Origin of the sequence: Rothia sp. HMSC065B04 (assembly GCF_001812285.1) — a bacterium.
In the GTDB taxonomy this organism is placed as follows: domain Bacteria; phylum Actinomycetota; class Actinomycetes; order Actinomycetales; family Micrococcaceae; genus Rothia; species Rothia mucilaginosa.
This window is the reverse complement of record NZ_KV808410.1, coordinates 270,395-315,870: the sequence shown is the minus strand read 5'-3', so window position 1 is coordinate 315,870 and position 45,476 is coordinate 270,395. Positions and strand designations below refer to the sequence as shown.

Sequence of the window (45,476 nt, the reverse complement as noted above, 5' to 3'; positions counted from 1 at the left end):
TTGCGTTCACTGTATGGTTTTTGGATAACAATCCCGTAGGTTTGCGGTGATTATAGCGAGAGGGAAACGCCTGGTTCCATTCCGAACCCAGAAGCTAAGACTCTTCGCGCCGATGGTACTGCACTTTTGTGGGTGTGGGAGAGTAGGTCATCGCCGCTTTATTATTCAATAGCCCCGGCTTCGCCGGGGCTATTTTTGTTTGGGGAGGCCTAACCGCCTCCCCATTTGTCTTTAACATCCCATCAGTACGGGTGCACGGAAGGTGTTCTCTATACTAGAATGGTATGGCTTATGTTTAGGCATTAGCGGGTGCATCTAAGCACCCCTCATAGAGTTGATGCCTCAGGCAGCGGTTCGCCCGAATCGACTGCATACCCTACCCGCCCAAGAGCGGATACCTCCCAAGGAGATTCATGTCTGAGACCCCCCGTCACGAGTCTAACGGCTCCGGCCCCCGCCAGCACCGCAAGAACAGCGGAGGAAAGGACTTCCGCTCCAAGAAGGGCGGCAAGAACTTTGGCGGCAAGGGCGGTTTCAAGCGTAACGACCGCGGAGGCAAGAAGTTCGACGGCCGTCGCTCCGACTCCCGTTCCAAGGCACCTCGCTCCAACGGTCCCGAAGCAGAAGCACCTCGCGAAGAAGTACGCAGCATCGGTGGCCGTGTAGGCTACCGCCCCGCAAAGCCCAAGGCACCGGAAATTGACGATGACATCACCGGTCGCGAGCTGGACGGTGCAACCTTCCGTCAGCTGCGTGCTCTGGAACCCCGCAACGCAGAAACCGTTGCAAAGCACCTCGCCATGGCCGGTCGCTACCTCGACATCGACCCCGAATTCGCGCTGGAACACGCCGTTGCAGCATCCCGCAGTGCAGGCCGTATTGCCGCAGTACGTGAAGCCGTTGGCGTCGCCGCATACGTTGCAGAAGACTTCGAACTGGCACTGCGCGAACTGCGCACCCACCGCCGTATTAGCGGCTCCGTAGATCACCTGGCACTGCTGGTGGACTGCGAACGTGCACTCGGCCGTCTGCCCAAGGCAATGGAAATGATTGCAGAATTCAAGAAGGAAGAACTGCCCGCCAACGTGCGCGTAGAGCTCGCCATCGTTGAATCCGGCATCCTCAGTGATCAGGGCAAGAAGTCTGAAGCTGTCGTAGCGCTGCAGATTCCTCAGCTGAACCCCAAGCGTGCCTTCGAGTACAGCCCCCGTCTGTTCAGCGCATACTCCGACGCGCTGGCTAACGCAGGCCGTAACCAGGAAGCAGAACGCTGGGCACGCCTCGCATTCATGGCAGAAGCAGCACTGGGCCAGGGCAACTTCGCAGAACCCGAAATCTTCGACATGTTCGGTGAAGCAGGCCTCTTCGAACAGGAAGAGAAGTCCGTAGAACTCACTGAAACCGCAGAAGACGCTGAAGGGACCGCGGATGCTTCCGCTGAAGAGGAAGCAAACGAAGCTCAGGAAGAAGTAGCTGAGGACGAGAAGACCGAAGCGCCTAAGTCTGATGCGCCTAAGTCTGAAGAAGCAGAAGAAACCTCCGCAGAATAAGACTGCAGAGAATCTAAGAATTCTAAATACGTGACCTAAGTGTCAGCGTGAAACCGCTGGACGCCACACCCAAGCAGGGGAGAGCGTCCAGCGGTTTCGCACATAATCACCGGAAGGCACCTACGTATGAGTGTCTAACAGGTACGATTAATAGCGACAACCGCCAGAGCCCCCGAGAGGAACACTCTATGACCACGAACGCACTCCTATCCCGCTACGATGCCCTCCTCTCCGATCTGGACGGCGTGGTCTACGCGGGTCCCTTCGCCATCGAAGGCGCACCCGAAGCGCTCAACCGTGCCGAAGAAGAACTCAATGTACCGGTCATCTTCGTCACCAACAACGCATCGCGCTCCGTAGAATCCGTAGCAGAGCACCTGCGCGAACTGGGCGTGCACACCCGAGCAGAACGAGTCGTCAGCTCCGCACAGGCAGGCGCCGCACTGCTCGCACAGCACGTACCCGCAGGCTCCAAAGTACTCATCACCGGCACCGAAGCACTCGCCGACTGCGTTCGTGCGGTAGGCCTCGAAACCGTACGCAAGGAAGAAGAAGGCCCCGTAGCCCTCATCCAGGGCTTCAACCCGAAGATGGGTTGGGAAGACCTCGCAGAAGCCGCCTACACCCTCGCAAACCCCGATGTGCTGTGGATCGCAACCAACACCGACCAGACCATCCCCAAGGAGCGCGGTCAGGCGCCCGGCAACGGAACTCTCGTTGCTGCCGTAGCAACCGCCTCACGCCGTACCCCGCTCGTTGCGGGCAAGCCCGAAGCGCCCATCTTCCACACTGCAGCAAAGGCCGTGAACTCCAGCCGCCCCGTCATTGTGGGCGACCGCCTGGACACCGACATTCTCGGTGCCAACAACGCAAAGATGGACGGTGCCCTCGTCCTCACCGGCGTACAGACCTACCAGGACGTCATCGAGGCAGTACCGAATCAGCGTCCGACCTATATTCTGCGCACCCTCGAGGACTTCTTCGCACCCTACCCCGAAATTGAGGTGCTCTACGAAGGCTACGAAGTCACCGCAACCGGCCCCACCTGGCAGGCACGAGTCCGCGGTGAAAACCTGAGCCTGACCGGCCCCGAGGTTGAAGACGCCGAAGCATTCGCAGGCAGCGAGAGTGAAGCCGAAGCATGGCGCGTAGCCTGCGCAGCATGGTGGGCAGCAAACCCCGAGCAGGCAGCACGCCCCAACATTCAGGGGATTCCCGGTGCCTAAGGACCAGGACACTAACAACAAAGCGGAGGAAACCGCTGAGCTTGACGCAGAATTCGAGCGCCAACTCGCGGTGACCCTCGCCATGGACCCTGTAGAGCGCGTCAAGCGCCTCGAAACGATGAGCGAGCAACTGGAAAAGGACCTCGAAAACCTCTCCTAGCTCGCGGCGGTGAACCCTCAGACAGCAAAGCTCTGAGGGTTCACCTGCACTAGATAACCCGTCGCCAGACAACGACAGAAAGAAGATAAGGACACGTGCGCCTCGATAAATACCTGGTCGAAGCCGGATTCGTGAGCTCCCGAACCCTCGCCGCAAAGCTTATTGCCGCCGGGGACGTGCAGGTCAACGGCAAGGCCGCGCGCAAGGCATCTATGATCGTGGGCCCGGAGGACACCCTCTACGTGCGCCAGAGCGAGCTGACTGAATACGTCAGCCGCGCAGGTCACAAGCTCGCCGGTGCCCTCGATGCATTCCCCGATATCGAGGTGGAAGGCAAACGTTGCCTGGACGCGGGAGCATCCACCGGAGGCTTTACCGACGTACTGCTTCGCCGAGGCGCCGCCCATGTGGCTGCCGTGGACGTGGGACACGGACAGCTTGTAGACGCGCTACGTGAAGAACCGCGAGTTGGCGTGTACGAAGGACTCAACGTCCGCTACATGAAGCCCGAAGATATTGGCGGGCAGGTCGAACTGACGGTTTCTGACCTCTCGTTCATCTCGCTGACCCTGGTTATGGAGGCGCTAGCGAACGCCACCGAAACCGGCGGCGACCTGGTGCTCATGGTCAAGCCGCAGTTCGAGGTCGGCAAGCACCGCATCGGACGTGGGGGAGTGGTGCACGAAGAATCCGCCCGCCGTGAAGCAGTAGAAAAAGTTCAGGCATCTGCGGTCAGCCACGGATTGCGTGTGATGGGTATGGAACCCAGCCCGCTCCCCGGACAGGACGGCAACGTAGAGTACTTCCTATGGTGCAAAAAATAAAGGTCTTCGGAATATATAGTGGAATTACTTTCTTAATAGTTTAAAAACAACTGGTGTTTAAATCGGATTTTCTGGTGGGATGTTAGGATAATCAATAGTATTATATAAAAGTATCAATCACATACGAGTGATACTTTGGGAAAAAAATAAAATAGTCCAATTTACTTGACCGTGTACTATGGTACATGGTTTATAATATTCAGGGGGTGAAATAAGATGATTTATCGCATTAGTGAGTTTGCAGATAAATGTGGAGTTAATAAAGAAACGATCAGATATTACGAGCGAAAAAATTTATTACAAGAACCTCACCGAACGGAAGCTGGTTATCGGATATATTCATATGATGACGTTAAGCGTGTTGGGTTTATTAAACGAATACAGGAACTTGGTTTCTCTTTAAGCGAGATTTATAAATTACTTGGTGTTGTAGATAAAGATGAAGTTCGTTGTTAAGATATGTTCGAATTTGTTTCTAAAAACAAAAGGAAGTGCAAAAACAAATAGAGGATTTAAAACGAGTTGAAACTATGTTATAGTAGAAACATTAACAAACGAAAGGAGCTTTTTTATGAATAAATTTAAGGTAAACATTTCAGGAATGACTTGTACGGGTTGTGAAAAACACGTAGAGTCAGCACTTGAAAAGATAGGTGCTAAAAATATTGAGTCTAGTTATCGTCGTGGTGAAGCAGTATTTGAACTGCCCGATGATATTGAGGTTGAAAGTGCAATAAAGGCGATTGATGAAGCAAATTACCAAGCCGGAGAAATTGAAGAAGTATCATCACTAGAAAACGTGGCGTTAATTAATGAAGACAATTATGACCTTCTTATTATTGGTTCTGGTGCTGCTGCCTTTTCTTCGGCAATTAAAGCTATAGAATACGGTGCAAAAGTTGGAATGATTGAGCGTGGAACGGTTGGGGGAACCTGTGTGAATATTGGCTGTGTTCCGTCAAAAACTCTTCTTAGGGCAGGGGAAATCAATCATTTATCAAAAGACAATCCGTTTATAGGTTTACAAACATCCGCTGGAGAAGTGGATTTAGCTAGTTTAATCACGCAAAAGGATAAATTGGTGAGCGAACTTCGGAATCAAAAATATATGGATTTAATTGATGAATATAATTTTGATTTAATTAAAGGTGAAGCAAAATTCGTTGATGCTAGTACGGTTGAGGTCAATGGGACAAAGTTATCTGCAAAACGCTTTTTAATTGCAACAGGTGCATCGCCTTCGTTGCCCCAAATTTCAGGACTTGAAAAAATGGACTATTTAACTAGTACAACACTTCTTGAGTTAAAGAAAATACCAAAACGATTAACTGTAATTGGTTCAGGATACATTGGAATGGAGCTTGGACAACTATTTCATCATTTAGGTTCAGAAATAACGCTTATGCAAAGAAGTGAGCGACTTTTAAAGGAGTATGATCCTGAGATTTCAGAGTCAGTTGAAAAAGCGTTAATTGAACAGGGTATAAACCTTGTCAAAGGGGCAACTTTTGAGCGTGTTGAACAAAGTGGAGAGATAAAAAGGGTTTACGTAACAGTAAATGGCAGTAGAGAAGTCATTGAATCAGATCAGTTACTTGTTGCCACTGGAAGAAAACCAAATACGGATTCTTTAAATTTAAGTGCAGCAGGTGTTGAAACTGGAAAAAATAATGAAATCCTGATCAATGATTTTGGTCAAACAAGTAATGAAAAGATTTATGCAGCAGGAGATGTGACTTTAGGACCACAATTTGTATATGTAGCAGCCTATGAAGGTGGAATTATTACTGATAATGCTATTGGTGGATTAAACAAAAAAATAGATTTATCGGTAGTTCCTGCTGTTACGTTTACGAATCCGACGGTTGCAACGGTTGGTTTAACAGAAGAACAAGCAAAAGAGAAAGGGTATGATGTGAAGACATCTGTATTACCTTTAGATGCTGTTCCAAGAGCAATTGTAAACCGTGAAACAACCGGTGTATTTAAACTAGTAGCAGATGCAGAAACACTAAAAGTATTAGGGGTTCATATTGTATCTGAAAATGCAGGAGATGTCATCTATGCAGCATCATTAGCTGTTAAATTTGGCTTAACGATAGAAGATTTAACAGAAACCCTAGCGCCATATTTAACAATGGCTGAAGGGCTAAAATTAGTTGCACTTACGTTCGATAAAGATATTTCGAAATTATCTTGTTGTGCAGGCTAAGGGAACTTTTTTACAACTCCCTATTCAACGATGTCGAAAGTAAATATAGTGCCGAAAATAAATAGTGGTATTGGCAGTCTGAGAAAACCGCTCGGTAACGCAGGACGCGTTGAGGGTGGGGCTTTCTCAGGCTGCCGCGCTATTCACAGGTATTTTTACAGGTATTTTAGAGATACCCCAGCTGTACATTATTCGAAATAATCTTCTAAAAATATAGTTCTTTAGAAAATCTTCGAGAACATATTCGGTATGATAGGTGTAGATACACCATCTCAACACCCCGATCTCAACACCTCGATGGGAGAGAGTCGTTATGGCAGAACACGAAAGCCACGCACCGCAGGAAGCAACCGCGCAGGAAGCTTCCGCGGGTGCGCGTCATGGTTCCGAACACCACAGTTTCGAACGTCATGGTTCCGAAGACTCGGTGGAACAACGTCACCGTAAGATTCTCGTCTTCGCCCACGTGGGGCGCAAAGAAGCACGAGATGCCGCCCGACAGGCATGCACCCAGCTCTACGAAGCGGGACTCGCGCCCGTCATGACTCGCTCCGATCTGGAGACCCTGAGTGAAAACTGGGACGAGCCCGTCCCCGTGCAGGTCGTCCACGAATCCGTGGCGCTCATCGATATTGAACTCGGCGTGGTGCTCGGTGGTGACGGTTCGATTCTTCGCGCCGCAGAAATGGTGCGCCGAACCAGTGTTCCGCTCATCGGTGTGAACCTAGGGCACGTCGGCTTCCTCGCCGAATCCGAAGAGAGCGACCTGACCGAAACCGTTCGCTGCATCGTCAACAACGAATACACCGTTGAAGAACGCATGGCAATCGACGTGGAAGTCTGGAACGACGGCAAGCGCGTGCACAGCGACTGGGCGCTGAACGAAGCCAGTGTTGAAAAGGGCAACCGCGAAAAAATGATTGAAGTCATTATCGAGGTGGACTGCCGCCCGCTCAGTAGCTTCGGATGCGACGGCGTGGTCATGGGAACCCCCACCGGCTCGACCGCCTACGCTTTCTCCGGTGGCGGCCCGGTCGTCTGGCCCGAAGTTGAAGCAATTCTCATGGTGCCGCTCTCGGCTCACGCGCTCTTCGCGCGCCCGCTGGTAGCAGCGCCGACCTCCACTCTGGCGGTAGAAATGATGCCCGGAAACGGCGCTTCCGGCGTGCTCTGGTGCGATGGCCGCCGAACCGTAGAGCTGGACCCCGGCTCCCGTATTGAGGTGAGACGCTCCGAAAAGTCGGTGCTGCTCGCCCGTATCCACCCGGCTCCCTTCTCAGAGCGACTGGTGCGTAAATTTGAGCTTCCGATCCGTGGCTGGCGCGGCCCGCAGGATACCGAGAAGCACTAAAGAAAAGGAATGAACGTTCGTGATTGAGGAAATCCATATTCGAGACCTCGGCATCATCACCGATGCGAGGCTCCCCCTCGAACCCGGATTCTCCGTGCTGACCGGCGAAACCGGCGCAGGTAAAACCATGGTCGTCACTGCCCTCGGCATGCTCCTGGGCGCCCGATCCGACGCATCCAGCGTGCGCAACGGCGCCAAGAGCGCCCTCGCCGAAGCAGTCATTCGCCTGCCCCACGGGCACCGCGCCCTTGAGCTTGCTGAAGAAGCCGGCGGCACCGCCGAAGACATCGACGAACAGACCTCCGAGCTGCTTCTGGCACGCACCGTCAACGCCTCGGGACGCTCCCGCGCGCATGTTGGAGGTTGCTCCGCGCCCATCGGAACCCTGTCTCAGATTGGTCAGACTCTTGTTGCAGTCCACGGCCAGTCCGATCAGTTGCGCCTCAAATCAGCGGCAGAGCAGCGCCAGTCCCTCGACCTGTACGCGGGTGAAGAGCTCGCCAACCTGCTTGAGAAGTACCGCGAAAACTACGAGCGATACCGCGCCGCCGCCGCAGAGCTGAAGGAAGTACGCGAAAACTCTCGCGCACGAGCCCTCGAAGCGCAGACCCTGCAGGGTGCCCTCGAAGAAATCAGCGCCGTCAATCCGCAGGCCGGGGAAGAAGAAGAGCTCAAAGCCGAAATGGTGAAGCTCATGAACGTGGAAGCGCTACGCATTGCCTCGGCAACCGCATCCGCAGCGATTAGCGGTAGCGAATACTCCACCGGCGACGAGCAGAGCGTCATGAGTCTGCTCGATGCAAGCCGCTCCGCGCTACAGGCGCAGGCAGACGCTGACGAAGAGCTTGCCTCCCTCGCCGCGCGCGTCAACGAGCTGTTGATTCTTGCCACCGATATCTCCTCGGAGCTGTCCTCCTACATGGCATCCCTGGATGTTGAAGGCCCCGAACGTCTGGCGCAGGTGCAGACTCGCCGCGCCCAGCTGGCGACTCTCACCCGCAAGTACGGGGCGGATATCGCCGAGGTGCTTGAATGGGCCGAAGAATCCCGCGCACGCCTCGAGACCCTGGTGGATGATCCGCAGCGACAGGAAACCCTCGAAACCGAGCTGGTACAGCTACGCAAGGTGCTTGGCGCCCAGGCAGAAGAGCTGACCGCCCTGCGCCGTGCTGCCGCGCAGAAACTGGCGGATGCCGTCAGCGAAGAGCTCACTGCTCTTGCCATGCCGAACGCCTCCCTGGTCGTGGAGGTTGCCGAAGCTGAAAAGTTCTCGGTACACGGCCGAGACACCGTGACCTTCATGCTGGCGCCGCACCGAACCGCCGTGCCGCGCCCGCTCGGTAAGGGCGCCTCCGGCGGCGAGCTCTCCCGCGTGATGCTCGCCCTGGAGGTAGTGCTTGCCGAAGTGGACCCCGTACCCACCTTCATCTTCGACGAGGTGGACTCCGGCGTGGGCGGTAAGGCAGCTATCGAAATCGGTCGCCGCCTCGCCATGCTCGCCCGACACGTGCAGGTTCTGGTGGTCACCCACCTGCCGCAGGTTGCAGCCTTCGCGGACCAGCACATCCTCGTGCTGAAAAACGATGACGCGTCCCTCTCAAAGGTCAAGGTACTTTCCGAAGAGGAACGCGTGGTGGAACTGGCGCGAATGCTCTCCGGGCACGATCAATCAGAATCGGCGCGAGAGCATGCCCGAGAGCTACTGGCAGCCGGTCGAGAAGTGCCGCAGGGGCGCTGAAACTGACGGCAAGCCGGCGGCAAACCGGCAGAGAAAAGTATGAGGAAAGTGCTGGCAAAAGCGCCGAAAGGTGGCATCTTTCGCACCAAAGACCATCAAAGGGGCTGAAGTGTGCGAGCGTGCCTCAGAAAGTTGCCAGTACAGCCCGCGCCGGTGACCAATAGCGGTGCATGGATCCCAGAGGATGTGAGATACTCTGTGAATGCTCCTAGACCTGCTTCTACACGGCGCGGCGGGAATAATAAATCCCCAGCTCCGTTTACAGTGGTGATAAGGACAAATAGGGGAGGGAAAGCCGCCTGAGAGAATCCTCTCGCGGCAAAACCCTCTGCTTGGATAGCAGACAAGAAAATGGTAGGCTTGAATTCCGTGGTGAATGAAAAAAATAACGCTCTGAACGCGTCCTCTAACGACAAGGTAACCCGCCAGATTTTCGTGACCGGCGGCGTTGCATCTTCTCTCGGTAAGGGCCTGTCGGCCTCTTCCCTCGGTCAGCTTCTTCGCGCACGTGGCCTCTCTGTGACCATGCAGAAGTTCGACCCCTACCTGAACGTCGACCCCGGTACGATGAACCCCTTCCAGCACGGTGAAGTCTTTGTCACCGACGACGGTGCTGAAACCGACCTCGACATCGGACACTACGAGCGCTTCCTGGACGAAAACCTCGACCAGTCCGCTAACGTGACCACCGGCCAGGTCTACTCCTCCGTCATCGCAAAGGAACGCCGCGGCGAATACCTCGGCGACACCGTCCAGGTCATCCCTCACATTACTGACGAAATCAAGGCCCGCATGCGTCACGCAGCGGAAATTGACAACGCACCCGACATCATCATCACCGAAATCGGTGGTACCGTCGGCGATATCGAGTCCCTGCCCTTCATGGAAGCAGCACGCCAGGTACGCCGCGATGTTGGCCGCAAGAACGTCTTCTTCCTGCACGTCTCCCTGGTGCCCTTCATCGGCCCCTCCGGCGAGCTCAAGACCAAGCCGACCCAGCACTCCGTGGCAGCACTGCGCGGCCTGGGCATCCAGCCTGACGGTCTGATCCTGCGCTGTGAGCGTGAGGTCCCCGTATCGCACCGTACCAAGATTGGTAACGCATGCGACGTGGACAGCGACGCAGTCATCTCCTGCGCCGACGCACCCAGCATCTACGACATCCCCAAGACCCTGCACAGCCAGAAGCTCGACGACTACATCCTCGACTACTTCGGCATTGAGGCTCCCGCACCGGACTTCACCCAGTGGGACCGCCTGCTCGACGCAGTGCACCGCCCCGCAGCAGAGGTCAACGTTGGCCTGGTCGGTAAGTACATCGACCTGCCCGACGCATACCTGTCCGTCTCCGAGGCTCTGCGCGCCGGCGGCTTCGCAAACAACGTGAAGGTCAACATCAAGTGGGTTGCAGCCGACCTGTGCGCAACCGACGAAGATGCAGACCACCAGCTGCGCAACATGGACGCAATCCTCGTGCCCGGCGGCTTCGGCATCCGCGGCCTGGACGGCAAGATCGGCGCCCTCAAGTACGCACGCGAGCACAAGCTCCCGACCCTGGGCATCTGCCTCGGCCTGCAGTCCATGGTTATCGAGTACGCACGCAACGTACTGGGTCTGACCGAAGCATCCTCCACCGAGTTCGATCCGGAAACCTCCGTACCGGTCATCGCAACCATCGAAGAGCAGAAGCAGTTCGTCGAAGGTGCAGGCGACCTGGGCGGCACCATGCGCCTGGGCCTGTACAAGGCAAACCTGGTTCCCGGCTCTCAGGTTGCTAAGGCGTACGGTGCAACCGAGGTTGCAGAGCGTCACCGCCACCGCTACGAGGTGAACAACGAGTACCGCGAGCAGCTTGAAGAAGCAGGCCTGCGTATCTCCGGTACCTCCCCGGACTCCTCGCTGGTCGAGTATGTGGAACTGCCCGCAGAGGCACACCCCTACTACGTGGCAACTCAGGCACACCCCGAGTACCGCTCGCGTCCGACCCGCCCGCACCCGCTCTTCTCCGGCCTGATTAAGGCTGCTCTGGAGCGCCGCGGCGCCTAACGTCTAGGCACAAACGTTCAGCATCCCGCTCACCCCGCGCAGGGGAGAGCGGGATGCTTTCGTTTAAACCTGAACATGCCTTATTCCGTGCCCGTACCTGACGCGCCAAACGTAGCGGGGCTAAGAAGCCGCCTACAATGAAAGAATGAGCAACAACCAGCAGATTATTGATGCACCCTCCGAACGCACCATCCGCACCCGCACCGTGAAGTACAGCGGCTACGTGATCGAAACAACCGTTGAAGAGTACGAACTCAACGAAAACACCGTGCTGACCCGCGACGTCGTGGAAATGCCCGGCGCCGTCGCCGTGGCGGTCCTCAACGACAACAACGAACTGCTGATGCTTAACCAGTACCGCCACCCGGTGCGCATGAACCTCTGGGAAGTACCCGCCGGACTGCTCGACATCGACGGTGAAGACCCCCTGGTCGCCGCGCAGCGCGAACTTGCCGAAGAGGCAGACCTGCAGGCAGGCACCTGGAACGCTCTGACCGACTACTTCAGCAGCCCCGGCGCAACCAGTGAAGCAGGCCGCGTCTACCTGGCGCGTAATCTCTCGGAACTGCCCGCCGAAGAACGTAGCGAACGCACCGAAGAAGAAGCCGAAATGACCTACCGCTGGGTGCCCCTCGCCGAGGCAGTACAGCTGGTGCTGGGCGGAAAGGTTCATAACGCGCTCGCTATCCAGGCGGTACTCGCCACCTACGCGGCGGCGCAGAACAACTTTGAAGGCCTGCGCCCCGCCGAGGGCGGCTGGGAGTTCCACCCCTACATGGGCCAGCGCCGCGAAAAGCCGGAGAACTTCCGCAACCACTAAGAACGGAACGTAGAGTGGGGGAGTAGCCTCGCCTACGGCAACCCCAAATATCAAGAGAACCGACAGAGGAGATAGCGTGAAGCAGGCAAAAAGCACGGCGAGCAAGACACCCCGCGGCGCGGGTCTGCTCGGCGTGCCCTCTTCAGCCGGTTCCTCCGTGCTGGGTTTTTCTGCCCTTGGTTCTACTCCGAGTTCTTCCCATCAGGAGGCGCAGACCCCGCTGCAGAGAGCAATCGGGCAGTATCTCATCCACCTGCGCGTGGAGCGAGGAAGCAGCGAGCACACCATCGCCTCCTACGCGCGCGATTTGCGGCGATACAGCGCCTACATGGCGACCCTCGGCGTCATCGACCCCGAACGCATCACCACCGCGCAGGTACGCTCCTTCATGCGGGAACTCGCCGCCCCCACCGTACCGCTTGCCGGATTCGAAGCGGGGGAGAAGAATAAGCAGAACGCGCAGGAATCTCAGGAAGCACAGGAAGAAGCCGCAGAATCGCTGGCACTGATGATCGCTTCCGAATCGGGGCGAGGTACTGGAAACGGGCGTGCCGGGCAGCCGGAGAAAGCCGGGGCGCCAGAAAAAGAAGCGCCAACCGCTGAAGGGGCACCGAACCTGCCCCTGCCCTTGGGTCCGAACTCCATCGCCCGCACCATGGCGGCAGTCCGCGGAGCACACGCCTTCTGGGTCTCCGCGCTCATTGTGCCCACCGACCCGGCGGCACCGGTCACCCCGCCCAAGAACGTTAAACGCCTACCCAAAGCAGTCAGCGTAGAAGACATCCAGCGGCTACTCGCCGTACCCGACCGCGAAACCGCAACCGGGCTACGCAACCGAGCCATCCTCGAATTCCTCTACGCCACCGGCGCACGCGTGAGCGAAATGCTCAATGCCGATATCGACGACGTGCACTTCGAAGGGACTCTCACCGATGAAGACGGCAACCAGATCACCCTGCCCGGCTACGTTCGACTCTTCGGTAAGGGAAATAAAGAACGACTCGTACCCATCGGAAGCTACGCCCAAAAAGCAATCCAAGACTACCTGGTGCGTGCCCGCCCCTCCTTCGTAGCGCACGGTAAAGGCACCGCCGCGCTCTTCGTCAACGGACGAGGCGGCAGACTCGGACGCCAAGGCGCCTGGCTCATCCTCAAAGAAGCCGCCGAAGCCGCCGGGCTCAGCTCCGACTTCTCACCGCACTCCATGCGCCACAGCTTCGCAACGCACCTGTTGCAGGGCGGTGCTGATATTCGCGTGGTGCAAGAACTGCTTGGGCACGCCTCCATCGCCACCACACAGGTGTACACCAAGGTCACGCCCGAGGGTCTCATGGAGGTGTACCGCATGGCGCATCCGCGTGCTCACGAACGGGGATAAAACCCCGTCAATCCGCGGAACAGCCGCTCTTGAGGTAACCTTATAGACAACGCTTAAACTTTAAAACTTCCAATTCATTGATGAAGGTGAACCATTGACTGAAGCTCAGGCTCAAGAACTCGGCCCCACCGGTCGACCCCTGCGCGTATACCCCGACCCGGCTCCGCTGAGCAACCACGGTCCCGCCCGCATTATCTCTATGGTGAATCAGAAGGGCGGCGTGGGTAAGACCACCTCCACCATTAACCTGGGCGCGGCACTGGCAGAATGCGGCCGTAAGGTGCTGCTGGTCGACTTTGACCCGCAGGGTGCTCTCTCCGCCGGTTTCGGCGCGAACCCGCACGAACTGGACCTGACCGTCTACAACGTCATGATGGACCGCAAGGTCGACATTAAGGACGTCATCCTGCCCACCGGCGTGGAGAACATCGACCTGCTGCCCGCTAATATTGACCTCTCCGCAGCTGAAGTTCAGCTGGTCAACGAAGTGGCTCGCGAGCAGGTTCTCGCCTCGGCACTGCGCAAGGTCCGCGACGAATACGACGTCATCCTCATCGACTGCCAGCCCTCCCTGGGCCTGCTGACCGTCAACGCACTGACCGCCTCCGAAGGCGTCATCATTCCGCTGATTTGTGAGTTCTTCGCACTGCGCGCCGTCGCACTGCTGGTCGACTCCATCGAGAAGGTTCAGGACCGCCTGAACCCGAACCTCGAGATTGTTGGCGTGCTGGCTACCATGTTCGATGCGCGCACCATCCACTCCAAGGAAGTTCTGGCGCGCATCGTGGACGCATTCGGCGACAAAGTCTTCGACACCGTCATCAAGCGCACCGTGAAGTTCCCGGACGCATCGGTGTCCGCTGAGCCGATTCTCAGCTACGCCTCCAGCCACCCCGGTGCGGAAGCATACCGCCAGGTGGCACGCGAACTGATCTACAAGGGCGGCGCACGCTAAAGCCCCCACACCTATACGCCCTCTGCTGAGGTGACTCTCACTCTTGAGTCACACCGGCAGAGGGCGTATAATTGTGTGGATTCTAAAGACCCCGCACACTGCTTACGCCGAAAAAGTAGGCGAAGCAGAAGCCGCATCTGAGACGGCACCAACAAAGCCGGGGAGAATAAACCTAAGGAGAATAGGTCGTTTATGACCACGAACGTCGCTGCCGTGAGGGTACCGACACCGAACGCAGACACCGCCGCAAACGCCCGGACTGAGGGCCGCGGCCTGCAGAACCCGGAACGCGGTTTCACCCTCACCCTCAGTAATTTTGAGGGTCCCTTTGATCTTCTACTCACCCTGATTTCGCGCCGCAAACTCGACATTACCGAGGTGGCGCTCGCAGAGGTCACCGACGAGTTCCTCGCATACCTGCACGCCCTCTACGCTGAAGGCACCGAACGTGCACTCGACGAAGCCAGCGAATTTCTGGTCACCGCCGCAACCCTGCTGGAACTCAAAACCGCACGCCTGCTCCCGCAGCATCGTGAACCCCTCGAAGAGGACGTTGCACTGCTGGAGGCACGCGACCTGCTCTTCGCCCGTCTGCTGCAATACCGCGCGTACCGTGAAGTTGCCGATATTTTTGCTGAACGCTGGGCGCAAGAATCACAGCGTTTTCCCCGTGCGGTAGCCCTCGAAGAACGATTCGCCCAGGCGCTTCCCGAGCTGGTTTTCACCGGAGGCGCTGAAGAGTTCGCCCGCATCGCCGCAGCAGCACTGAGCCGAACCCCCAAAGAACCCGAACCGGAACCCGAAGAAATCGTTGAAGAACTCAACGAGCACCTGCACGTTCCGCTCACCACCATCGCGGCTGAAGAACACTACATTCTGCACAGCCTGCTCGATACCGCGGCGCGGGAACTGAGCTTCGCCGAACTGGTTCAAGGATCCGGCGAACTAGAAATCGCGGTGGTTCGTTTTCTCGCCCTGCTCGAGCTCTACAAAGAAGGCGCCCTGCACGTGGAACAGGACGCACCACTCGGAGCCATTCGGGTACGTGCGAGCGCGAGCGCCGCACAGTTCGTGATTCGCGAAGCAACAGACACTCAGGATGCGCATGAAATCGGTGAAGCGTCTGAATCACCCGAAGTGAACGAATCTGAAGCTAACACGGAACCGGTAGAGGAGGATTATGAGTATTCACGGCTCACGCTTTGACCGTGAATTCACCCCTGATGACCTTGCCATCGTGAACATGGGCTACTGGGATCCGAACGCGGATGAGGATTCGGAACAGGCTGACTCGGCGCCGGTAGAGGTAGCAGAGACGGTAGAGACTGAGAGCTCAAAGCCTGCTGAGGCGGACGTTGAGCCTGCTGATTACGAGGTAGCAGCAGCCCCTCTGGGCACTGAGGTTGCCGAAAAAGCTGAGGACGCTGAAACGGTAGAGGACTCCGATAATTCCGAAATCCCTGAGGAATCGCAGGAAACTGCGCCCCGCGAGTCGAAGAAACCGGAAGCGAAATCGGTAGCGAAATCGGCAAAGATTCCGGCGGGAGGCCCCTCCACCGCACCCAGTGTGGCGGTCGATGCCGAAGCCGAATTTTCCAAGGTCGAGGCAATCCCCGGTGGCGTCAAAAGCGCCATCGAGGCGATCCTCGCCGTTGCCGAAGCGCCCGTGAGCGTGCGTGAACTCTCCGCCGCTCTCATCGTCAGCGAACGCGCTGTTGAGCACGCGCTCGACCAGTTGTACCGCGAGTACAACGGCGAAGAAAGCGGCTACGGAGAAGACGAAAACCGGGTGGCGCCCGAACCGCGCGGATTCCAGCTGCGGAACATCGCAGGAGGCTGGAAGCTCTACGCCCGCGACGACTTCGCCCCCTGGGTGGCACGCTTCGTGACCCGCTCCAAGAGCGCGACGCTGAGCAAGCCCGCCTACGAGACGCTCGCCGTGATTGCCTACCAGCAGCCGGTGACCAGGGCGAGGGTAGCCTCCATTCGAGGCGTAAACGCGGACGCGGCAATCCGTCAGCTACTGCAACGGCAGCTGATTCGTGAGGCTGGTCGTGAATCCGGAAGCGGCGCGACCCTCTACGAAACCACGGAGCTGCTACTGGTGAAGCTCGGGTTGAACTCCCTGGAGGAGCTGCCGGCGCTTGCGCCCTTCCTGCCCGACGACACGGAGGCGGCGGTCCTCGCCGAAGGTAACGACTAGCCCGCCAGCTACAGCCGTTTCGGCAATAACGAAACGTCCAACGGTTCTGCTGAAAACCTGCGGCAGAACTACCCGGATAAGCGCCCTTGGCGCTGACATAAACACCGCATATTCGGTGCCGGGCACAAAGACTAACAAGAACTACAACGACAGAAAAGAGAAGAACACCATGGCATATGGAAACTCCTCCCGCGGCGGCCGCTCTGCATCCGGTCGCCCCCAGAACTCCCGCGGTGGCCGTCCCGGCGCTGCTCGTCCCGGTCAGGGCGGTAAGCCCGGCGCTAAGGGCGCATCCGCACGCGGCGGTCGTCCCGGCGCACCGAAGAGTGGCGCAGGCAAGGGCGGCGCAAAGGGCTTCGGCGAGAAGAAATTCGGTGACAAGAAGTTTGGCGAGAAGAAGTTCGGCGCAGGCCGCGCAGGTTCCGGCCGAGGCCGCGGTACCGAACTGCCCAAGCGCGAACGCCGCGCACCGGGCCGCCCCTACCGCTCCGGCGAAGCCTTCGCAAACGAGCGCGGCGAATACCGCGTCAGCAACTACGCTGGCCCGCACCGCCCCCGCCGCCCCCGCAACGCCCCGGTAGACCACTACGAGTTCTACGACCACGACGGCGTACGCCTGCAGAAGCTGCTTGCCCAGGCCGGTGTGGCATCCCGCCGCGTCTGCGAAGAAATGATTACCGAAGGCCGCGTCACCGTCAACGGTGAAGTCGTGACCGAGCTGGGCGTGCGCGTGGACCCCTCCAAGGTCACCGTGCAAGTGGACGGCATGACCGTTCAGACCAACGACAAGCTCGTCTACATGGCATTCAACAAGCCCGCCGGCGTGGTCTCCACCATGGAAGACCCCGAAGGTCGCCCCTGCATCTCCGACTTCCTGCGTTCCTCCATGAGCGAGCGCGTATTCCACGTGGGCCGCCTGGACGTCGAAACCGAGGGTCTGCTGCTGCTGACCAACGACGGTGAACTGGCGAACCGCCTCACCCACCCCTCTTACGAGGTGCCCAAGACCTACCTGGTGCAGGTTCCCGGCCCCATGGAGCCCGGCGTCGGCGCAGCCATGAAGAAGGGTATTCGCCTGGAAGACGGCGTGACCCGCGTTGACGAGTTCAAGCTGGTGGACTCCACCCCTGGCCACGTGCTCGTTGAGGTGACCATCCACTCCGGTAAGAACCGCATTGTGCGCCGCCTCTTCGACGCGGTCGGCTACCCGGTCGAGCGCCTGGTCCGTGTCGAGATGGGCCCGATTCGTATTGGTTCGCAGAAGCAGGGCACCGTCCGTAACCTCTCCAAGGTCGAGATCGGTCACCTGCTCGCTTCGGTGGACATGTAATAACGCTAAGGAGTTGTCATGAGCTCGCCCGCTGAGCTTTCCGCATCTGAGCTGCCCATGGACTCAACGCTAACCGGGCCGGTGCTCATTATCGGCTCGGGTCTGCTGGGTGCCTCCATTGGTTTGGGGTTGCGTGCGGCAGGATGCGAGGACGTGTACGTCCAAGATATTTCACCCACCGCCGAGGCAGTGGCGCAGGATATTGGTGCCGGTACAAGCATCTCCACCCTGTCGGAGGAGGAACGCGCCGCCCTCGCCCCGCAGCTGGTGGTGGTGGCTGCGCCTCCGGATAGTGCCGGTGCCGTGTGCGCTCGCGCGTTGAACACCTACGCGCCTCGACCGGAGGCAGGCTACCCCGGCGCCGTGGTGACGGATGTTGCCTCGGTGAAGGTGCAACCGCTGGCTGATGTGCTTGCCTCGGGTGCGGATGCGTCCCGTTACGTGGGTTCGCATCCGATGGCTGGGCGTGAGAAGTCGGGCCCGGTGGCTGCTCGCGGTGAGCTGTTCCAGGCGCGTCCGTGGATTATCTGCGAGCACGATTCGGTTCGCCCCGAGTGTGTGCGTCTGGTGCGTTCTGTGGCGGTGGAACTGGGCGCGATTGTGACTTCTCTGAGCGTTGAGGAGCACGATCAGACGGTTGCTCTGATCTCTCACGTGCCGCAGGCGATGAGTTCACTGTTGGCTTCGCGTCTGCAGGACACTCCGCTGTATGCGCTGTCTTTGGCGGGTCAGGGTTTGCGCGATACGGTGCGTATTGCGGCTTCGGACCCGACGCTGTGGGTGCAGATTTTTGCGGCGAACGCTGACCCGATTGTGAAGACCCTCTACGGGGTGCGTGATGACCTGAACCGCCTCATCGCAACGCTGGAGAACCCGACGGCATCCGGCGCTCGCCTGGATTTGGCGCAGCTGATGAGCGAAGGCAACGCGGGCGTGAGCCGTATTCCGGGTAAGCACGGTACAGCCCCCGCCGCGTTCGCAAAGATGACGGTGCTGGTGGACGACACCCCCGGCACGCTGGCTCGTTTGCTTGCCGAGATTGGTGAGCTGGGCGCGAACCTTGAGGATTTGCGTCTGGAGCACTCGACGGGCGCCCCGGTGGGTATGGCTGAAATCTCGGTCAATCCGTCCATTCATGAGGCGCTGGTCCGCGATTTGTCGGCTCGCGGTTGGCGTGTTGTGAAGTAGAGTTAAAGCTGTATTTTCCGGCATAAAGTTTGAGACGAATTTTAAGGAGTGCTGATGCACGAGAACCCTAAACTGACGATTGCTATTGACGGTCCCTCCGGTTCCGGTAAGTCGTCTGTGTCTAAGGAAGTTGCACGCCACTTTGGTCTGGCGTACCTGGACACCGGTGCAATGTACCGTGCCGCAACCTACCGTGTGCTGGAACTTGGCATTGACCTGAACGACGCTGAAGCGATCGCGAAGGCTGTCGAGGAGATGCCCCTGGTGTTCGGTACGAACATTAAGGAAGAAGAGATTCTGATGGGCTCGACCGATATCCGTGAGGAGATTCGTAGCGAGCGCATTTCTTCGGCTGTTTCTGCTGTGGCTTCGGTTCCGGCGGTTCGTGAGCACCTGATCGGTCTGCAGCGTTGGATGATTGACCACGCTATTAACGGCATGGTCGCTGAGGGCCGCGATATCACCACCGTGGTTGCTCCCGATGCTGATGCGCGCATCCTGCTGACTGCTTCTGAGGAGGTGCGCATGGCGCGCCGCGGCCTGGAGAACTCTGAGAAGTCGGGTGCTTCGGGTGATTTGAGCAAGCAGATCGCTGAGCGTGATGCGAAGGATTCGAAGGTCAATAACTTTATGGAAGCTGCCGAGGGCGTGACCCTGGTGGACAGCTCGGATCTTGATTTTAATGCGACGGTCTCTGCAGTGATTAACGCTGTGAATGACCAGTTGAAGGCGAAGCGCGCGGGCTAGGCCCCGCCGAAACGCTGGGGGAGTGGTGCATCCGCTCCCGATAAGACGTTGAGCCGTGCTCGCGTGCTGACCAATGGGTTGGGCGCGGGGGCGGGTAGAGAAAGGAATGCGCATGGCTGAGGACGCTATCCGCGACGATTACGAAGATAAGTACCTGGGCGGTGGCGAGGACGACGTTACCGAGCGCCTCGCTGAGATTGATGATGAGACCGCTGACCAGCGTGCTCAGGCTCTGCTTGAGGGTCTTGAGGACTACGACCTGGATGAAGAGGACCGCGCCCTGCTGGGTGCCTGGGGTTTCGACATTGAGGAAGAGGAAGAGCAGCTCGCTGATCCGGTAGTGGCGATTGTTGGCCGCCCGAACGTGGGTAAGTCGACCATCATTAACCGTATTCTGGGTCGCCGTGAAGCGGTGGTTGAGGATAAGCCGGGCGTGACTCGTGACCGCGTGTCCTATAAGGCTGAGTGGCTGGGTAAGAGCTTCACCCTGGTTGATACCGGTGGTTGGGAGTCTGACGCTCGCGGTATTGATGCTCAGGTTGCTGAGCAGGCTGAGATCGCTGTGGAACAGGCCGATGTTGTGGTCCTGGTGGTTGACGCCCGCGTGGGTGTGACCGCTTCGGACGAGCAGATTGTGCGTATGCTGCGCCGCGTGAAGAAGCCGATCATTCTGATTGCTAACAAGATCGATGACGCTCACCTGGAGCCGGAGATTTATAACCTCTGGTCGCTGGGTATGGGCCAGCCGTTCCCGGTGTCGGGTCTGCACGGCCGTGGTCTGGCGGATGCCCTGGATGAGATTCTTGAGGTCATGCCGGAGCACTCGCAGTTCGCTCAGCCGGAGGCGCTGGGCGGCCCGCGTCGTGTGGCTCTGGTGGGTCGCCCGAACGTGGGTAAGTCGTCGCTGCTGAATAAGCTGGCTGGTTCTGAGCGTGCCGTGGTGAATGACCTGGCTGGTACGACTCGTGACCCGATTGACGAGATTATTGAGCTGGGCGGCTACCCCTGGCGTTTTGTGGATACCGCGGGTATTCGCCGTCGCCAGCACATGGCTAAGGGCGCGGAGTTCTACTCTTCGCTGCGTACTCAGACTGCTCTGGAGCGTTCTGAGGTTGCCGTGGTGCTGCTGGATGTTTCTGAGCCGATTTCTGAGCAGGATGTGCGTATTGTGCAGACCGTGATTGATTCGGGTCGTGCGATGGTTCTGGCATTCAATAAGTGGGATACCCTCGATGAGGATCGCCGCGACATGCTTGAGCGCGAGATTGAGCGCGACCTGGCGCACGTGCAGTGGGCTCCTCGCGTGAACATTTCGGCGAAGACCGGCTGGCACAAGGACAAGCTGGTGCCGGCGCTGGAGCACTCGCTGGAGTCGTGGGATTCGCGTATTCCGACCGGTCGCCTGAACGCGTTCCTGGGCGAGATTGTTGCTGCGCATCCGCACCCGCTGCGTGGTGGTAAGCAGCCGCGTATTCTCTTTGGTACTCAGGTGTCTTCGCGTCCGCCGAAGTTCGTGCTGTTTACTACCGGTTTCTTGGACCCGGGTTACCGTCGCTTCATTATGCGTCGTCTGCGTGAGACTTTTGATTTCACGGGTACTCCGATTGAGATTTCGATGCGTGTGCGTGAGCGCCGCTCCCTGGGTGAGCGTCAGAGCGCGAAGGCTAAGAAGGGTAAGGGCGGCCGCCGCTAGTAGCGGGGGTGTCTGCCTGATGCCGTGTTGCTGGGCTGGCTCCCTTGCTAGGCTTGTGCTAGGCTTGGCTCCCGCGCGCTGGATTCTGTGCGGAAAATCTGCACGAAAAATCCGTGAGGAAAAGATTTTTAAGATTTTTTCTAAAAATAGGGATTCTGGCTTGCGCGGGGGTTAAAAGCCCGGTATAGTTATTCGAGTGTTCAGGGGAAACCTTGAAAACAATATCGTGAATAACGAATCGGGTTGTGGCGCAGCTTGGTAGCGCACTTGACTGGGGGTCAAGGGGTCGCAGGTTCAAATCCTGTCAACCCGACAGATAAAGCTCCGGAAGGTTTTTCCTTCCGGAGCTTTTTTGTATGCCGTTTAGGGGTTTGCGGGGATTGATGGTGCGGGGCTGGGTTGTGTCGGTTTGAATGTTCCCGAGGCACTGCATGCTCTGGCAGGGCTTTGGCGGGCCCTTGTTCCCTTGTAATAGCGGGGGAGGGAGGCTGGGTAAGCCCTCAAACCGGGGTGGGCTTTAGGTTAGTGTGCAATTATGAGCTTCGATCTAAATGTTGGAATATGCCCGATTTTGTGGGTGTTCAGTGGTACATTGGGTACACAAGGAATCACGTTTTAGCGGTCAGAAATTTTAGCTTTGGCACTGAATTTCCCTTGACAAATCAAGGAATATTTAGGTTTCTGTGACTAAAACACGACTTCATACACACTGAATTTCATAGCCGCAAAACCAACATGAACCCAAGTGAAGGCATATATCCCCAGAGGATAGCGCCCATAACGCATAAAACAGCTAGGTGCACGCACCTGCAACACACGGCACACACGCCGCCACAAGCGTCGCTGGGAAGGTTTTACGGCACAACTCGATCCCGCCCCCGTGGGCGTGGAAAGGAACACAATAAACCATGTGGCAGCAAGTCTACGACCCGCTGAACTCGAGCGCACTCTCCGCACTCGTAGCAGCAGTCCCGATTATTTTCTTCCTTCTGGGCCTCACCGTCCTGAAGCTCAGCGGTATTAAATCTGCCGTTATCTCCCTCGTTCTAGCTCTCCTCATCGGTTGCGCTATCTTCGGTATGCCCGTCACTGCAGGTGCCGGCTCCATCCTCTACGGTTTCCTCTCGGGCATGTGGCCCATCGGCTGGATCGTTCTCATGGCAGTGTGGCTCTACCGCATTTCCGTGCGTTCCGGCGGCTTCGAAATCGTTCGTTCCTCCATCTCCTCCATCTCTACCGACCAGCGCATCCAGATGCTGCTGATCGCGTTCTGCTTCGGCGGCTTCCTCGAAGGTGCTGCAGGCTTCGGTATCCCGATCGCTATCTGTGCTGCGTTGCTCGTGTCCCTGGGCTTCAACCCGCTCAAGGCCGCAATGTTCGCACTGATTGCTAACGTGAGCTCCGGCGCATACGGCGCTATCGGCATCCCCGTGACCACCGCTGCAACCCGCGGTGGCGTGGACTTGCACGCACTGTCCATCGAAATGGTCCTGGTTATCCAGATCATGGCAGCGCTCATCCCCGTACTGCTCGTTGCTATTCAGGATGGCATCCGCGGTATCCGCGAGGTCGGTCTGGTAGCTCTCATGGTTGGCCTGATCTACTCCGGCGGCCAGTCCGTTCTGCTCGCAGCCCTGGGTAACCCCGAGCTGGTCGACATCATCCCGCCGCTGCTGGCACTGGTCGCTCTGGCACTGGTTATGCAGAAGTGGCAGCCCAAGCACATCTTCCGTGAGCCCACCGCTCCCTCCCTGGAAGAAGTTCAGGCTCAGCAGAGCGTCAAGCACACCGGTAGTGAAATCCTCAAGGCATGGAGCCCCTTCGTCTACCTGTCCGTCGTGATTCTGCTCTGGTCCACCGCTCTGAAGCCCGTCTTCGCTGCTAAGGGCGCGCTCGGCTTCACCAACATTACGTTCTCCCTGCCCTGGCTGCACCAGAGCATCTCGCAGGCAGCACCGATTGTTGCAACTCCCAAGCCTATCGACGTGACCTACACCTGGAACATTGTGGGCGCATCCGGTACCGCAATTCTGGTGGCTACCATCATCACCATCCTGACCTCCAAGATTAGCTGGGGCGAGGCTATCGAGGAACTCGGCGCAACCTGGAAGCAGCTGCAGACCCCGATCCTCATGATCTGCCTGGTCATGTCCGTTGCTAACGTCATGAACTACGCGGGTATGATTACCTCCATCGCACTGGCTGTTGCCGCTGTGGGTGCTATCTTCCCGCTGCTGTCCCCGATCATCGGTTGGATTGGCGTGTTCGTGACCGGCTCCGTGGTGAACAACAACATCCTCTTCGCTGGCCTGCAGGCTACCACCGCACAGCAGATTGGCGTCAGCCAGACCCTGCTGGTTGCATCTAACACCGCCGGTGGTGTGATGGCGAAGATTGTTTCCCCGCAGTCCATCGCAATTGCAGCGGCTGCTGTGAACAGCTCCGGCGAGGAATCCAAGATTACCTCCATGGCGATCAAGTACAGTGCAGCACTGCTGGCTATCACCTGTGTTTGGGTTTACGTCCTGTCCCTGGTCGGCCTGTAAACAGTGTGAGTACCTGATGCGTGTAACCTACCTTCTCTGAAAGGTGAGGTACCCGCGACACGGTTTAGCAAAAGCCCCCTTCTTTTGTAGGAGGGGGCTTTTACGTTATTTGGGTTTGTTAGGGGGCATGTGGTGGGATTCCTAGCTGATGGCTCGAGGGGGGGTGGTTAGGGGCAAATACCGGGGAGTGTAAATATGCACATAAGTATCGTTTGTGCACACTTAAGGTTATCCTATCCTGAACTCATGAGGGAGACCTGATAGCTTAGACAGATAAAGTCATGAGCACCTAGTTAGCGGGAATAATCCCGCTTTCTTTCAGTTAAAACCAGGGAACAACTTCAGCCCCTGGGAACTGATGACCATAACGCTTCACCGATGGGTCACTCCGCCACATAGCGGAGGAACCCATCGGTTTTATGCGGCCTAGCGCTTCCATACAGCACAGGAGCCGTATCGGAAGAAGCAACCGCAACAAAACGCACAGACCGAAAGGACCACCCGCCCTATGTGGCAGCAAACCTACGACCCGCTGAACTCACCGGTGCTCTCCGCACTGGTCGCAGCAGTACCCATCATCCTCTTCCTGTTGGGCCTGACCGTCCTGAAACTCAGCGGCCTCAAGTCAGCACTGCTGACCCTCGGCACCACCCTCATCATCGGCTGCGCCGTCTTCGGCCTGCCCATCACCGCAGGTGCCGGCTCCATCCTCTCCGGCTTCCTCTCCGGTGCATGGCCCATCGGCTGGATTGTGCTCATGGCGGTGTGGCTCTACCGCATTGCCGTACGCGCCGGTAACTTCGACATCGTGCGCTCCTCCGTCTCCTCGATCTCGAACGACCAGCGCATCCAGGTGCTGCTGATTGCCTTCTGCTTCGGTGGCTTCATCGAAGGCGCGGCAGGCTTCGGCATCCCGATCGCTATATCCGCGGCACTGCTGGTATCCCTGGGCTTCAACCCCCTCAAGGCATCCATGCTGGCGCTGGTAGCCAACGCCGCATCCGGCGCCTACGGTGCTATCGGTATTCCCGTGACTACCGCAGCTAAGGTTGGTGGCCTCGACACCGCGCACCTGTCCGCAGGTATGGTTCCGGTACTGCAGATCTTCGTCGCCTTCGTGCCGCTGCTGATGGTTGCAATCCAGGACGGCATCCACGGCATCCGCGAAGTCGGCCTCGTAGCGCTCATGACCGGCGTGATTTTCTCCGGCGGTCAGGCGGCTATCCTGATGCTGCTCGGCTCGCCCGAACTGGTCGATATCATCCCGCCGCTGCTCTCCCTGGTAGCACTGGCGCTCGTGATGCAGAAGTGGCAGCCCAAGCACATCTACCGCGAATCCACCGCACCCAGCCTCGAAGAAGTTCAGGCGCAGCAGGGCGTCAAGCACACCGGTGCTGAGATCGTTAAGGCGTGGAGCCCCTTCATCTTCCTCTCCGCAACCATCCTGCTCTGGTCCACCGCACTGAAGCCGATCTTCGCAACCAACGGCCTGCTCGGCGCCGCAACCCTGGCGTTCCCCATCCCCGGCATTCACGAAGCCATCACCACCGGTGCCGGCAAGACCGTGACCGCGATGTTCTCCTGGAACACCCTGGGCGCATCCGGCACCGCAATTCTGGTGGCGGCACTCATCACCATCCTGACCTCGAAGATCAGCTGGGGCGAAGCCTTTGAAGAACTCGGCGGTACCTGGAACCAGCTGAAGATGCCGATCCTCATGATCTGCCTGGTCATGTCCGTCGCAAACGTCATGAACTATGCCGGTATGACCACCTCCATTGCGCTCGCGCTCGCGGCAGCCGGCCCGGTCTTCCCGTTGCTGTCCCCGATCATCGGTTGGATTGGTGTGTTCGTGACCGGCTCCGTGACGAACGCTAACGTGCTCTTCGCGGGTCTGCAGTCCACCACCGCAGCCCAGATTGCTGTTGACCCGACCCTGCTCGTGGCCGCAAACACCGCCGGTGGCGTGATGGGTAAGATCGTCTCCCCGCAGTCCATCGCAATCGCGGCGGCGGCAGTAAACAGCGCCGGTGAGGAATCGAAGATTACCTCCATGTCCATCAAGTACAGCGCTATTCTGCTGGGCCTGGTCTGCGTCTGGTCCTTCGCTCTGTCGCTCATGATGGGCTAAAGGCCGATACCGGATTCGGCGTCACCCCGCATAAGAAACCCCTCGAGGAGAACCCTGCACTTTCTCTGCAGAAGACGAATCGAGGGGTTTCACGCATATTCAGGGAAGTTTCAACAGACCGGGAAGAGGCGTAGAATTACTTCTTGTGCTTGCTCCCGCATGATTCTGCACATCACCACAGATTGTGCTCCAGAAGAAAGACCGGGCAGGTGCCTCATAGAACACCTACTACTCAAGGAGAAACAATGCAGGCGCTCGCAACGATTACTACTGTCTTTGCCTTCGTAGCAATTGCTATTCATGTCTACATCTGGATTATTGAATCCTTCCTCTGGACTAAGCCCAAGGGCCGCGAAACCTTCGGAATGACCGAAGAATTCGCCGAGTCTACCAAAGAGATGGCGGCAAACCAGGGCCTGTACAACCTGATGCTCGCCTGGATCGCCGCAACCGGTCTGCTGGCTTTCTGGTTCGGCTCCCCGCAGGTGGGCGTGGCGCTCATGTTCGCAGGCCTGGGCTCCATGGCGATTGCCGGTGTCTACCTGTTCCTCACCTCCCCGGATAAGCGCAAGCCGGCACTGATTCAGCTGACCCCGCCGCTGCTGGCGCTGATTTTCCTCTTCGTGATGATCTAACCCTGTGGCGATCTAATTCAGAGCGGAACCTCTCAACGTATAGAAGCCGCGTGCTTACTTCTACGAAGTGGCGCGCGGCTTTTCTGCGCCCTTGCACGCAAGCACGCCAAGCGTGGGGAGCTTAGGGCGAGGGGGCTTAGGTAAAGAGCCCCGAACAGCCTCGCCGATGCGAGTCCACCAGGTGCGCGTTGACCATACCGACCGCGCACATAAGCGCATAGGCGGTCACCGGACCCAAGAACACACCTCCTAGAGCTTTAAAAGATTTGGCAAGAAGCGCGGACTCGGGTGTATCTGTCGGGATATCCTCCAGGGTATGCGGCGCGATAGTCTCGTGTGGCGCGAAGGACCACAGCCACGCCGGCAGCCCGCCCGGTACACGTGTGCCGTCAGGCAGGGTGCGCTCGCGCATCCGTTCCAGATCCTCGAAGCTCAGGGTGCGAACCCGACGGCGGCGAGTGTCTGCCGCCTCGCTGCTATCCTCTTTGGCCGGGGTAGAAGAGGGCGCGATAAGGGGAAGACGAATATCCTCCGTGGAGGCGTCACGGGGCGTTGCGGCAAGCTCGCGCATCCGCAGGGTCAGCCGTGCATTGGAGATGACCGCGCGAATCTTCCTCTCGTTACGGATAATGTCTTCATTCTGGAGGAGCCGCGCAACATCATGGTCGGTGAACGCAGCCACGCGTTCGGGGTCGAAACCCTCGAAAACGCGGCGGAATGCCTCTCGGCGGGCAAGAATCGTGCGCCACGAGAGCCCCACCTGAAAAGCCTCGAGGCTCAGGGCTTCGAAGAGTCCTCGTTCATCGGTGACGGGCATGCCCCATTCGGTGTCGTAGTAGTCGCGCAGAAGCTCATCGGTCACCCACGTGGGGTAGCTCGGGGCGTTTTCGAGGGGGTCGGCGGGAATAGTAGGTTGCGAGGTCACGGTTTCTCCTCTCTGAGAGTGCTGAGCTCATCCGAATATTTCGGAAGCATATTCTACTTAAACAGTAGCTCTAGCGTGAGTAAATCGCAAGTATATTCGACTATGTGTCGTGGTGCAGAGCAACGAAACCGAAAATAGGTACGACAGAGGGCAGAGCCCGCATCCGATGCACGCTCCGCCCTCTGACAAGTCTCAATCACCGCCGGGTGACATCGCTAGAAGAGCCGCGCCTCCCGTACCTCTTCCGGCTCCTCCAGATTGAGAAGGAACTGCTTACGTTCAACCCCGCCAGCGTAGCCAGTCAAACTACCATCAGCACCAATAACGCGGTGACACGGAATCATAATAGAAACCTTATTGCGGCCGACCGCCTGACCCACCGCCTGCGCCGGAGCACCGGGACCAACCGCACGCGAAATCTCACCGTAAGTGGTGGTGTACCCGGCAGGAACAGTCTTCAGATGCTCCCACACAATCAGCTGAAAATCGGTGCCCTCAGGATCTAGCGGCAACGTAAAAGAAGTGCGCTTGCGCTCAAAATACTCGGAGAGCTCTGCCTCAGCACGCGACAGCAGCCGCGCCGCAGCATACTCACCGGTTGGCTCTTCCTCTTCCGCCGTGTTGTGCTCCCGTAGGTAGGTGACGGGATTCTCGATTAGTTCACCGAGCTCATGGGGGAGCGGAAAATGCGCCTGATCCTCGTACCAGATGCCCACAATCGCATCCGCACGGGCGGCAAGGTAGAGCACGCCGACGGGGCTCGAATAGCGAGTGTACCAGCGCGCGAGCGCTTCCGGCGGCTGCGGCGAATCGGTCGCTTTGGTCATGCTCTTCCTCGTTGGCTCGTAGGCGTGTATTGCAGATGGTATTAGAGGTAAATATCCCTTTCAACCATCATAGGGGAGGGGTGCCTCCGTACCGTACCTGTAGCGGGTTTTGTCTATAACTGACCGCTATATATGAGATGTATGCACCGCCGTTGAAACATCTCAGGATGCCCGGTCAATTTTGTCTGAGCCCCAAGAGCTGGCATTCTGTGAAGTACACACCGATACACCGCAATTCAATACTCCGGCTTCTCCACCCCGCACCGGGTGGGGGATGACCTGTGTTTCTCGTACCCCAACGTTGGGTTCAACGACGACTGAAATTGCAAGGAGAAACATGGAAGACCTGAAAGACCTCCGCCGGGAACTCAAGGAAAACCCGGAGAGTCGAGAGCTCAATAACCGTTACGCGCAGGCGTGCCTCAACATCGCGAAAGAATACACCGTTATGTCCCAGGGGCATATCTTTATTTGCTCGCCCTCAGATTTTGAAGCCGTACGGTACGTCATGGCCAAAATCCCTGACGCTTCGCTTCTAGACGGCGAAACTCTGGAGGAATACAAACGCCTGGACAGAGCCGTTACCCAAGCTCGTATAAATAGAGGTAGGCCCGGTAGCATGATGGGCATTTACTATGCCCTCATCCTTTTTATAGTGATGCCCATAATGGCGGTACCAATCATTGCGCTGTGGGAACTCAGCGCGGGGAGCACCTCAGACCACACCCGCAACCCGAGCTTCCTCATTTACCTGATTCCGGTCGCTCTCATTACCGCTGCGCTCCTCTGGGTTGGGTGGCTTGTTGAACGAATCCCCGGCTGGAAATATAACGCTCTGATAGTCCAGGAGAATAAAAAGGCAGAACTAGCCAGAGCCGAAGCTGAAGCGCGTCAAAGTACTGACCCGACCGCTGAGAAATAATCTTGAGTGCAGGGCCGGCCTCTGCCCCTGACCATAACGTAAATGTGCCGCCTCACCGGTATTGGTGAGGCGGCACATTTATGCTGTCTAGGGGATAAGAAGCTCGCTACTTAGCGGCTACTCCATCAGCGTTGCCCTCCGTGTGGTGCAGATGCGGCAGGTGAGTCGAATGCAGGTCGTGACCGAGCACATCGTGCGCATCCGGGTCCTCGTTCGGGAGCACGTGCGAGTACTTGGAGTAGTAGCGGTACAGTGCGTAGGCGCCAATCACAGTCAGTACGATAGCAACGCCCAGAGCCCACGGTACAGCTGCGGGAGAATACATGACAGAGAAGAGCACCAACAGCCAGGAGAGAGCAGCTGCAAGAACCGAAACGTTCATAGCAATAATTGCAAGCTTGCGGCGACGGACATCAACCATAATCGGTGCGGGAAACCCGCTCCCTCCTTCCAACGGAGCCTCTCTCCGTTCTCACGACCACCGGAAGGTGCCAGATGCATAACCAACCGCCATCTTCGGCGACCAGAATAGAATCAATAAGCCTATATATCTATGATACGGCGCTTGAAGTGGACATCAAAGGCAAACAAACGCTGTTAGACCAACCCCACACAACATGTAAACGGGTATCTCAACAAGGGGCATAAAACCAGTGATTTTTACAGCGAGAACTGCAACACGAAAAGCGAACCCCACTCATCGTTAATGCAGAGAACCTAGTAACAAGAGATAAAAGTCCGTCCGCCGCAGTACGTGAAGCACCGCGGCGGACGGGAGCGTAAACAAAGTATCAGCGCGAACCGTCGACTCCTGTCAGGACAGCGCATGAATATGTCGCGTACGCGTCCTGTGCGGTACTGACACCTCACGAACAACACCGCGCCAGGTGACCGGCGGAAGATACCGAATTTACAAAAACCAACGGTACCCCAGCACTAATTTTTGTAGAAATTACGCCGCAATAAACGCTGAATTGAGCGTCATAAAACAGCGAAAAGCCCCGGCTGCTTCAACCCCATAGCGGGGGAGAAGCAGCCGGGGCGTCGCTAGTACGCGGGCCGTGCCGTTAGGCAACGGGTGCTGTGATTAGGCGGTCGGAACGTCCTCGTCAACCCACTCGAGGGTGCGGGAGACAGCCTTCTTCCACAGGCGGTACTGGCGGTCAACCTCTGCGGGCTCCATGGAGGGCAGCCAGCGCTTGTCCTCAGCCCAGTTGTCCACAACGTCCTGCTCGCCGCTCCAGAAACCAACAGCGATACCTGCAGCGTATGCTGCGCCCAGAGCGGTGGTCTCAACAACCTTCGGGCGGATTACGGGAACGCCGAGGATGTCAGCCTGGAACTGCATGAGGAACTCGTTAGCGGTCATGCCGCCGTCCACGCGCAACTCGGAGAGCTCAACACCGGAGTCAGCGTTCATTGCGTCCAGAACCTCGCGGGTCTGGAATGCGGTTGCTTCCAGCGCCGCACGCACGATGTGTGCACGGTTCACGTAGCGGGTCAGACCAACGATGACGCCGCGAGCGTCGGAACGCCAGTGAGGTGCGAACAGGCCGGAGAACGCGGGAACAACGTAGCAGCCACCGGAGTCCTTGACGGAGGTAGCCAGTTCCTCAGACTCTGCAGCGTGCTCAATCATGCGCAGGTTGTCGCGCAGCCACTGGATCAGGGAGCCGCTCATTGCGACCGAGCCTTCCAGAGCGTAGACGGGTGCTGCGTCGCCAATCTTGTATGCGACGGTGGTCAGCAGACCGTTGTTGGAGAAGACGGGCTCGTTGCCGGTGTTCATGAGCATGAAGTTACCGGTACCGTAGGTATTCTTCGCCATACCCTTCTCGAAGCAGGCCTGGCCAAAGGTGGCAGCCTGCTGATCGCCCAGGATACCGGCAATCGGGGTGCCGTTAAGCAGACCGGTTGCGCGGCCGAAGCCGTACACCTCGGAGGAGGACTTGATTTCGGGCAGCATGCTCATGGGGATGCCCATGTCTGCAGCGATCTGCGGATCCCATTCGAGGGTGCGGATGTTCATCAGCAGGGTACGGGATGCGTTGGTTACGTCGGTGACGTGAACGCCGCCGTCAACACCACCGGTCAGGTTCCAGACCAGCCAGGTGTCGGTGTTGCCGAAGAGCAGGTCGCCGCGTTCTGCGCGCTCGCGTGCGCCTTCAACGTTGTCCAGGATCCACTTGATCTTGGGGCCGGAGAAGTAGGTGGAGAGGTTCAGGCCGACGATGTCGTGGTACTTGCCAACGCCCTCTTCGCCTGCGAGCTCTTCAACGATTTCCTGGGTGCGGGTGTCCTGCCAGACGATTGCGTTGTAGACGGGCTCACCGGTGTTCTTGTCCCACACGACGGTGGTTTCACGCTGGTTGGTGATGCCGACTGCAGCGATTTCGTGGTGGTTGACTTCGCCGTTTGCCATAGCCATTGCTACGACCTTACGGACGTTCTGCCAAATTTCGGTTGCGTTGTGCTCGACCCAGCCGGCCTTGGGGAAGATCTGCTCGTGCTCGAGCTGGCCTTGAGCCACGTTCTCGCCCGCCTTGTTGAACAGGATCGCGCGGGAGCTGGTGGTGCCCTGGTCGATGGAGAGGATGTACTTGCGCTCGACGTTGAGGGTTGCGGAGTGCAGAGAAGTCGTCATTGATTTTTCCTTAGAACAAAAGAACGGGGGTATTAGAGAGGTTTAGAGGGGCAGAACTGCCGGAACGATCAGGCCTGCGAGGATAGCGCCGATGATTGGGCCAACAACCGGAACCCATGCGTAAGACCAGTTGGAACCGGTCTTACCGGGGATGGGCAGGAAGGTGTAGGCGATACGGGGGCCGAGGTCACGTGCGGGGTTGATAGCGGAACCGGTTGCGCCACCGAGGCTCATACTGATGGATACAACGACCAGGGCAACAGCCAAGGGGCCAGTCTGGGCGGGGGTCTTACCGGATGCGATGATCCAGCCAATCAGGACGAAGGTGCCGATAATCTCGGTGAGCAAGTTCCAGCCGTAGGACTTGATGGCGGGGCCGGTTGCGAAGATGCCGAGGCGGTCGCCCGGGTCCTCATCGAAGTGCTTCTTGTAAGTCAGGTAGGCTGCGGTTGCGCCGGCCATTGCGCCGAGCATCTGAGCGACGATGTACAGGGCAATGTTGCCGGGGGTTGCGGGAACGCCGGTTGCCAGGTCGCGGCCTGCGGTTGCCAGGCCAACGGTCACAGCGGGGTTCAGGTGTGCACCGGAATGGAAGGAGAGGTACACGGCGGTGAACACTGCCAGACCCCATCCGAAGGTGATAACACCCCAGCCTGCGTCCTTAGCGTAGGACTTCTTGAGGGTCACTGCGGCACATACGCCGGCACCGAGCAGAATCAGGATGAAGGTGCCGAAGAACTCGGAAGCGAAGATTCCGAGGGTGGTGGGGGCGCCGGATGCATCCACGAGAGCGGAAGAGCCGGCTGCAAGTACAGTTCCTGCGGAAACAAGAAGAGACATTGTTGCTCCTTGAAGACGAAGCGTCTAGAAGGCAAGCGAACCTTTGCTTGCATGTTCCCGTGCATCCTCACCGCACGGGCGGATCGGGGCACAACGCTGTGCTGAAATGTGTAGCGGATTGCTACGAAAATTGTTGGTTGAATGTCTGATTGAGAAGCAGATCGTACCAGTGGGCTAACCCTGTATTTAGCTCGCTGCTTCTTATGCAGGGGATTATCGTAAACGGTTATTTAACCTTCCGTCCACCCCTCACCGAAGAATATGAGCTAACCCATGCTCGGTGAGGGGTGAACGGTCGGTTCGTACCAGATAACCGGCCACGAAAGGTGTGCGAAAGCTCTAAGGATTAGAGCTTCACGCGGGGTGCCACGGGGGTGACAGCCTCAATCTTTGCGGATGCTTCAGCATCGGTGGAGGTGGACTCCGCCTCGCGGATGGCCTGTACGCGTGCTGCGTAGAGGTCGAGTTCTTCCTTGACCTTCTTGTCGTCCCAGCCGAGCTCGGAACGCATGATGTCGAGGATCGCCTCTGCTGCTGCCAGGCCGCGGTCGCGCTGCTCGAGGTCGAGACGTACGCGGCGAACCAGCACGTCCTCCAGGTGCAGAGCACCTTCGTAGCGGACAGCGAAGACGACGTCTGCGCGCAGGAACTGGGGTGCCTTAGCCAGGGGAGCGCCGAGGGACGGGTCAGCGTCGATGAGAGCGCCGAGGTCCTCAATCTGTGCGCCGTAACGCTCGAGCAGGTGGGTGATACGGTCCTCGTCCCAGCCGTAACGCTCTGCGTAGCGTGCACGGTTAGCGGCGATTGCGTGGTAGCCGTCAGCACCAACCAGGCCGATGGTTGCGGTCACGGAGGGGTTCTGCTTAGCCTTCTCGCCCAGTGCGAAGTCGACAGCGTCGGCAGCCATGACACGGTAGGTGGTGAGCTTGCCGCCTGCGATTGCGCTCATGCCGGGTGCAACCTCGGTCACGGTGTGCTCGCGGGAAACCTTGGTGGATGCTGCGCCGTCCTTGACCTTGGGCTGCAGCAGCGGGCGCAGGCCGGTGTAGGTGCCGATGATGTCTTCGCGGGTCAGCGGGTTAGCGATCAGCTTGTTCGCCTGCATCAGGACGTAGTCGATGTCCTTGCTGGTTGCGACGGGGCGCTCGCGGTCCTCGGTGTAGGGGGTGTCGGTGGTGCCGATGATCCAGTAACGCTGCCAGGGGATGATGAAGAGAACGGACTTCTCGGTCTTGGTGAAGATACCGCTGGTTGCGTTGATGCGGTCGCGGGGAACCACGATGTGGATACCCTTGGATGCCAGAACCTCCAGGCCTGCATCGGGGTTAGCCAGGGACTCGGACTCTTCGGTCCACACGCCGGTTGCGTTGATGACGTGCTTTGCGCGTACGTTCAGGCGCTCACCGGTCTCCAGGTCTGCCAGCTCTGCGCCGATGACGCGGCCGGATGCGTCCTTGGTGAAGCCGACAACCTGGGTGCGGGATGCAGCCAGTGCGCCGTAGCTTGCAGCGGTGCGGACGACGTCGATGACGAGGCGTGCGTCGTCAACGCGTGCGTCGTAGAACTGGATTGCGCCGCTGAATGCGGAGTCCTTAATGTCGGGGAAGACGGTCTTGGTGCCGGCCTTGGTGAAGTGACGCTGGGAGGGGACGCCCTTGTTGCCGCGGGAGCCGAGGAATGCCAGGGTGTCGTACATGCCGATGCCGATTGCGGAGTATGCGCGCTCGATGACGGGCATCTTCAGGGGCCACAGGAAGGGCTGTGCGTGCACGAGGTGGGGTGCAATCTTGTTCAGCAGCAGGCCGCGCTCGGTGAGAGCTTCGGTCACGAGCTTGAAGTCGAGGTTGTAGAGGTAGCGCAGGCCGCCGTGAACGAGCTTGGAGGACCATGCACTGGTGCCTGCAGCCCAGTCACCTGCTTCGACGATACCGGTGCGCAGACCGCGGGTTGCTGCGTCGAGGGCAATGCCTGCACCGGTGATGCCGCCGCCGACGACCAAGATGTCGAGTTCTTCGTTGACCATGCTCTTGAGCGCCTTGGCGCGGGACTCGGCGGTCAGCTGAGACTGCTGTGCAATGTGCTGGGAGCTCATGTACTGCTCTTTCCTGTATTGCCGCTTGTGCGGCGTGGGGGTTTCATCTTGCATTTAGTAAAACCCAATGGTGAAATAATAACCAAGCAGTATGAACGGATTTTCACTGGGGGTCTGTGGCAGATGAACGAACGCGCTAACCATACCTACGAGGCAGCGCAGCTTTACTACATTCACAACATGACGATGGACGCTATCGCGGCCCGTCTGGGGGTCTCTCGAGCCACTGTGTCACGTCTGCTTAAAAGTGCTCGTGAAAGCGGCATGGTGCAGATCCGTCTAGATGATTCCTTCCGTGCCCGCAGCGAGCTTGAGCGCCGCATCGGTGAGCGCTATAAGGTGCGCGTTACTCTCGTGAATGTCCGTTCGGATGCTACCCCCATTGCCCGTATGAGTCAGGTATCCCGTACCGCGGCGGCTCTCCTTGATTCCCTGATTGATAATGGAACGAGCCTGGGTGTGGCGTGGGGTTCAACGATGACTGAGATTTCTCGTCATCTGCCGCGTCGTCCTCTGAAAGGCGTGACTGTCGTGCAGATGAACGGCGCCGGTAATGCGCACCATTCGGGTATTCCGTACTTGGGTTCCTTGCTGGGGCAGTTGGTGAATGCCTATGATGCGCAGACTATCCATTTTCCGGTTCCCGCGTTCTTTGACTATGCGGACACCAAGACCGCCATGTGGCGTGAGCGTAGCGTGCAGAAGAATCTGCATGCCCAGCAGAATGTTGACCTCGCTATTTTTGGCGTGGGTGCTTTTGGTGGACCTATTCCTTCTCACGTGTATTCGGGTGGCTATTTTGAGGCGCAGGAGCAGCGTCAGCTGCGTGAGCTGGGCGTTGTGGGGGATATGTGTACGATTCTTCTGCGTGAGGACGGCTCCTGGGCTGATTTGGAGCTGAATAAGCGTGCATCCGGTCCGACTCCGAAGGAGCTGGCTCGTATTCCGCGTCGTATTTGCGTCGCGTCCGGTACTCACCGTGTGCGTGCTTTGCGTGGTGCGTTGCGTACGGGCGCAATTACTGACTTGGTTCTTGATGATGCCCTGGCAAAGGCGCTCATGGAGAAATAGCTAAAAATAATCGCCGGGTGGAGGGGCACCTTGAATCTGAAAGGGTGTGCTGAGGGCTTTCCTGGTGAAGCTCTCAAGCGCCGCCTGAACAATGTTTCAAGGTGCCCTTTAGTGTCGTCAAAAACTGCTTTCTGACCCTACAATGTGAAACGTTTGTGCATGTGAAAGCGCATATTTGTGCACTCCATTGAAGGTGTGCGCCACTCACCGTTAGAAAGAACCAACCATGACCCCCACCTATAACGCCCAGGCGAATCCGCACCTGGGCGCACCCGGCATTACCACCATGCACGGTGATGCCCAGTCCTCTGACGCTACCCCTCTTGCCGGCCCCGGCGTAGGCAATTGGAAGATTACCGGCACGAAGCTCGGCGGCGCCTGCCCAACGATCCTTGCCGGACGCGACGGCTTCATTCAGGTGCTCTGCACCCAGGTCTTCGCCCACGGCGAGTTCATCACCCCGAAGCTCTCTATCCTTGACCCGCATACCGGTCGTGAACTTTCGCACCTGGACATCCCGAAGGGTGCACTGCTCGGTGGCGTGTACGCCTACCTTGACGCGCAGGACCGCATGGTTCTGGTGGATGGATCTCAGTGCCTGCTGCGCCTCTCCCACTCTGCTGACGGACGCAGCATCCGAGTTGATGAACGCATTGACCTAAGCCGTATGCTCGCCCAGAGCCCCAATGACGCCGTGGTTGGTCTGGTACCCGACTGGTCCGGTCGCATTTGGGCTGCGACGAAGAACGGCTACATTGCGGTCATTGATTCTGCCCGCGGCACGATTCGCTCGATGCGCCTGAATAAGGCGTCGATTGCGGGTGAACGTATCGATAACTCGATTTCGGCGTGCCCGCAGGGTGTGAGCGTGGTGACCTCCCACGCTATTTATATGCTGAACGCAACCGCAACCGGCGCGCCCACCCTCAAGTGGTGGCATGCCTACGACCGCGGTAGCGCCCGCAAGCCGGGTAAGCTCGCGTGGGGTTCGGGTGCCTCCCCGACGTTCTTTGGTCCGAACGGTTCGGATTACGTGATGCTGACCGATAACTCTGATATTCAGGAATCGGTCATTGTGTACCGCACTGATAACGGCGCGAAGGTCGGTAGCGCCGGCCTGTTTACTGCCGGTACCTCTGGCACTGAGAACTCCATGATCGGTGTGGGTAACACGATGGTCGGTGCAAGCACCTACGGCTACCCCTACCCGAAGTACCCGGAGGGTGCCGGCCCGTCAGTTCCTGCGAACGCGCTTTTTGCTCCCGGCATGGAGCGTTGGGATATTACCGACCGCGGTCTGCGTAAGATGTGGGACCGTAAGGACGTGTACTCTTCGGCTGTTCCTCGTTACTCCACTGCTGACGGTCTGATTTACACCTGTGAGCGTCGCCGCGGTCCGGCTGGTTTGGCGAATGGCGCCTACGCGTGGGCGGTCGCGCTGGACATGGAAACCGGTAAGACGATGCATGAGCAGCGCCTGCCTCAGCATGTGAGCCTGTTGCTTGGCGGTGGTGACACCCTGCAGATGGTGGGCACGATTGACCGTTACGGCACCTGGTGGCAGGGCACGATTAGCGGCGTGTACCGTATCGCGAAGGCTTAGAGGAGTAGAAAATGACTAAGAATAATCTGATGAACGCTTCTCGCCGTACCGCGTTGAAGGTTGCGGGCGCTTCGGCTGCCTTGGTAGCTGGCGGCGTGAGCGCTGCGGAGGCGGCAACTCGTTCGGGCGGTAAGCGCGCTCGCGTGACCCCCGTGACCCAGCGTCCTGGCGGACAGCGCGGCGGGCAACGCGGTCAGCACGGTGGCGCGGCGAGTTCTGCGCTGGTGCAGGTTCCGATGCGCTATAACGAGTCGTGCATCCGCCTGGAGTTGAAGGCTGCTAACGGTGTGCAGGCTGTGTCTTTGCAGAGTCAGCCGGCGCGTACTGTTGCTTTCCGGAATCTGCCGACTCGCCTGAGCATTATTAATGAGGGCAATTCGACGCTGCCGGTGGGTACTCGCCTGATGGTGCGTGCTCGCGCGCAGGACCCGAAGACTGGTTTGTTGTTGAATCCAGCGGTGACTCTTCGTGTTACCTCGGGGCAGGCGGTGCTACCTTCGGGTAGCCTGGGTGCTTCAGCCCTGGTGGCTCCTGTGGATGCTCTGAATCTTGATGCGGTGCGCCGTAGCGAGCAGACCGGTCAAGCTGGTGCCGGCAGCGAGAACGTTCTGGAGTTGCGTACTGCTATTCCTCGCGGTCACCGCTTGGATGTTCAGCTGAATTATCAGGTGGCTTCGGATGTTGCCGGTTCTGCGTTGAAGCAGGTTCATGTGAGCGCTGTGCTGGATATGGCGGAAGCTGGTTTGTCATCTTCGTTCTACGAGGTGCAGAGCTCGGCTGTGGTTGCTTCGCTGAACTAGCAGTTGGGCTGACCCTGTGAAGGATAGGCACGGCGGGGGAATGGCTCCGTTGTGTGTTTTTATACCTTATATATAGGCGCCTGTTCAAAAAGGTATGTTGAAAGGTCGGAGTCGTTCCTGGGAACGGCCCCGACCTTTGCATTGTCTAGTCTGCTGGCGTGGCTGGCAGTTAATTTTTCTTATGCGGTTTCGCTCCTGTCGTGTTCGCCGAATGCAACCTGCACCGCGTGGTGCAGTGCTTCGCGCACCATGGCGATGGCGGGGTTGGCGGCGGACTCTCGGCGTACGGCGGTAAAGATTTTGCGGCAGGGCTTGCCGGGTAGCTCGACGATGCGTAGCCCCTCGGTGGTGGAGAGGGAGGAGAGGATGAAGCCGGGCACGATGGTGACGGCGAATCCTGCTTTGACGAGGTTGGAGTTCGTAATCATGTCATTGGCGCTGTAACGGATGACCGGCTCGAATCCTGCGGTGCGGCACTGGTTGAGCGCCCAGCTGCGGGAGGTGTTCTGTTCCATTTCGAGAACCCAGGGCAGTGCGTGCGCCTCCTCGATTGAGGTGATGGTGGAGGTGCTGGGCACAATCAGGCTGAGCGGGTCTTCGGTGAGTAGTTCGGAGTGCAGTTCGGGGTATTCGGGGATGTGGTGGTGCGGGTAGGCTTCGGAGAGCACCATGTCGTATTCGCGGCTTCGAGTCAGGGAGGTTCCGGTTTCGGGGTCGATTTGCAGTACCTGCAGGGTGAGTGAGGGTGCGTGTTCGGTAAGGTAGCTGAGGGTTTCCGGTAGCAGTGCGAAGGCTGCGGACTGGAAGATGGCGAGGCGGACCATGCCTGCGGGTTCGCCGGTGAGGTTGGCGACGGAGGTTTGCATGCGGTCGAGTTCGCGCAGGATGCTGCGGGCGCTGTCGACAATGATGAGTCCGGCGCTGGTGAGCTGTACACGCCTGCCGATGCGCTGCAAAAGCGGGGTGCCGGTTTCTTTTTCGAGGGTGGCAATCTGCTGGGAGACGGCGGAGGGGGTGAGGCTGAGTGCTTCGGCTGCGGCGATGACGGTGCCGCGTTCTTGGATTTCGAGGAGCATTTGCATACGTCGGATGTCGTAGATGGACATATTTTCCTCCCTGGTGCACTCGGCATTGCGCTGGCTGTGGCTGCCACCGTATTCCATGGTGCGTCTCTCATCGTGGACTCTTGTATATGGTACCGCGCAGGCTTCCGGCCGGCTCTTTTTGAGACGCCTGAAATGGGGTGCCGGCATGTTGGCTTGTGTAGCGAGTATTTTCGCGCTGAATGTGACGATTCTTGGGGTTGAAGATGCTTTTGGGACTGGTTTTGAAGTGTTCGTCTGTTACGAAGTGGGTTCGATATTTGCGCTCTGAAAGTGCTAGCCTGAGAGAGATGGATAGCGATGTCGCTACAAACTTCACCTTGTCTCTTCGAACAGGAGGTTCGGAGGGGGCGCGGGGTGAAAACCTCACCGCACAATCATTAAGAAAATCTAAATGAATTTTGGAAAAAACATTCAGTTTTTCTAATGAGGTATTTATTACCCTTTTGTGGTGAAATAGAGACATCGCCAAACGTGGTGTGTACCGCACACAGTAAGATAGTTAGGAGTCAAGGATGACCCATCCTTTCGCATCTGAGCACTACCAGAAGATGGCTCTGGAAGCTCGTCAGCTTGTTCGCCAGTGGGTAAATGAGTCCCAGTCGATCAAGCCCACCTTCGCAGCTGAGCAGCTCGCCGGTGTTCTGAAGGACCCCAATGGTCTTCCCTTCACCGTCGGCTTTGTTGATGGCGTTATTCGCCCCGAAGACGACAACGTCTCCGGCCGCAACCTCTCCCGCATTTCCGGCCTGGCACCTTCCTTCCTGCCCTGGTACATGAAGTCCGCTGTTGGCTTCGGTGGCAAGCTGGCTGGCAAGGTCGCATGGCCCACCGTTCCCGTTGCACGCCGCGTGCTGCGCGAGATGGTTGGTCACCTGATCGTCGACGCTTCCGAGGAGAAGCTGGGCGACGCAATTGCAGAGCTGACCAAGACCGGTAACCGCCTGAACGTCAACCTGCTCGGTGAGGCAGTTCTGGGTGACAAGGAAGCAGAGCACCGCCTGGCTGAGACCAAGCGCCTGCTGGCACGTGACGACGTTGACTACGTCTCCATCAAGGTGTCCGCTGTTTCCGGCCCCCACCAGCACTGGGCATTCGACGAGGTCGTTGAGACCGCTGTTCGCCGCCTGACCCCGCTGTACGAGCTGGCTGCATCTAGCTCCCCCAAGAAGTTCATCAACCTGGACATGGAGGAGTACAAGGACCTGGACCTCACCATTGAGGTGTTCACCAAGATTCTGGACCAGCCCCACCTGAAGGACCTGGAAGCCGGTATCGTGCTCCAGGCATACCTGCCCGACACCCTGGCTGCAATGCAGCACCTGCAGGAGTGGTCCGCAAAGCGCGTTGCTGCTGGCGGCGCAGGCATCAAGGTTCGCCTGGTTAAGGGTGCAAACCTCTCCATGGAAATCGTGGAAGCTGTTATGCACGGCTGGCCGCTGACCACCTGGGACACCAAGCAGGCTGCTGACACCAACTACAAGCGCGTTCTGGACTACGCACTGCGCCCCGAGCACGTGAAGAACGTTCGCCTCGGTATTGCAGGTCACAACCTCTTCGACGTTGCTTTCGCACTGCTGCTGTCCGAGGACCGCGGCGTGAAGGACCGCGTCGAGTTCGAGATGCTGATTGGTATGGCTGAGCAGCAGGCAGAGATCATCCGCCGTCGCGTTGGCCACCTGCTGCTGTACGTGCCCGTCGTGAACCCCAAGGAATTCGACGTTGCTATCGCATACCTGATCCGTCGTCTCGAGGAGAACGCTTCCTCCGAGAACTTCATGTCCGGTATCTTCGACCTGGCAACCGACGAGTCCATCTTCAAGCGCGAAGAGGACCGCTTCATGCGTGCGCTGAACTCCGTCACCGACGAGGTTCCCGCATCCAAGCGCACCCAGAACCGTCTGACCGAGAACGAGGACAACGTCTTCGTACCGGCAGGCCGCTTCGAGAACACCCCCGACACCGACCCTGCACTCTCCGGTAACCGCGAGTGGGGCCGCGCAATCCTCGAGCGTTCCAAGACCACCAAGCTGGGCATCGAAACCCTCAAGGCTAACGAGCTGACCAGCGAAGCTGACGCTGAGAAGCTGATCAAGGAAACTGAGGAAGCTGGTAAGGCATGGGGCAAGCTCTCCGGCCACGAGCGTGCAGAGATTCTGCGCAAGGTCGGTAAGGCTATCGCACTGCGCCGCGGTGACCTGCTGGAGGTTATGGCAGCTGAGGCTGGCAAGACCCTGGAGCAGGGCGACACCGAGGTCTCCGAGGCAATCGACTTCGCATACTACTACGCAATGCTGGCTGAGGACCTCGAGAAGATCGACGGCGCAAAGCCCAAGTCCGTTGACCTGACCCTGGTTGTTCCCCCGTGGAACTTCCCGACCGCTATTCCCGCCGGTGGTGTTCTGGCTGGTCTGGCTGCAGGTTCTGCTGTCATCTTCAAGCCCGCAACCATCACCGCTCGTACCGGTGCCCTGATCGCAGAGATCATGTGGGATGCAGGCGTTCCCAAGGAAGTTCTGAAGCTCGTCAAGGTTGTTGACCGCGGTGCAGGCAAGCTGCTCATCTCGCACCCCGAGGTTGACCGTCTGATCCTGACCGGTGGTTACGAGACCGCTGAGCTCTTCCGCTCCTGGCGTGATGACCTGCCCCTGTTCGGTGAGACCTCGGGTAAGAACTCCATCATCGTCACCCCGAACGCTGACATCGACCTCGCCGTCAAGGACGTCGTCTACTCGGCATTCGGCCACGCAGGTCAGAAGTGCTCCGCTGGCTCCACCGTCATCCTGGTTGGCTCCGTGGCACAGTCCGAGCGTTTCCGCCGTCAGCTGCTTGACTCCGTCAGCTCCCTGCACGTGGCACACCCGCAGGACATCGAGTCCGAGATGGGCCCCGTTGTTCAGAAGCCGGAAGAGAAGCTGCTGCGCGGTCTGACCACCCTCGGCCCGGGCGAGCGCTGGCTCGTTCAGCCCAAGGAACTGGACGAGACCGGTCGCCTGTGGAGCCCCGGTGTTCGCGAAGGCGTCAAGCCCGGTTCCGAGTACCACATGACCGAGTACTTCGGCCCCATCCTGGGCATCATGACCGCTGACACCCTGGAAGAGGCAATCGAGCTGCAGAACGCACCCGATTACGGTCTGACCGCAGGTCTGCACTCGCTGGATGCTGACGAGCTCGAGCTGTGGCTCTCCAAGGTCCAGGCAGGTAACCTGTACGTCAACCGTGCAATTACCGGTGCAATCGTTCAGCGTCAGCCCTTCGGTGGTTGGAAGAAGTCCACCGTTGGCTCCGGTACCAAGGCTGGTGGCCCCAGCTACCTGATCGCTCTGTCCGATTGGGAGCCGGCACAGGCAACCGCAACCGCTGTCACCCAGTCCGTGACCGTCCGCGAGACCCTGGCTACCATCGAGAACTCCGAGCTGGGCAAGCGCGAGGACTTCGCATTCATCAAGCGCGGTGTCTCCTCTGACGCACACGCTTGGGACACCGAGTTCGGCTTCGGTCACGATCCCTCGAAGCTGGGCGTGGAGCGCAACATCCTGCGCTACGTACCCACCCAGGTTCTGGTTCGTGCAGACGAGTCCGCATCCGCAGCAGAGACCCTGCGCGTTGTGCTCGCCGGTCTGGCAGCTAACGCACCGGTTGCTCTGTCCGTCGGTAAGGACCTGCCGGTCGACGTCCGTGGCGTCCTCGAGAACAAGGGCATCAAGTACGAAGTCAAGTCGGACGCTCAGTTCCGCGAGTACCTGGCTTCGAACGCTAAGACCCCGGTTCGCGCACTGGCTGGTACTCCGCTGGAAGGCACCCGTATCCGCTACATCGGTAACGACGTGAAGTCCATCTACTCGGCACTGGGTGGTCGCCCGGATGTTGCAGTGTACTTCGCACCGGTCACCGAGGCTGGCCGTATCGAGATGCTGCCCTTCCTCCGCGAGCAGGCTGTTTCGATTACCGCACACCGTTTCGGTAACCCGAACCGCTTCTCCGAGCGCGTCATTTCTTCCCGCTAAGGCGCTGTGAGAGTTTAGCTCTCTAGCCTAGGCTCAGGGCCCTGCACCTTCATGGTGTGGGGCCCTGAGCCTTTTGGTGTGTCTGAATGGCTGTCTGCTGGAGGTGAGTAATAGGGGTGCTTCTAGGGCCTTGGGAAGGGGTGATTGTTGAGCGGCTAGATAGGATAAGGAAAATATAGTGTCTTAGAAGTGGTACGGGGGTGTTTGGACGTGCCCCGCATTACTTCTTATGTGATAATTGGTGTAGGACGTTCCGTCATCCCACATACGGAACGACACCGTGCGCGGGACGGTCCGCGCTACGCAAGAACACACTGAAAGGACACCGCTGCTATGAGCAACGTTCCCGCAGAACTCTCGTACACTTCTGAGCACGAGTGGGTTTCCGCTCTCACCGCCGAGGGCACCGTACGTGTTGGTATTACCGACCACGCTCAGGATGCACTGGGTGACGTCGTCTACGTCGACCTTCCCTCTGTCGGCGATTCTGTAGCTGCTGAGGATAGCTTCGGTGAGATTGAGTCCACCAAGTCTGTCTCTGATCTTTTCGCTCCCATTGCGGGCGAGATTGTTGCAGTGAACGAGGGCCTGGAGGATGACCCCGCACTGGTTAACTCCGATCCCTACGGCGAGGGCTGGATCATTGAGATTCGCCCCGAGAACGCTGATGATCTGGCGAACCTGCTGGATGCAGAGGCGTACAAGGCGGAGCTGGACAAGCTCTAAGTCGATAGACTCTAAGACCTTCTATAGGCCTCGGATAAGAGGTATGTAGTGGTGAGACGGCGAGACCGATTGGTCTCGCCGTTTTTCTTTTAAAATGCACACAAACGCAAATAGTTGGGCGTATTTAAGGTTCATCTTGAGGGTCTCTGAAGCTATCTGAGGGGCTTGAAAGATAGCTAAACCCCTAGTGGGAGCCTCTTTCAAGTTAAATGTGATGAAAACTTCAACTATCGCGAGAAGATAAAATTTTCCTCGTAAAGCAGTCCAATGTGAGATGCATGTGTTTGAAGTATTGGAATTTTGCTAAAATTGGTATTGTCTCTACTGGATAGTGTTTGATTGTGTGGCTATTTTTGGGTTCAAAAAGCCTCTGAAAAGGGCGAACTAAATAGCAAAATGCCTTGTGAGGCTATAAGATTGTCTCGAAGGTTTGCGGTTTATCATTTCGTGATAAACAACTAAACTTATCTATCACACTCTCAACACTAAGCAAAGATGTTCGGCACGAAGCGAGACCCCCGACCGGGGGAACGAGCCACTCACTCAAATTTCGGCTCGTATCGACATCGGCTGAACAAGTACCCGAAAGACATAGATGACCTCACGCATCGATGAAGACCTCACTAAGGCTGAGGTTCAACTAGAGGACGTGGAGAACGGCGACTCTGACCGTAACCCGCGTGACGTTAAGAGCCGGACCATCGGTCAGGTTCTTAGTCAGCTCGACCTGGAGTTCCCCGGAATTAGCGCATCCAAGATTCGCTTCCTGGAGGAGCGCGGCCTGGTGCACCCCAGCCGCACCGAAACCGGTTACCGCAAGTACTCCCAGACCGATATTGAGCGCCTGCGCTACATCCTCACTATGCAGCGCGATCACTACATGCCGCTCAAGGTAATCCGTCAGCATCTGGAGGATCTGGAAGCCGGTCGCGTGCTGAACTCCATGCCCGCCACCGTAAGTGAAGACGTCCTGGATACCGTCCTCGGACCGGACGAGCAGGAAGGCCGCACCTACACCCTCCGTGAGCTGGCAGAATATGCTAACACCACTCCCGACCTGATCCGTGAGCTGATTGACTTTGGACTGCTCGAAGACGGCTCGGATGTGGAGTACACCGATTACGACGTGCTGATCGCCCGCGTGAGCGCAGAGCTGACCCAGCACGGCATTCAGCCCCGTCAC

At 58.1% G+C, this 45,476-nt stretch carries 34 protein-coding genes, 1 tRNA gene, 1 rRNA gene and 1 pseudogene (1 of these 37 cut by a window edge); 30 read left to right on the top strand and 7 right to left on the bottom strand.

Annotated elements, in window-relative coordinates; all coding sequences use genetic code 11:
• Positions 1 to 42: 42 nt before the first annotated feature.
• The 23 genes and pseudogenes from rrf (at position 43) to HMPREF2845_RS08505 (ending at position 26,733) form a co-directional block, all read left to right on the top strand.
• Positions 43 to 159, top strand: a 5S ribosomal RNA gene (gene rrf / locus HMPREF2845_RS08605).
• A 254-nt stretch (positions 160 to 413) separates the two neighbouring features.
• Positions 414 to 1,550: a tetratricopeptide repeat protein gene (locus HMPREF2845_RS08600; protein ID WP_049354921.1), complete on the top strand. Its 1,137-nt coding sequence runs from the start codon at positions 414 to 416 to the stop codon at positions 1,548 to 1,550.
• A 188-nt stretch (positions 1,551 to 1,738) separates the two neighbouring features.
• Positions 1,739 to 2,776, top strand: coding sequence for an HAD-IIA family hydrolase (locus HMPREF2845_RS08595; protein WP_070634473.1), 1,038 nt, complete (start codon positions 1,739 to 1,741; stop codon positions 2,774 to 2,776).
• Complete coding sequence (locus tag HMPREF2845_RS08590; protein ID WP_049353034.1) at positions 2,769 to 2,936, top strand: hypothetical protein; 168 nt, start codon at positions 2,769 to 2,771, stop codon at positions 2,934 to 2,936. The genes HMPREF2845_RS08595 and HMPREF2845_RS08590 overlap by 8 nt, the downstream gene beginning before the upstream one ends.
• A 95-nt stretch (positions 2,937 to 3,031) precedes the next feature.
• Positions 3,032 to 3,760 carry a TlyA family RNA methyltransferase gene (locus HMPREF2845_RS08585; RefSeq protein WP_049353033.1) on the top strand — a complete coding sequence of 243 codons (729 nt, stop codon included), beginning with the start codon at positions 3,032 to 3,034 and terminating at the stop codon, positions 3,758 to 3,760.
• Between the two features lie 216 nt (positions 3,761 to 3,976).
• Positions 3,977 to 4,296, top strand: a pseudogene (gene merR, locus HMPREF2845_RS09145) (Hg(II)-responsive transcriptional regulator); the annotation flags it as partial.
• Positions 4,297 to 4,331: 35 nt separating this feature from the next.
• Complete coding sequence (gene merA, locus HMPREF2845_RS09140) at positions 4,332 to 5,972, top strand: mercury(II) reductase (protein WP_001031938.1); 1,641 nt, start codon at positions 4,332 to 4,334, stop codon at positions 5,970 to 5,972.
• 313 nt (positions 5,973 to 6,285) lie between these two features.
• Positions 6,286 to 7,323 (top strand): NAD kinase, encoded by a 1,038-nt coding sequence (locus HMPREF2845_RS08580; RefSeq protein WP_141752965.1) that lies wholly within the window; start codon positions 6,286 to 6,288, stop codon positions 7,321 to 7,323.
• A 19-nt stretch (positions 7,324 to 7,342) separates the two neighbouring features.
• Positions 7,343 to 9,061 carry a DNA repair protein RecN gene (gene recN / locus HMPREF2845_RS08575; RefSeq protein ID WP_070634472.1) on the top strand — a complete coding sequence of 573 codons (1,719 nt, stop codon included), beginning with the start codon at positions 7,343 to 7,345 and terminating at the stop codon, positions 9,059 to 9,061.
• A 351-nt stretch (positions 9,062 to 9,412) separates the two neighbouring features.
• Complete coding sequence (locus HMPREF2845_RS08570) at positions 9,413 to 11,107, top strand: CTP synthase (RefSeq protein ID WP_070600477.1); 1,695 nt, start codon at positions 9,413 to 9,415, stop codon at positions 11,105 to 11,107.
• A 145-nt stretch (positions 11,108 to 11,252) separates the two neighbouring features.
• Positions 11,253 to 11,927 carry an NUDIX domain-containing protein gene (locus tag HMPREF2845_RS08565; RefSeq protein WP_049350387.1) on the top strand — a complete coding sequence of 225 codons (675 nt, stop codon included), beginning with the start codon at positions 11,253 to 11,255 and terminating at the stop codon, positions 11,925 to 11,927.
• 76 nt (positions 11,928 to 12,003) lie between these two features.
• A complete protein-coding gene (locus HMPREF2845_RS08560) occupies positions 12,004 to 13,305 on the top strand; it encodes a tyrosine recombinase (RefSeq protein ID WP_070634471.1) in 1,302 nt (433 codons plus the stop codon).
• A 94-nt stretch (positions 13,306 to 13,399) separates the two neighbouring features.
• On the top strand, positions 13,400 to 14,260 hold the full coding sequence (locus tag HMPREF2845_RS08555) for a ParA family protein (protein ID WP_049350385.1): 861 nt from the start codon (positions 13,400 to 13,402) through the stop codon (positions 14,258 to 14,260).
• A gap of 192 nt (positions 14,261 to 14,452) precedes the next feature.
• Positions 14,453 to 15,466 (top strand): segregation and condensation protein A, encoded by a 1,014-nt coding sequence (locus HMPREF2845_RS08550; RefSeq protein WP_070634470.1) that lies wholly within the window; start codon positions 14,453 to 14,455, stop codon positions 15,464 to 15,466.
• Positions 15,441 to 16,463 carry an SMC-Scp complex subunit ScpB gene (gene scpB, locus HMPREF2845_RS08545; RefSeq protein WP_070634469.1) on the top strand — a complete coding sequence of 341 codons (1,023 nt, stop codon included), beginning with the start codon at positions 15,441 to 15,443 and terminating at the stop codon, positions 16,461 to 16,463. Before HMPREF2845_RS08550 ends, scpB begins: the two co-directional genes overlap by 26 nt.
• Before the next feature lie 169 nt (positions 16,464 to 16,632).
• Positions 16,633 to 17,793, top strand: coding sequence for a pseudouridine synthase (locus HMPREF2845_RS08540; RefSeq protein WP_005507699.1), 1,161 nt, complete (start codon positions 16,633 to 16,635; stop codon positions 17,791 to 17,793).
• Between the two features lie 18 nt (positions 17,794 to 17,811).
• Positions 17,812 to 18,981 (top strand): prephenate dehydrogenase, encoded by a 1,170-nt coding sequence (locus HMPREF2845_RS08535; protein ID WP_049356222.1) that lies wholly within the window; start codon positions 17,812 to 17,814, stop codon positions 18,979 to 18,981.
• Between the two features lie 54 nt (positions 18,982 to 19,035).
• Entirely contained in the window at positions 19,036 to 19,728 is a 693-nt protein-coding gene (gene cmk / locus HMPREF2845_RS08530; protein ID WP_070634468.1) for a (d)CMP kinase, read from the top strand.
• Between the two features lie 112 nt (positions 19,729 to 19,840).
• The gene (der, locus tag HMPREF2845_RS08525; protein ID WP_070634467.1) at positions 19,841 to 21,421 is read left to right on the top strand and encodes a ribosome biogenesis GTPase Der; all 1,581 of its coding nucleotides are present in this window, start codon (positions 19,841 to 19,843) and stop codon (positions 21,419 to 21,421) included.
• A gap of 239 nt (positions 21,422 to 21,660) precedes the next feature.
• Positions 21,661 to 21,734: transfer RNA gene (locus HMPREF2845_RS08520), tRNA-Pro, on the top strand.
• A gap of 595 nt (positions 21,735 to 22,329) precedes the next feature.
• Positions 22,330 to 23,967 (top strand): L-lactate permease, encoded by a 1,638-nt coding sequence (locus tag HMPREF2845_RS08515; protein WP_070634466.1) that lies wholly within the window; start codon positions 22,330 to 22,332, stop codon positions 23,965 to 23,967.
• Between the two features lie 508 nt (positions 23,968 to 24,475).
• Positions 24,476 to 26,098 (top strand): L-lactate permease, encoded by a 1,623-nt coding sequence (locus HMPREF2845_RS08510; RefSeq protein WP_049337516.1) that lies wholly within the window; start codon positions 24,476 to 24,478, stop codon positions 26,096 to 26,098.
• Between the two features lie 245 nt (positions 26,099 to 26,343).
• Positions 26,344 to 26,733 carry a DUF1304 domain-containing protein gene (locus HMPREF2845_RS08505; protein WP_049340790.1) on the top strand — a complete coding sequence of 130 codons (390 nt, stop codon included), beginning with the start codon at positions 26,344 to 26,346 and terminating at the stop codon, positions 26,731 to 26,733.
• A gap of 136 nt (positions 26,734 to 26,869) precedes the next feature.
• Here HMPREF2845_RS08505 and HMPREF2845_RS08500 read toward each other — a convergent pair whose 3' ends face one another.
• Together HMPREF2845_RS08500 and HMPREF2845_RS08495 are read right to left on the bottom strand one after the other, a co-directional pair.
• Positions 26,870 to 27,658 carry a DNA-3-methyladenine glycosylase I gene (locus tag HMPREF2845_RS08500; RefSeq protein WP_070634465.1) on the bottom strand — a complete coding sequence of 263 codons (789 nt, stop codon included), beginning with the start codon at positions 27,656 to 27,658 and terminating at the stop codon, positions 26,870 to 26,872.
• A gap of 215 nt (positions 27,659 to 27,873) precedes the next feature.
• Positions 27,874 to 28,485, bottom strand: coding sequence for a methylated-DNA--[protein]-cysteine S-methyltransferase (locus tag HMPREF2845_RS08495; protein ID WP_049353021.1), 612 nt, complete (start codon positions 28,483 to 28,485; stop codon positions 27,874 to 27,876).
• Between the two features lie 337 nt (positions 28,486 to 28,822).
• Between HMPREF2845_RS08495 and HMPREF2845_RS08490 the strand changes: the two genes are divergently transcribed.
• Positions 28,823 to 29,407 carry a hypothetical protein gene (locus HMPREF2845_RS08490; RefSeq protein WP_049356211.1) on the top strand — a complete coding sequence of 195 codons (585 nt, stop codon included), beginning with the start codon at positions 28,823 to 28,825 and terminating at the stop codon, positions 29,405 to 29,407.
• Between the two features lie 106 nt (positions 29,408 to 29,513).
• On the opposite strand, the gene HMPREF2845_RS08485 is transcribed toward HMPREF2845_RS08490, so the two are convergent.
• From HMPREF2845_RS08485 to HMPREF2845_RS08470, 4 genes are all read right to left on the bottom strand, one after another.
• Positions 29,514 to 29,789, bottom strand: a complete 276-nt coding sequence (locus HMPREF2845_RS08485) for an N-acyl-D-glutamate deacylase (protein ID WP_246824651.1) — start codon at positions 29,787 to 29,789, stop codon at positions 29,514 to 29,516.
• A gap of 705 nt (positions 29,790 to 30,494) precedes the next feature.
• Positions 30,495 to 32,051: a glycerol kinase GlpK gene (glpK, locus tag HMPREF2845_RS08480; protein WP_049353020.1), complete on the bottom strand. Its 1,557-nt coding sequence runs from the start codon at positions 32,049 to 32,051 to the stop codon at positions 30,495 to 30,497.
• Positions 32,052 to 32,093: 42 nt separating this feature from the next.
• Positions 32,094 to 32,891 carry an MIP/aquaporin family protein gene (locus tag HMPREF2845_RS08475; protein ID WP_070634464.1) on the bottom strand — a complete coding sequence of 266 codons (798 nt, stop codon included), beginning with the start codon at positions 32,889 to 32,891 and terminating at the stop codon, positions 32,094 to 32,096.
• Positions 32,892 to 33,237: 346 nt separating this feature from the next.
• Complete coding sequence (locus HMPREF2845_RS08470) at positions 33,238 to 34,983, bottom strand: glycerol-3-phosphate dehydrogenase/oxidase (protein ID WP_070634463.1); 1,746 nt, start codon at positions 34,981 to 34,983, stop codon at positions 33,238 to 33,240.
• Between the two features lie 123 nt (positions 34,984 to 35,106).
• On the opposite strand from HMPREF2845_RS08470, the gene HMPREF2845_RS08465 reads away from it, so the two are divergent.
• The 3 genes from HMPREF2845_RS08465 to HMPREF2845_RS08455 all read left to right on the top strand — a co-directional run bounded on the left by HMPREF2845_RS08465 (position 35,107) and on the right by HMPREF2845_RS08455 (position 38,457).
• Positions 35,107 to 36,054 (top strand): sugar-binding transcriptional regulator, encoded by a 948-nt coding sequence (locus HMPREF2845_RS08465; RefSeq protein WP_049350373.1) that lies wholly within the window; start codon positions 35,107 to 35,109, stop codon positions 36,052 to 36,054.
• Between the two features lie 226 nt (positions 36,055 to 36,280).
• Positions 36,281 to 37,657 (top strand): 6-pyruvoyl tetrahydrobiopterin synthase, encoded by a 1,377-nt coding sequence (locus HMPREF2845_RS08460; RefSeq protein WP_070634462.1) that lies wholly within the window; start codon positions 36,281 to 36,283, stop codon positions 37,655 to 37,657.
• An 11-nt stretch (positions 37,658 to 37,668) separates the two neighbouring features.
• A complete protein-coding gene (locus tag HMPREF2845_RS08455; protein WP_070634461.1) occupies positions 37,669 to 38,457 on the top strand; it encodes a transcriptional initiation protein Tat in 789 nt (262 codons plus the stop codon).
• Between the two features lie 179 nt (positions 38,458 to 38,636).
• Here the strand turns inward: HMPREF2845_RS08455 and HMPREF2845_RS08450 are convergent, their stop codons facing one another.
• The gene (locus HMPREF2845_RS08450; protein ID WP_049337534.1) at positions 38,637 to 39,563 is read right to left on the bottom strand and encodes a LysR family transcriptional regulator; all 927 of its coding nucleotides are present in this window, start codon (positions 39,561 to 39,563) and stop codon (positions 38,637 to 38,639) included.
• Between the two features lie 512 nt (positions 39,564 to 40,075).
• On the opposite strand from HMPREF2845_RS08450, the gene HMPREF2845_RS08445 reads away from it, so the two are divergent.
• The 3 genes from HMPREF2845_RS08445 to HMPREF2845_RS08435 form a co-directional block, all read left to right on the top strand.
• Positions 40,076 to 43,567 carry a bifunctional proline dehydrogenase/L-glutamate gamma-semialdehyde dehydrogenase gene (locus HMPREF2845_RS08445; RefSeq protein ID WP_070634460.1) on the top strand — a complete coding sequence of 1,164 codons (3,492 nt, stop codon included), beginning with the start codon at positions 40,076 to 40,078 and terminating at the stop codon, positions 43,565 to 43,567.
• Positions 43,568 to 43,900: 333 nt separating this feature from the next.
• A complete protein-coding gene (gene gcvH / locus HMPREF2845_RS08440) occupies positions 43,901 to 44,293 on the top strand; it encodes a glycine cleavage system protein GcvH (protein ID WP_049337538.1) in 393 nt (130 codons plus the stop codon).
• Positions 44,294 to 44,888: 595 nt separating this feature from the next.
• Positions 44,889 to 45,476, top strand: the 5' portion of a protein-coding gene (locus HMPREF2845_RS08435) for a transcriptional regulator FtsR (protein WP_070634459.1). The gene runs 186 nt beyond the window's last position; only the first 588 of its 774 coding nucleotides appear in the window; the start codon lies at positions 44,889 to 44,891; its stop codon lies beyond the right edge, outside the window.

Bases quoted from the DNA above. Each gene is read 5' to 3' on its own strand.
- HMPREF2845_RS08600 (WP_049354921.1), top strand. From the start codon at position 414: ATGTCTGAGACCCCCCGTCACGAGTCTAACGGCTCCGGCCCCCGCCAG.
- HMPREF2845_RS08595 (WP_070634473.1), top strand. From the start codon at position 1,739: ATGACCACGAACGCACTCCTATCCCGCTACGATGCCCTCCTCTCCGAT.
- merA (WP_001031938.1), top strand. From the start codon at position 4,332: ATGAATAAATTTAAGGTAAACATTTCAGGAATGACTTGTACGGGTTGT.
- HMPREF2845_RS08580 (WP_141752965.1), top strand. From the start codon at position 6,286: ATGGCAGAACACGAAAGCCACGCACCGCAGGAAGCAACCGCGCAGGAA.
- HMPREF2845_RS08570 (WP_070600477.1), top strand. From the start codon at position 9,413: ATGGTAGGCTTGAATTCCGTGGTGAATGAAAAAAATAACGCTCTGAAC.
- HMPREF2845_RS08565 (WP_049350387.1), top strand. From the start codon at position 11,253: ATGAGCAACAACCAGCAGATTATTGATGCACCCTCCGAACGCACCATC.
- HMPREF2845_RS08550 (WP_070634470.1), top strand. From the start codon at position 14,453: ATGACCACGAACGTCGCTGCCGTGAGGGTACCGACACCGAACGCAGAC.
- scpB (WP_070634469.1), top strand. From the start codon at position 15,441: ATGAGTATTCACGGCTCACGCTTTGACCGTGAATTCACCCCTGATGAC.
- HMPREF2845_RS08540 (WP_005507699.1), top strand. From the start codon at position 16,633: ATGGCATATGGAAACTCCTCCCGCGGCGGCCGCTCTGCATCCGGTCGC.
- HMPREF2845_RS08535 (WP_049356222.1), top strand. From the start codon at position 17,812: ATGAGCTCGCCCGCTGAGCTTTCCGCATCTGAGCTGCCCATGGACTCA.
- cmk (WP_070634468.1), top strand. From the start codon at position 19,036: ATGCACGAGAACCCTAAACTGACGATTGCTATTGACGGTCCCTCCGGT.
- der (WP_070634467.1), top strand. From the start codon at position 19,841: ATGGCTGAGGACGCTATCCGCGACGATTACGAAGATAAGTACCTGGGC.
- HMPREF2845_RS08515 (WP_070634466.1), top strand. From the start codon at position 22,330: ATGTGGCAGCAAGTCTACGACCCGCTGAACTCGAGCGCACTCTCCGCA.
- HMPREF2845_RS08510 (WP_049337516.1), top strand. From the start codon at position 24,476: ATGTGGCAGCAAACCTACGACCCGCTGAACTCACCGGTGCTCTCCGCA.
- HMPREF2845_RS08505 (WP_049340790.1), top strand. From the start codon at position 26,344: ATGCAGGCGCTCGCAACGATTACTACTGTCTTTGCCTTCGTAGCAATT.
- HMPREF2845_RS08495 (WP_049353021.1), bottom strand. From the start codon at position 28,485: ATGACCAAAGCGACCGATTCGCCGCAGCCGCCGGAAGCGCTCGCGCGC.
- HMPREF2845_RS08490 (WP_049356211.1), top strand. From the start codon at position 28,823: ATGGAAGACCTGAAAGACCTCCGCCGGGAACTCAAGGAAAACCCGGAG.
- HMPREF2845_RS08485 (WP_246824651.1), bottom strand. From the start codon at position 29,789: ATGAACGTTTCGGTTCTTGCAGCTGCTCTCTCCTGGCTGTTGGTGCTC.
- glpK (WP_049353020.1), bottom strand. From the start codon at position 32,051: ATGACGACTTCTCTGCACTCCGCAACCCTCAACGTCGAGCGCAAGTAC.
- HMPREF2845_RS08475 (WP_070634464.1), bottom strand. From the start codon at position 32,891: ATGTCTCTTCTTGTTTCCGCAGGAACTGTACTTGCAGCCGGCTCTTCC.
- HMPREF2845_RS08470 (WP_070634463.1), bottom strand. From the start codon at position 34,983: ATGAGCTCCCAGCACATTGCACAGCAGTCTCAGCTGACCGCCGAGTCC.
- HMPREF2845_RS08465 (WP_049350373.1), top strand. From the start codon at position 35,107: ATGAACGAACGCGCTAACCATACCTACGAGGCAGCGCAGCTTTACTAC.
- HMPREF2845_RS08460 (WP_070634462.1), top strand. From the start codon at position 36,281: ATGACCCCCACCTATAACGCCCAGGCGAATCCGCACCTGGGCGCACCC.
- HMPREF2845_RS08455 (WP_070634461.1), top strand. From the start codon at position 37,669: ATGACTAAGAATAATCTGATGAACGCTTCTCGCCGTACCGCGTTGAAG.
- HMPREF2845_RS08450 (WP_049337534.1), bottom strand. From the start codon at position 39,563: ATGTCCATCTACGACATCCGACGTATGCAAATGCTCCTCGAAATCCAA.
- HMPREF2845_RS08445 (WP_070634460.1), top strand. From the start codon at position 40,076: ATGACCCATCCTTTCGCATCTGAGCACTACCAGAAGATGGCTCTGGAA.
- gcvH (WP_049337538.1), top strand. From the start codon at position 43,901: ATGAGCAACGTTCCCGCAGAACTCTCGTACACTTCTGAGCACGAGTGG.